The 57,247-nt window shown below is 61.2% G+C and carries 52 protein-coding genes (1 of these 52 running past the window's edge); 35 read left to right on the top strand and 17 right to left on the bottom strand.

Going from position 1 to position 57,247, the window contains the following annotated elements:
- From ACU680_RS08890 to ACU680_RS08880, 3 genes are all read left to right on the top strand, one after another.
- On the top strand, nt 1-762 hold the 3' portion of the coding sequence (locus tag ACU680_RS08890; RefSeq protein WP_448179240.1) for a transporter substrate-binding domain-containing protein. Its footprint begins 591 nt before the window's first position; the window shows 762 of its 1,353 coding nt (coding positions 592-1,353); the start codon falls outside the window, past its left edge; it ends in the stop codon at nt 760-762.
- A gap of 128 nt (nt 763-890) precedes the next feature.
- On the top strand, nt 891-1,298 hold the full coding sequence (locus tag ACU680_RS08885; protein WP_367083264.1) for a response regulator: 408 nt from the start codon (nt 891-893) through the stop codon (nt 1,296-1,298).
- A gap of 162 nt (nt 1,299-1,460) precedes the next feature.
- Entirely contained in the window at nt 1,461-1,742 is a 282-nt protein-coding gene (locus ACU680_RS08880) for a DUF3509 domain-containing protein (protein ID WP_367083266.1), read from the top strand.
- A gap of 175 nt (nt 1,743-1,917) precedes the next feature.
- Here the strand turns inward: ACU680_RS08880 and ACU680_RS08875 are convergent, their stop codons facing one another.
- Nucleotides 1,918-2,898 (bottom strand): TIGR02285 family protein, encoded by a 981-nt coding sequence (locus ACU680_RS08875; protein WP_448179239.1) that lies wholly within the window; start codon nt 2,896-2,898, stop codon nt 1,918-1,920.
- Entirely contained in the window at nt 2,825-4,024 is a 1,200-nt protein-coding gene (locus ACU680_RS08870; protein ID WP_448179238.1) for a CaiB/BaiF CoA transferase family protein, read from the bottom strand. The genes ACU680_RS08875 and ACU680_RS08870 overlap by 74 nt, the downstream gene beginning before the upstream one ends.
- 146 nt (nt 4,025-4,170) lie before the next feature.
- On the opposite strand from ACU680_RS08870, the gene ACU680_RS08865 reads away from it, so the two are divergent.
- The 4 genes from ACU680_RS08865 (at nt 4,171) to ACU680_RS08850 (ending at nt 8,571) form a co-directional block, all read left to right on the top strand.
- The gene (locus ACU680_RS08865) at nt 4,171-4,713 is read left to right on the top strand and encodes a YaeQ family protein (protein ID WP_448179237.1); all 543 of its coding nucleotides are present in this window, start codon (nt 4,171-4,173) and stop codon (nt 4,711-4,713) included.
- Nucleotides 4,714-4,768: 55 nt separating this feature from the next.
- A complete protein-coding gene (recJ, locus tag ACU680_RS08860; protein WP_448179236.1) occupies nt 4,769-6,478 on the top strand; it encodes a single-stranded-DNA-specific exonuclease RecJ in 1,710 nt (569 codons plus the stop codon).
- Nucleotides 6,479-6,841: 363 nt separating this feature from the next.
- The gene (locus ACU680_RS08855) at nt 6,842-7,948 is read left to right on the top strand and encodes an NADH:flavin oxidoreductase/NADH oxidase (protein ID WP_134785512.1); all 1,107 of its coding nucleotides are present in this window, start codon (nt 6,842-6,844) and stop codon (nt 7,946-7,948) included.
- Between the two features lie 89 nt (nt 7,949-8,037).
- The gene (locus tag ACU680_RS08850) at nt 8,038-8,571 is read left to right on the top strand and encodes a GNAT family N-acetyltransferase (protein WP_448179235.1); all 534 of its coding nucleotides are present in this window, start codon (nt 8,038-8,040) and stop codon (nt 8,569-8,571) included.
- A gap of 125 nt (nt 8,572-8,696) precedes the next feature.
- Here ACU680_RS08850 and ACU680_RS08845 read toward each other — a convergent pair whose 3' ends face one another.
- Nucleotides 8,697-10,325: a glucan biosynthesis protein D gene (locus ACU680_RS08845; RefSeq protein WP_367083274.1), complete on the bottom strand. Its 1,629-nt coding sequence runs from the start codon at nt 10,323-10,325 to the stop codon at nt 8,697-8,699.
- A gap of 393 nt (nt 10,326-10,718) precedes the next feature.
- On the opposite strand from ACU680_RS08845, the gene ACU680_RS08840 reads away from it, so the two are divergent.
- Entirely contained in the window at nt 10,719-10,904 is a 186-nt protein-coding gene (locus ACU680_RS08840; protein ID WP_003222012.1) for a hypothetical protein, read from the top strand.
- A gap of 163 nt (nt 10,905-11,067) precedes the next feature.
- On the opposite strand, the gene ACU680_RS08835 is transcribed toward ACU680_RS08840, so the two are convergent.
- Complete coding sequence (locus ACU680_RS08835) at nt 11,068-11,580, bottom strand: BRO-N domain-containing protein (RefSeq protein WP_367086221.1); 513 nt, start codon at nt 11,578-11,580, stop codon at nt 11,068-11,070.
- A gap of 346 nt (nt 11,581-11,926) precedes the next feature.
- Here ACU680_RS08835 and ACU680_RS08830 point away from each other — a divergent pair, with 346 nt between their 5' ends.
- The gene (locus ACU680_RS08830) at nt 11,927-12,508 is read left to right on the top strand and encodes a ComF family protein (protein ID WP_448179234.1); all 582 of its coding nucleotides are present in this window, start codon (nt 11,927-11,929) and stop codon (nt 12,506-12,508) included.
- Nucleotides 12,509-12,513: 5 nt separating this feature from the next.
- Nucleotides 12,514-13,071, top strand: a complete 558-nt coding sequence (locus tag ACU680_RS08825) for a hypothetical protein (protein WP_007967760.1) — start codon at nt 12,514-12,516, stop codon at nt 13,069-13,071.
- Nucleotides 13,072-13,129: 58 nt separating this feature from the next.
- On the opposite strand, the gene ACU680_RS08820 is transcribed toward ACU680_RS08825, so the two are convergent.
- From ACU680_RS08820 to ACU680_RS08785, 8 genes are all read right to left on the bottom strand, one after another.
- Complete coding sequence (locus ACU680_RS08820; RefSeq protein WP_367083278.1) at nt 13,130-14,614, bottom strand: APC family permease; 1,485 nt, start codon at nt 14,612-14,614, stop codon at nt 13,130-13,132.
- 213 nt (nt 14,615-14,827) lie between these two features.
- Nucleotides 14,828-16,252 carry a gamma-aminobutyraldehyde dehydrogenase gene (locus ACU680_RS08815; RefSeq protein WP_367083280.1) on the bottom strand — a complete coding sequence of 475 codons (1,425 nt, stop codon included), beginning with the start codon at nt 16,250-16,252 and terminating at the stop codon, nt 14,828-14,830.
- A gap of 142 nt (nt 16,253-16,394) precedes the next feature.
- Nucleotides 16,395-17,204 carry an ABC transporter permease gene (locus ACU680_RS08810; RefSeq protein ID WP_448179233.1) on the bottom strand — a complete coding sequence of 270 codons (810 nt, stop codon included), beginning with the start codon at nt 17,202-17,204 and terminating at the stop codon, nt 16,395-16,397.
- Entirely contained in the window at nt 17,194-18,129 is a 936-nt protein-coding gene (locus ACU680_RS08805) for an ABC transporter permease (protein WP_448179232.1), read from the bottom strand. Before ACU680_RS08805 ends, ACU680_RS08810 begins: the two co-directional genes overlap by 11 nt.
- A 1-nt stretch (nt 18,130) precedes the next feature.
- Complete coding sequence (locus ACU680_RS08800) at nt 18,131-19,168, bottom strand: ABC transporter ATP-binding protein (RefSeq protein WP_134785514.1); 1,038 nt, start codon at nt 19,166-19,168, stop codon at nt 18,131-18,133.
- A 223-nt stretch (nt 19,169-19,391) separates the two neighbouring features.
- Nucleotides 19,392-20,543 carry a putative ABC transporter substrate-binding protein YdcS gene (gene ydcS, locus ACU680_RS08795; RefSeq protein ID WP_007967754.1) on the bottom strand — a complete coding sequence of 384 codons (1,152 nt, stop codon included), beginning with the start codon at nt 20,541-20,543 and terminating at the stop codon, nt 19,392-19,394.
- A gap of 85 nt (nt 20,544-20,628) precedes the next feature.
- On the bottom strand, nt 20,629-22,086 hold the full coding sequence (locus ACU680_RS08790) for a gamma-aminobutyraldehyde dehydrogenase (RefSeq protein WP_448179231.1): 1,458 nt from the start codon (nt 22,084-22,086) through the stop codon (nt 20,629-20,631).
- A gap of 130 nt (nt 22,087-22,216) precedes the next feature.
- Complete coding sequence (locus ACU680_RS08785) at nt 22,217-23,131, bottom strand: LysR family transcriptional regulator (protein WP_007967749.1); 915 nt, start codon at nt 23,129-23,131, stop codon at nt 22,217-22,219.
- 196 nt (nt 23,132-23,327) lie between these two features.
- On the opposite strand from ACU680_RS08785, the gene ACU680_RS08780 reads away from it, so the two are divergent.
- The 15 genes from ACU680_RS08780 to ACU680_RS08710 all read left to right on the top strand — a co-directional run bounded on the left by ACU680_RS08780 (nt 23,328) and on the right by ACU680_RS08710 (nt 40,062).
- The gene (locus ACU680_RS08780; protein ID WP_448179230.1) at nt 23,328-24,059 is read left to right on the top strand and encodes a tellurite resistance TerB family protein; all 732 of its coding nucleotides are present in this window, start codon (nt 23,328-23,330) and stop codon (nt 24,057-24,059) included.
- Between the two features lie 352 nt (nt 24,060-24,411).
- The gene (locus tag ACU680_RS08775; protein ID WP_007964198.1) at nt 24,412-26,034 is read left to right on the top strand and encodes a methyl-accepting chemotaxis protein; all 1,623 of its coding nucleotides are present in this window, start codon (nt 24,412-24,414) and stop codon (nt 26,032-26,034) included.
- Nucleotides 26,034-26,552, top strand: coding sequence for a chemotaxis protein CheW (locus ACU680_RS08770; protein WP_448179229.1), 519 nt, complete (start codon nt 26,034-26,036; stop codon nt 26,550-26,552). Before ACU680_RS08775 ends, ACU680_RS08770 begins: the two co-directional genes overlap by 1 nt.
- Nucleotides 26,549-27,826, top strand: coding sequence for a CheR family methyltransferase (locus tag ACU680_RS08765; RefSeq protein WP_448179228.1), 1,278 nt, complete (start codon nt 26,549-26,551; stop codon nt 27,824-27,826). Before ACU680_RS08770 ends, ACU680_RS08765 begins: the two co-directional genes overlap by 4 nt.
- Complete coding sequence (locus ACU680_RS08760) at nt 27,823-28,518, top strand: chemotaxis protein CheW (RefSeq protein ID WP_448179227.1); 696 nt, start codon at nt 27,823-27,825, stop codon at nt 28,516-28,518. The genes ACU680_RS08765 and ACU680_RS08760 overlap by 4 nt, the downstream gene beginning before the upstream one ends.
- Nucleotides 28,515-30,803: a hybrid sensor histidine kinase/response regulator gene (locus tag ACU680_RS08755; RefSeq protein ID WP_448179226.1), complete on the top strand. Its 2,289-nt coding sequence runs from the start codon at nt 28,515-28,517 to the stop codon at nt 30,801-30,803. Before ACU680_RS08760 ends, ACU680_RS08755 begins: the two co-directional genes overlap by 4 nt.
- Nucleotides 30,800-31,810 (top strand): chemotaxis response regulator protein-glutamate methylesterase, encoded by a 1,011-nt coding sequence (locus ACU680_RS08750; RefSeq protein ID WP_007964205.1) that lies wholly within the window; start codon nt 30,800-30,802, stop codon nt 31,808-31,810. The genes ACU680_RS08755 and ACU680_RS08750 overlap by 4 nt, the downstream gene beginning before the upstream one ends.
- Nucleotides 31,811-31,858: 48 nt before the next feature.
- On the top strand, nt 31,859-32,860 hold the full coding sequence (locus ACU680_RS08745) for a diguanylate cyclase domain-containing protein (protein ID WP_367083302.1): 1,002 nt from the start codon (nt 31,859-31,861) through the stop codon (nt 32,858-32,860).
- A 247-nt stretch (nt 32,861-33,107) separates the two neighbouring features.
- A protein-coding gene (prfB, locus tag ACU680_RS08740) for a peptide chain release factor 2 (protein ID WP_096795805.1) occupies nt 33,108-34,203 on the top strand; the annotation gives its coding sequence in 2 pieces (ribosomal slippage) (nt 33,108-33,179 and nt 33,181-34,203; 1,095 coding nt in all).
- 112 nt (nt 34,204-34,315) lie between these two features.
- Nucleotides 34,316-35,818 (top strand): lysine--tRNA ligase, encoded by a 1,503-nt coding sequence (gene lysS, locus ACU680_RS08735; RefSeq protein WP_041063265.1) that lies wholly within the window; start codon nt 34,316-34,318, stop codon nt 35,816-35,818.
- 105 nt (nt 35,819-35,923) lie between these two features.
- Nucleotides 35,924-36,637 (top strand): TetR/AcrR family transcriptional regulator, encoded by a 714-nt coding sequence (locus tag ACU680_RS08730; protein WP_007964212.1) that lies wholly within the window; start codon nt 35,924-35,926, stop codon nt 36,635-36,637.
- A 156-nt stretch (nt 36,638-36,793) separates the two neighbouring features.
- On the top strand, nt 36,794-37,351 hold the full coding sequence (locus tag ACU680_RS08725) for a hypothetical protein (RefSeq protein ID WP_448179225.1): 558 nt from the start codon (nt 36,794-36,796) through the stop codon (nt 37,349-37,351).
- A gap of 24 nt (nt 37,352-37,375) precedes the next feature.
- On the top strand, nt 37,376-38,653 hold the full coding sequence (locus tag ACU680_RS08720; RefSeq protein WP_095667407.1) for a flavohemoglobin expression-modulating QEGLA motif protein: 1,278 nt from the start codon (nt 37,376-37,378) through the stop codon (nt 38,651-38,653).
- A 177-nt stretch (nt 38,654-38,830) separates the two neighbouring features.
- Complete coding sequence (locus ACU680_RS08715) at nt 38,831-39,736, top strand: alpha/beta hydrolase (protein WP_448179224.1); 906 nt, start codon at nt 38,831-38,833, stop codon at nt 39,734-39,736.
- Complete coding sequence (locus ACU680_RS08710; protein ID WP_007964217.1) at nt 39,733-40,062, top strand: PA3694 family proteiin; 330 nt, start codon at nt 39,733-39,735, stop codon at nt 40,060-40,062. Before ACU680_RS08715 ends, ACU680_RS08710 begins: the two co-directional genes overlap by 4 nt.
- A 141-nt stretch (nt 40,063-40,203) precedes the next feature.
- Here the strand turns inward: ACU680_RS08710 and lptF are convergent, their stop codons facing one another.
- The 3 genes from lptF to ACU680_RS08695 all read right to left on the bottom strand — a co-directional run bounded on the left by lptF (nt 40,204) and on the right by ACU680_RS08695 (nt 42,164).
- Entirely contained in the window at nt 40,204-40,992 is a 789-nt protein-coding gene (gene lptF, locus ACU680_RS08705) for a lipotoxin F family OmpA-related lipoprotein LptF (protein ID WP_007964218.1), read from the bottom strand.
- A gap of 56 nt (nt 40,993-41,048) precedes the next feature.
- Nucleotides 41,049-41,453: a DUF4398 domain-containing protein gene (locus tag ACU680_RS08700; RefSeq protein ID WP_007964219.1), complete on the bottom strand. Its 405-nt coding sequence runs from the start codon at nt 41,451-41,453 to the stop codon at nt 41,049-41,051.
- A gap of 366 nt (nt 41,454-41,819) precedes the next feature.
- A complete protein-coding gene (locus tag ACU680_RS08695; protein WP_003222064.1) occupies nt 41,820-42,164 on the bottom strand; it encodes a hypothetical protein in 345 nt (114 codons plus the stop codon).
- Between the two features lie 213 nt (nt 42,165-42,377).
- Here ACU680_RS08695 and ppc point away from each other — a divergent pair, with 213 nt between their 5' ends.
- From ppc to ACU680_RS08660, 7 genes are all read left to right on the top strand, one after another.
- Nucleotides 42,378-45,008, top strand: a complete 2,631-nt coding sequence (gene ppc / locus ACU680_RS08690; RefSeq protein WP_448179223.1) for a phosphoenolpyruvate carboxylase — start codon at nt 42,378-42,380, stop codon at nt 45,006-45,008.
- 289 nt (nt 45,009-45,297) lie between these two features.
- Nucleotides 45,298-45,945 carry an adenylate kinase gene (gene adk / locus ACU680_RS08685; protein WP_003222067.1) on the top strand — a complete coding sequence of 216 codons (648 nt, stop codon included), beginning with the start codon at nt 45,298-45,300 and terminating at the stop codon, nt 45,943-45,945.
- A 93-nt stretch (nt 45,946-46,038) separates the two neighbouring features.
- Complete coding sequence (gene tsaB / locus ACU680_RS08680; RefSeq protein WP_367083312.1) at nt 46,039-46,713, top strand: tRNA (adenosine(37)-N6)-threonylcarbamoyltransferase complex dimerization subunit type 1 TsaB; 675 nt, start codon at nt 46,039-46,041, stop codon at nt 46,711-46,713.
- Nucleotides 46,714-47,024: 311 nt separating this feature from the next.
- Complete coding sequence (locus tag ACU680_RS08675; protein ID WP_003222071.1) at nt 47,025-47,333, top strand: hypothetical protein; 309 nt, start codon at nt 47,025-47,027, stop codon at nt 47,331-47,333.
- Entirely contained in the window at nt 47,333-48,193 is an 861-nt protein-coding gene (locus ACU680_RS08670; RefSeq protein ID WP_448179222.1) for a DUF72 domain-containing protein, read from the top strand. The genes ACU680_RS08675 and ACU680_RS08670 overlap by 1 nt, the downstream gene beginning before the upstream one ends.
- Before the next feature lie 32 nt (nt 48,194-48,225).
- Entirely contained in the window at nt 48,226-49,062 is an 837-nt protein-coding gene (locus ACU680_RS08665) for an isocitrate lyase/PEP mutase family protein (RefSeq protein ID WP_448179221.1), read from the top strand.
- Nucleotides 49,063-49,064: 2 nt separating this feature from the next.
- Nucleotides 49,065-49,757: an extensin-like domain-containing protein gene (locus ACU680_RS08660; protein WP_448179220.1), complete on the top strand. Its 693-nt coding sequence runs from the start codon at nt 49,065-49,067 to the stop codon at nt 49,755-49,757.
- A gap of 4 nt (nt 49,758-49,761) precedes the next feature.
- Here the strand turns inward: ACU680_RS08660 and ACU680_RS08655 are convergent, their stop codons facing one another.
- Entirely contained in the window at nt 49,762-50,382 is a 621-nt protein-coding gene (locus tag ACU680_RS08655) for a hypothetical protein (RefSeq protein ID WP_041063310.1), read from the bottom strand.
- A gap of 93 nt (nt 50,383-50,475) precedes the next feature.
- Here ACU680_RS08655 and ACU680_RS08650 point away from each other — a divergent pair, with 93 nt between their 5' ends.
- On the top strand, nt 50,476-51,258 hold the full coding sequence (locus ACU680_RS08650; RefSeq protein ID WP_448179219.1) for a class I SAM-dependent methyltransferase: 783 nt from the start codon (nt 50,476-50,478) through the stop codon (nt 51,256-51,258).
- 129 nt (nt 51,259-51,387) lie between these two features.
- Here the strand turns inward: ACU680_RS08650 and ACU680_RS08645 are convergent, their stop codons facing one another.
- A complete protein-coding gene (locus ACU680_RS08645; RefSeq protein ID WP_007964234.1) occupies nt 51,388-52,023 on the bottom strand; it encodes a TetR/AcrR family transcriptional regulator in 636 nt (211 codons plus the stop codon).
- Nucleotides 52,024-52,117: 94 nt separating this feature from the next.
- On the opposite strand from ACU680_RS08645, the gene ACU680_RS08640 reads away from it, so the two are divergent.
- Nucleotides 52,118-53,218: an efflux RND transporter periplasmic adaptor subunit gene (locus ACU680_RS08640; protein ID WP_448179218.1), complete on the top strand. Its 1,101-nt coding sequence runs from the start codon at nt 52,118-52,120 to the stop codon at nt 53,216-53,218.
- A 6-nt stretch (nt 53,219-53,224) separates the two neighbouring features.
- Nucleotides 53,225-56,293 carry an efflux RND transporter permease subunit gene (locus ACU680_RS08635; protein WP_448179217.1) on the top strand — a complete coding sequence of 1,023 codons (3,069 nt, stop codon included), beginning with the start codon at nt 53,225-53,227 and terminating at the stop codon, nt 56,291-56,293.
- Nucleotides 56,294-57,247: the final 954 nt, after the last annotated feature.

The raw sequence follows: 57,247 nt of genomic DNA, 5'->3' as shown, positions 1-57,247 counted from the left end.
GCGCTGGTCGAAAGCGGTGAGGCCTATGCCACCATCGAAAATGAAATCGGTGCGCAGCTCTATCCCTCAGGCCTGCTCCAGGTCGGCGAACTGCTGGAAGGCAAATGGGAAGCCGATCTTTTGGCGGTGCGCAGAGGCCAGCCGCAATTACTGAGCATTCTGAACAAGGCGCTCGAAGCGTTCCCGGCCTCCGAACTGCGGGCCATTCGCCTGAAATGGCTGGGCGGCATCGGGCCGAAACCGGCCGCCGCCGGTTGGCAGCACTGGCTCCGCTCAAGCTGCTGGGGGATGGTTTTGGTGGGCGGCTTTTGTGTGATGTCGCTGTTATGGAATCGGCGCATGGCGGCCGTGATCAAACAGCATCGGGACGTGCAAGGCGAACTCGGCGATCAGTTGGTCTTCCAGCGCGCATTGATTGATGCCATGCCTGATCCGGTATTTGTCCGTGACTTGGAAGGGCGCCTGATCCTGTGCAACAAAAGTTATGAAGAGGCGTTGTCGCTCCGTTTTGAACAGGTGCAGGGATGCCGCTTGATCGATGTCGATGCGCTGCCGCGAGCCACCGCCGACATGCTGCATGCTGAGTTCATGATTCAGTTGAGAACACGCAGGACCCGCTTCAGCCGACGCCGTTTGCAATTCAGCGATGGCAATCGGGAAATCTACCAGTGGACCGTCCCGTTCTACAGCGCCAATGGGGAATTGCGCGGTCTGCTCGGGGGCTGGACGGATATCACCCAGCGTGATGCGGCGGCGGGATAGTGTCCGCATCGATATAGGGAAATTTCCTATGTCACGCGCCTCTTTTTCCGATGGGGGACTGAAGGAGGCTGCCCTAAAGTGGGCAGCAACTGCGGACGCGTCCGCGATTGCCGTTTCCGAGGTCGCCCATGCGCTCGCTCAAAGTCCTGATTCTCGAACCTGATCCTTATCGAATGATGGCGTTGCACCAGATGCTCAACGCGGTCGGTATTTATGACGTACTCACGGCACCATCGCTGGCCTCGGCACGCAGCTCGCTGGAGCGGCGCACCCGGGTCGACATCGCGATCTGCGATCCGCAGCTGAAAGGCGGAGAAGGCCTGGCGCTGATCCGCCATCTGGCGACCGAACGGCAGGCCAGCGCGCTCATTCTGCTGGGGCGAGTAGCACCGGGTCTGCTGAGCGATCTCGAAAGCCTGCTGCACGAGCAGGCGTTGACGCTGCTGGGGCGCCTGCAGACGCCGGTCTCGGCAGTGCTGATGCGCGGGCTGCTGGACACCTACCTGCAAGCGGCAGCCCAGCCGGCGCGAGCTTGAGCCGACGGTTATGTTTCTGTCATCTTCACCGTGCATGCTCTGACAGACCGCTCACTGCTCCGGGAGCAGCGCGGTATTCAGAACTTTCTTCTCGGGCCGGTGGTCATTTATGGTGAACACGCCCCAGGCACAATGTTTTCGGACTATTGAGTGGAGATCGAGATGGAAAGTATCAGTCTATTGCTCGGTGAGGCTCTGAGCCCGTATCAGGTGACGTTGACCCCCCGCGGTGCCCATGGCGAGTGCCTGGTGACCTTGAGGAACAGCAGCGGCGCCCTCGTGGTGGAGCGCGAATTCAATCAGGCGCAGTTGAGCGACAAGCGCCTGCTGACCGATGTGGTCGACGGTTTGCACCGCGACGTCCTGATCGCCGAGGGGCGACTGGAACCCTGTGTGATCGCGGCCTTGCGCAACGCGGCACTCGATAAGCGTGCAGCATTGTGAAGATGAAATATTTTTTGTGGGAACCTTCCTGCATCCCCGTCAGTCAGACCCCATAACAGCAGGATCAAGCATTGTGCTCCGGTGCTTGTCGCTTGCTGCTACGGGTCTTTATGTAGACCGCGTTTAACCCCGAGTCGTCTCCCCACTTCTCGGGGTTTCTTTTTGCCCGCAGGTTTTATGGTGCGGCTTGCTGCTCGAAAAAAATCCGCGCCTGTTGCAGGTAATCCGTGCGCATTTCGGGGTCCAGCCAGTCGGCGTACGACTGGTTCATTTGCTCATGGGGCAGGGTACGCAGCAGTTGGTTGATCTCGCTGATCGCCTGACGGCCCTGGGGCGTATCGGAACATCCGACATAGCCAGACAGATACTTGCCGGTGCCGCGAATCGGGTAGAACACCAATTCATCTTCGGCAATTTGCGCCTGCTGCGCCTGATAGCGGATCTCCGGCCAGTAACCCAACACTACTTGCAGACGCCCCAGGCGTTGCATCGACAGCAGGCTGCTAAGGGCGTCGTTGCCATAATGCGGCGTCAGCGCACCGTCCGGGGCCTGCTTGAGTAGCGTGTCGAGATACTCGCCGTAACTGCGCTCGGCGACCACTCCGACCTTGGTTTCGCCGTTGGCCAGAAATGCCGTCAGATCGACTTCACCGTCGATCAGGAACGGCGCCAGTACGTTGCGATCTTTCTGACGCACCACCAGACCATTACTGACAGCGCGAAACGCCGGGATAGAGAAGGCGATCCATTGTGTACGCTCCTTGCTCCAGATCAGCGAGGGGTCGCAAGTGAAGGACGGCTCGTGCAGCATCTGCATGCCACGGGCGCGATTGACCCGCATCAGCGTGTGTTCGTATTGCGGCATGCCGGCGATCAGCATCGGCAGCAGTTGATCGATCACGCCCTGGCCCTTTTTCGGGCCTTCGAAGATGGTCAGGGGCGGCAGGTCGCGCAACAGCCAGACCAGCGTGGGTTTCGCTTGCGCCCAAGTGGGCAGGACGAGCAGAAACAACAGGCCGAACAGCCGCCACGTCCACCAATGGTGAGCGCGGTTGGCGGCCGATGTCTGCCAATGTTTCAGCTTAAATAGCTCCGTCTGCGCGCAAGCGGGCGATCTGCTGTTCGTCGTAGCCAAGATCGTGCAGTACCTGCGCATTGTGTTCACCGAGTTGCGGCCCGACCCATTCGGAAGTGCCCGGTGTCTCGGAGAGTTTCGGCACGATGCCCGGCATCTTGAAAGGCTTGCCGTCCGGCAGTTTCGCCTGCAGGAACATTTCCCGGGCGAGGTACTGCGGATCGCTGAACATGTCCTCGGCACTGAAGATCCGGCTGGCCGGCACTTCCGCCTGATTGAGCAGGTCGAGCACGCTTTGCAGCGGCAGTGAATTGACCCAGCGGTCGATCACGCCGTACAACTCGTCACGGCGAATGTCGCGCCCGTCATTACTGGCCAGCGTCGGGTCGTTGGCCAGATCCTCGCGGCCGATGATCAGCATGAAGCGCTTGAAGATCGCGTCACCATTGGCGCCGATCTGCACGTGCTTGCCGTCGGCGCTGGTGTGGATCGATGACGGCGTGATGCCTGGCATGATGTTGCCGGTGCGCTCGCGGATGAAACCGAACACGTCGAACTCCGGCACCATGCTTTCCATCATGGCGAAAATCGCCTCGTACAACGCGACATCGACGACTTGGCCGAGACCACCGTTGACCTCACGATGACGCAGCGCCATCAACGCACCGATCACGCCCCACAGCGCGGCAATCGAGTCACCGATGGAGATCCCGGTGCGCACCGGTGGCCGGTCGTCGAAACCGGTGATGTAGCGCAAGCCGCCCATGGATTCGCCGACCGCACCGAAGCCCGGTTGATCTTTCATCGGCCCGGTCTGGCCGAAGCCCGAGAGGCGCACCATCACCAGTTTCGGATTCAGCGCGTGCAGGGTTTCCCAGCTCAGCCCGAGTTTTTCCAGCACGCCGGGGCGAAAGTTTTCGATCAGGATGTCGGCTTCGCCCAGCAGTTTTTTCAGGATCGCCAGACCTTCCGGATGCTTGAGGTTCAGGGTCAGCGACTTCTTGTTGCGCGCCTGGACGAACCACCACAGCGAGGTGCCTTCATACAATTTGCGCCACTTGCGCAGCGGATCACCGCCGTCGGGCGATTCGATCTTGATCACTTCGGCGCCGAACTCGCCGCAAATGCGCGAGGCAAACGGCCCGGCAATCAACGTACCCAATTCAATGACTTTCACACCGCTGAGCGGTTTGTTGGCGAACGGCATACTGAATCCTGTAGGACAAGGCTGAGCGGATACAGCGTTTTAACATAGCCGGCTGTCAGACGCCGCAGGTTGATCGCCATCAATTCGATGATTGCCTACCGCATCGGTTAGACTTGCCGACTTTCCTCGTATCAAGAAGCCCGTTCATGGCCCAGCCGTCTACCACCTACAAATTCGAACTGAACCTCACCGACCTCGACCGTGGCGTCTACGAGAGCGTCAAGCAGACCATCGCCCGTCACCCTTCGGAAACCGAAGAACGCATGACCGTGCGGCTGCTGGCCTACGCCCTCTGGTACAACGAACTGCTGTCGTTCGGCCGTGGTCTGTCGGATGTGGATGAACCTGCACTGTGGGAAAAAAGCCTGGATGACCGCGTGCTGCACTGGATCGAAGTCGGCCAGCCGGACGCCGATCGCCTGACCTGGTGCTCGCGTCGCACCGAACGCACCAGCCTGCTGGCCTATGGCAGCCTGCGTGTATGGGAAGGCAAAGTCGTACCGGTAGCCAAGAACCTGAAAAACGTCAGTATCGCCGCCGTGCCGCAGGAAGTGCTGGAAACCCTGGCCAAGGACATGCCGCGTGTCATCAAGTGGGACGTGATGATCAGCGAAGGCACGATCTTCGTCACCGACGACCGCGGTCAGCACGAAGTCCAACTGGAATGGCTGGCAGGCGAGCGCGGCTGATCCCGCGCCGTCCGCTGATTAATCCCACGTACTTAAGAGAAGTTTCCGTTAGCCCATGCGTATTGATCCTCGCCCGTTGCCTGCCACGCTGCCGTTTCTCGGTGACCTGCCACCTTTGCTGACCCGTTTGTACGCGGCGCGGGGTGTGCAGTCCGAATCGGAGCTGGATAAAAGTCTGGCGCGGCTGATTCCGTTTCAGCAGCTCAAGGGCATTGAGGCGGCGGTGGATCTGCTGGTGACGGCACTGGAGCAGCGTCAACGGATTCTGATCGTCGGCGACTTTGACGCCGATGGCGCGACGGCCAGTACGGTCGGCGTGCTCGGCTTGCGTCTGCTGGGCGCGGCGCATGTCGATTATCTGGTGCCGAACCGCTTCGAATACGGCTATGGCCTGACCCCGGAAATCGTCGAAGTCGCCCTGACCCGCGAGCCGCAGTTGCTGATCACCGTCGACAACGGCATCTCCAGCGTCGAAGGCGTGGCCGCCGCCAAGCGCGCAGGGCTGAAAGTCTTGATCACCGACCACCACTTGCCCGGTGATGAACTGCCGCTGGCCGATGCGCTGGTCAATCCGAACCAGCCCGGTTGCGAGTTTCCGAGCAAGGCGCTGGCCGGGGTCGGGGTGATTTTCTACGTGTTGATGGCCTTGCGCGCGCGCCTGCGCAATCTCGGCTGGTACGAGAGCAAGTCGCAGCCGAACATCGGCGAACTGCTGGATCTGGTGGCGCTGGGCAGCGTCGCCGACGTGGTGCCGCTGGACGCCAACAACCGGATTCTGGTGCATCAGGGCCTCGAGCGGATTCGCGCCGGGCGCGCACGGCCGGGGATCAAGGCGATTCTCGAAGTCGCCAAGCGTGACGCGGCGCGGACTACCTCCACGGATCTGGGCTTTATTGTTGGCCCGCGCCTGAACGCGGCGGGGCGCCTGGACGACATGAGCCTGGGTATCGAATGCCTGCTCACCTCCGACGCCAATCTGGCGCGGGAAATGGCCGCGCAACTGGACGGCATGAACCAGGACCGCAAATCCATCGAGCAGGGCATGCAGCGCGAGGCGCTGGCCCAGCTCAAGGATTTGCCGGTGGAGTCGATGCCGTTCGGCCTGTGCCTGTTCGATCCCGAATGGCACCAAGGGGTGATCGGCATTCTTGCCTCGCGGATGAAAGAGCGCTATTTCCGCCCGACCATTGCTTTCGCCGATGCCGGTGATGGCCTGCTCAAGGGCTCGGGGCGTTCGGTGCAGGGTTTCCATATTCGCGATGCCCTGAGCGTGGTGGCGGCGCAGCATCCGAACCTGATTGCCAAGTACGGTGGTCACGCGATGGCGGCCGGCCTGACCTTGCCGCAAGAGAATTTTCCGCTGTTCGCCGAGGCTTTTGACGCTGAGGTGCGTCGGCAACTTCGCGAAGAAGACCTGACCGGGCGCATGCTCTCGGACGGCACGCTGGCGGTCGAGGAGTTCCATCTGGAACTGGCTCGCGCCCTGCGCCATGCCGGGCCTTGGGGCCAGCACTTCCCGGAGCCGCTGTTCCATGGCGTGTTCCAGTTGGTCGAGCAACGGGTGGTCGGCGAGCGGCACCTCAAAGTGGTGCTGAAAAGCGAGTGCGGGTCGGTGAAGCTCGACGGTATTGCCTTCGGTATCGACCGCGATGTGTGGCCGAATCCGACCATTCAGTGGGTCGAGCTGGCCTACAAGCTCGACGTCAACGAGTTTCGGGGCAACGAGACGGTGCAACTGATGATTGCCCACATCGAACCGCGCTGACCCCCTGAGGGCTTTTGTGGCGAGGGAGCTTGTCGAGTCGTCGCACCGTCCCGCTGGGCTGCGAAGCGGCCCCAGACCCTGCAAACGGGTTGCTACCGGAAAATCACAGTGCAGGGTTTTACGACTGCTGCGCAGCCGAGCGGGAGCAAGCTCCCTCGCCACAGGTTCGGTGGCACTTATGGAAAACGTCTTGAACCCTCCCTCATCCCCGGTTGTCGACTAGGCTCTAAGCACTGCTTGATTGGCCTTGTGACGTCTTGTCGAATTTTTTGCCCGCGGGGGCGGGTGCTGCACCTTTTCCTGTCACTCGTCGACTTTTCAAACAGAACCCTGGAGCCTGCCCACTGATTTGAGAGGTGCCCCATGAGTCTGCTGCTCGAACCCTTTACCCTTCGCCAACTGACCCTGCCCAATCGCATCGCCGTCTCGCCGATGTGCCAGTACTCCAGCGTCGACGGTCTGGCCAACGACTGGCATCTGGTGCACCTGGGCAGCCGCGCAGTGGGCGGTGCCGGCCTGATTTTCACCGAAGCCACAGCGGTCACCGCCGACGGGCGCATCACCGCCGAAGACCTCGGTTTATGGAACGACGAACAGATCGAACCGCTGCAACGCATCACCCGCTTCATCACCGCTCAGGGCGCGGTTGCTGGCATTCAACTGGCCCACGCCGGGCGCAAGGCCAGCACCCATCGGCCATGGATCGGCAAACATGGCAGCGTCAAACCGGAGGATGGCGGCTGGACCCCAGTCGGCCCGTCACCGATTGCCTTCGACCCGCAGCACACGCAACCGAAACAGCTGGATGAAGGGCAGATCGCCGAAGTCATCCAGGCCTTCGTTGCTGCGGCCAAACGCGCACTGACCGCAGGTTTCAGCGTGGTCGAGGTGCATGCCGCCCACGGTTATCTGCTGCATCAGTTTCTGTCGCCGCTGAGCAATCAGCGCCGCGATCAATACGGTGGTTCGTTCGAAAACCGTATTCGGCTGGTCTTGCAAGTCACCGAGGCCGTGCGCGAGGTCTGGCCGCAAGAGTTGCCGGTGTTTGTCCGGGTGTCGGCCACCGATTGGGTGGAAGACGGCTGGAACCCGGATGAAACCGTGGAGCTGGCGCGCCGCCTCAAGGCGCTGGGGGCGGATCTGATCGATGTGTCGTCCGGCGGCACGGCGGCCAACGCCGAGATTCCCGTGGGGCCGGGCTATCAGACGCGCTTTGCCGAACGGGTACGCAAGGAATCAGGCATCGCCACCGGCACCGTCGGCATGATTACCGAGCCGGCGCAGGCCGAGCACATTCTGCGCACCTGTCAGGCCGACATCATCTTCCTTGCCCGGGAGCTGCTGCGTGACCCGTACTGGCCGCTGCATGCCGACGATGATCTGGGTGGGCGCAAAGCGGTGTGGCCGGCGCAGTATCAGCGTGCGACTCATCGTGATCAGCCGATTCACGAGTCTGATCTGCGCGATTGATTTCAAACCGGCGCAACGTCTATAAAACCCGCCATTGAACCGGCGGGTTTTTTCTTGCCTGCCGTTCGCGGATATCAGGGAAGACTGCCATGTTGAGCGAACGAGAACTGAGCGAACACGACTTGCCATTGCTGGCACAGATCGACCGCAGCGAGCTGGTGGAGGAGTGCTATCGGCTGGAAAACGGTGAATTGATTCTGTATCCGGTGCATTTCGACATGCGTGGCTGGCCGGAAGGCGAAGCCGAAGAGAATGCGCTGACGCTGGCGCAGTGCTTGCGGCGCGGTGGCTGGTTATACGGGGTTTTCGATGGGCAGGCGCTGGTCGCGGCGGTCGTTGTGGATAACCGGGTTATGCACAATCAGGGGCTGAGCATGCGGCAGATGAAGTTTCTGCACATCAGCCGCGACTATCGGGGGCAGGGGCTGGGAGTGAAGTTGTTTGCGCTGGCCTGCGAGCAGGGGCGGCGATTCGGTGCCGAGGCGTTGTATGTTTCAGCGACTGAATCGCGTAATACCGTGGAGTTTTATCAGCGTCAGGGGTGCCGGCTGGTTGATCAGGCGGATCCGGATTTATTCGCTCTGGAACCCTGCGATATCCATTTGTATTTGCCGCTGGCCTGACGGACGCCATCGCTGGCAAGCCAGCTCCCACAATGGTCGGTGTCGATCACGAAATTTGTGGACGGCGCCGAACTTGTGGGAGCTGGCTTGCCAGCGATGAGGTCCGATCAGACGCTAGACAACCTTCAAGGATACTTGCGCTTGTCCGGCGCCGGCGGGAAGTACTGGTACAACCAGGTCTCGCTCAACGTGCGGTCATTGGTGCGGATGAACAGGCGCAGTTCCACCGGCTCGACACTGTCGCTGGTCGGGTACCAGTCGAACAGGATCCGGTAGCCCTTGATGTCATCGAGCACCAGCACGCTGAAGTCTTGCACCTTGCCGTTGGAGCAAGTGACCACCGGTTCGATCCCGGTGCCCTGCGGCAGGCGATCCAGGCCGCCACCGGTAAAGTCCACGGCAAAACGTCGCGCCCAGACCGGCGGGTAATGCTCGCCCGGTGCCCAGCCTTCGACGAAGCCACCCATGCCCGAACGGGTCGCATGCACTCGCGCCAGCGGTGTGCCGACTGGCGGTAGGGCGCTCCAGTAGAGTTTGTAGCCGTAGTTCAGCGAGTCGCCAGCGGCCACCGGTTTCTTCGGCGTCCAGAACGCGACGATGTTGTCGAGGGTTTCGCCGGTGGTTGGAATTTCCAGCAGATCGATAGAGCCTTCGCCCCACGCGGTGGTCGGTTCGACCCACAGGCTAGGGCGCTTGCTGTACCAGTCGACGGTGTCCTGATAGTTGGCGAATTCGTGATCGGTCTGCACCAGTCCGAAGCCTTTCGGATCGGTGTCGGCGAACGCGTTGAACTGCAGGGTCGCCGGGTTGTTCAGCGGGCGGCAGATCCACTCACCGTTGCCACGCCACATCGCCAGGCGATCCGAGTCGTGGATTTGCGGGTGGATGGTGTCGCACATGCGGCGTTCGTGGGTGCCGCAGCTGAACATGCTGGTCATCGGCGCGATGCCCAGTTGTTCGATGGCGGTACGCGCATTGATGTGGGCGTCGATCTCCATCACCACGCGCTCGGCCTGGCAATCGATGTCGAAGCGGTAGGCACCGGTGGCGCTCGGCGAGTCGAGCAGGGCGTAGACCACGAAACGGGTGGCGTTCTGCTCCGGAGTCTCGAACCAGAACTTGGTGAAGTCAGGGAATTCTTCGCGCTTTTTCGCGTAGGTGTCGACGGCCAGGCCGCGAGCGGAGAGGCCATATTGGCCAGTGGCATCCACCGCGCGGAAATAGCTGGCGCCGAGGAATGACACCACGTCATGGCGATCCAGCTCCGGCGCCTTGAACAGCTTGAAGCCGGCAAAGCCCAGGTCACCCTTGAGCTGCTGGGTATCGACCGAGGTGTTCTCGTAGTTGAACAGCGTCGGGCGGAAGTGGACTTCGCGGGCCGTGCGGGTCTTGGGATCGACGCTGTACATGCGCACCGGCTGGCGGAAACCCATGCCGACATGGAAGAACTGCACGTCCAGCTGACCCTTGTTTTCCTTCCACAGCGAATGATCGCCGTCGTAGCGGATCGCGTTGAAGTTCTGCGGGGTCATGGTCGCCAGAGTCGGCGGCAGCACCTGTTTAGTGTCCTGATAGGCCGAGCCGGCCAGTTGCTTGGCCTGACGCTTGAGCGCTTCGAAGTCGAAGGCCTGCGCTTCACCATCGGCGGCGCCACCATTGGCGGCCCAGGCCCGGGCGGCCAGCAGGCCGGAAGCGGAGAGACCGGTGTAAGCCGCAATGGCCATCGACGCTTTGAGCAAATTCCTGCGGTGCATAAATACAACCTGTCGTGAGCAATCCCGCGCCGTTCCTGGCACGTGCTGGATCAGAAATTACGGTTCGGACAAGCCTTCGGCCAAACGCAACGGACTATAAACAGATGCCGGCTAGCTTAAACGGTTCGCTCGCCGAGCAAAATTCGTTGATACACGGTGACAGAGTGTCAATGAAACAAGACATGTCGGTTAAATGTCTGACGGCACTTTCTGATTTACAGGGCATATCTGCTTTTCTCGACTAATTACTCTAAAAACCGCTTTTCAGCGCCGATTAAATTTCTATTCTATGGGCATGGCCGGCGCGACCGGCAGGGCACAGGCGCTGCTGTAAGGGGCAGGGCGATGTGGTGATCAAGCAATTCTTCGAAGTATCAGAGAAGGACATCGTCCATGGCAAAAATTCAAGGCATCGCCGAAATGCTCGGCATCTTTCCCTGCCTCGGCAGCGGGCGCAGAAGACGTCGATTGAGTTCTGAAGAGCTGAAGCTGGTGGAGCGTTATCGCGAGTTGTCGGAGAGTGACCGGATAGCGATGCGGTATCTGGTGGATGCGATGCGCAGTGTTTCGCGGTTTTAACGGCGCGTAAGAGTGTGGCGAGGGAGCTTGTCGAATCGTCGCACCGTCCCGCTGGACTGCGCAGCAGTCCCCTGCTTTTTGTAGAGGGGCCGCTGCGCGACCCAGTGGGACGGTGCGACGATTCGACAAGCTCCCTCGCCACAGGTTTTTTGTTAGATGGGCTTCAGCTACAGGTTCCGAGCACCGGATACGGCTGCTGGCCGTGCATCAACTCCGGCACGTCACGCCATTTGACCCACGCCTGTTGCTGCCAGTGCAGCAGCGGCACAGTGACGCCAGCCCAGTTCACCGAACTCAGGCTCGGGCAGTTCTCCAGAGATACCGCGCTGGTTTCGCGCAACATCGGAATCACTTCATGGCTCAGCCATTGGCGCAGGTTGCGGTTTTCCGGAACGAAGTGATGAACGAGCAGTGCGAACAGGCCGGATTCGCTGACCATCGCGCAATCGATAATTTCGCCATCCCGACGCAGGAGGACATGGCGGCGCTGATCGGGATCGAGTTTCAGGGTGAGGCGTTCGTTTAGCGGATAGCCCATCAGGCGACCTAGATCCTGAACGCAGAACCAGGCTTCGTGGTCTTGCATGAAGGCGTGGAGGAAGCGGTTGTGGCGCGTGAAGACGGTGGGGGTGAAGTGAGGAAAGTTTTCAGAGGTGTTTTTGATTTGTTTAGGCATTTGTCGACTCCAATATTCAGAATAGAGCCGCCACTCAAATGAGCGCGGTTGCGCCATGTTGATTTTGTTCCGGCTTCGACACCGGGCTGCTGATTTCACAGCCGGAAAGAAGACTATCTCCCGGATGCTCTCCGCGCCAAGTCTGCGCTATCGACACTAACTGTAGGAAACGGAGCTTTTTCAGGAGGGCTGCGTCTGTAGGAGATGCCTGTTTTTGCACTGGCGCCAGTGAAACGACCCCTAACCAGTGTTTTTTCCGCTATTTGTTTGAATCTCGCGCATCGCTACAGATGCTCGGCCCTTGGTTTCAGGGCTCAAAAGATTGTTATGAATACTGGAGAATTCAATGAAGGTATCCCTCAAACAGATCGATGGACCTTGGGATCAGGGCTGGGTGCTGGACAAACACATGGTAAGTAGTACCTTTCTTGGCAACGATGATCGCGGGCATCCATGCTTCGATAACCAGCGCACCGAGATCGGCGAAGCGACCTACCAGCTCAAATACCAGAAGGATTGGACTCAGGTCGACCCACTCGCCCAAGCGGTAGCGACAAATGTGTTCCCAAAACTGGATCAGGTCGGATTTGTAGTACCTATGCCTGCTTCAAATATTCGTCAGCGACAACCGGTAACCGAGGTTGCCCTGGCGTTGGGACAAATTACTGGGCTGCCGGTTTTCTCTGATTTGCTTCGGAAAGCGGCCACTGGAAAATCGCTCAAGGATTTGCACTCCAAAGCAGACAAGGTTGCTGCGATTGGAGACAGTTTCAGCGTCAATGACGAAATCACCACGGATGGGCGCTGGAATGTTTTGGTTGTAGATGATCTGTTTGATAGCGGGGCGTCGATGGACGCGGCCTGCGCTGTTTTGCGTAAATATCCCAAGGTAGGGAAGATTTACGTAGCGGCGCTAACTTGGAAGTGAACTCAATGACGACTGTATTTATTGCTGGCTCTATCAACATCAAGAACCTTGATCCGAAGGTTAAAGAGCGTATCAATAATATCGTTGCGTCCGATTTTGAGGTGGTGGTGGGTGATGCAGGTGGCGCCGACACCTCCATTCAGGAGTATCTGCTCAGTCTTGAGCGATCCAGAACCACGGTGTTCTGCAGCGGTTCGGCACCGAGGAATAACCTTGGGAAATGGCCCGCCAGAACAGTCGACTCCAAACACTCCAAAGGGTCGAGAGCCTTCTTCACCGAAAAAGACGTGGTGATGGCTGAAGCGGCTGATTACGGCTTGATGATCTGGGATGCAAAGAGCACCGGTACGCTCAGCAACGTCATTGAACTGTTATCGAGAAAGAAGAAATCGCTTGTCTTCGTCAACAAGGAAAAGGAATTCAAAGTGGTCGGAGACGTCAGTCAGCTCGAAGAGTTGATTGCATTCATGTCCGATCACGCCAGGCAAAAAGCCAATGAAAAAATCAGGTTGTTCGATCGTATTTCCTTGCTGAAGCACGATCAGGCAGAGCTTTCTTTTTGATGTTTTTTCTCGGCCTTCCTGAACCCCGGCACCTTGTCGGTGCCGGGATGGCAGGTTCTTAGCGACTCACCTTCCACGCATCCCCAGCCGGCGCCTTCCCATGGTCATACGGCTTGCCAATCCACATATAAGCCAACCCCAATCCAATCACGATGGCCGTGCTCAGCACCATCGCATAGTTCACGTACCACGCCGCATCCGGCGTACGTGGCCAGGCCATGTTGATGATTGCGCCAACGCCGTACACCAGCGCGCCGATGTTCACCGGCCAGCCCCAGGCGCCGAGGGTGAATTTGCCGCTGGGTTTCCAGCCTTTGCTGCGTGCATACAAAGCGGCCAGCACGATCATCTGGAACGCGAGGTAGATGCCGATGGCGGCGAAGCTGACGATGGTGGCCACGGCGTCTTGCAGGAAGAAGCCGAGGGCGATGATCAGGGCGGGCAGGACACCGGAGACGAACAGCGCGGCAACCGGCACCTGGGTGGTAGGAGAAATCTTTTTCAGCAGTCGGCTGCCGATGACCATTTCGTCGCGAGCGTAGGAGTACAGCAGACGGCTCGCCGCAGCCTGCAGGCTGATGACGCAGGAGATGAAGGAAATCATCACTACGCCCATCACCACTTTCGAGCCGATCGGGCCGAAGGCATTGTTGAGGATGGTGGTGACCGGGTCCTTGTCGGTGCCGTTGATCACCGCTTGCATGTCCGGCACGGCGAGGATCAGCGCCAGGCAGGCGAACATCGCCGCGATGCCGCCGATGTAGATGGTCATGCGCATGGCCACCGGGATTTTTGCGCTCGGGTTCGGAGTTTCTTCGGCGACGTCGCCGCAGGCCTCGAAGCCGTAGTAGAGGAACATCCCGGCCAGCGAAGCGGTGAGGAAGGCTGGCAGGTACGAGCCGTCGACGCGGATGTCGAAGGTGTTGAACAGCACGCTCAACGGCTGATGACGTTCGAAGATCAGCAGGTACACGCCGACGATCACCGCACCGACCAGTTCGCAGAGGAAGCCGAACATCGCGATGCGCGCCAGCACTTTGGTGCCGCTCAGATTGACCAGCGTGGCGAACAAGGTCAGCACCAGCGCGATGACGATGTTGGTGTTGTTGCTCGGTTCAAACCCGAGCATCGCCGCCAGATACGGGCCGGCACCGACAGCCACCGCAGCAATGGTCACGCACAGGGCGATGGAGTAGATCCAGCCGACCATCCATGCCCATTTCTTGCCGACCAGACGCCGCGCCCATGGATAAACGCCACCGGAAATCGGGAACTGCGAGACCACTTCGCCGAAGATCAGGCACACCAGCAACTGGCCGAAACCGACCAGCAAGTAAGCCCAGAACATCGGTGGCCCGCCGGCCGCGAGGCACAGGCCGAACAGGGTATAAACCCCTACGACCGGTGACAGATAAGTGAAGCCCAGCGCGAAGTTTTCCCACAGGCTCATGCTGCGGTTGAAGTTCGAGGTGTAGCCGAGTTTGCGCAGTTGTTCGGCATCGCTGTCGGCAACGGCGGCCGAGAGTTCGGGTGAGGCACTCATGGGTGTTTGCTCCGGGAAATCGGCAGATTTCGGATGGCCGAGGCCGTGGCGGGGCTTTGCGGGCGCCGCCCGGGTCGGTGGTTATTGTTTTGGGATCCTGGTGGTGCGTAATGCCGGTTTCCTTCCTGAAACCGAGGTGACGCCATCGCTGGCGAGCCAGCTCCCACAAGAGCTGCACTGAACCTTGTGGGAGCTGGCTTGCCAGCGATGCTTTTAGTGCTTGAACATCACATGCCGAACCGTGGTGTAGTCCTCCAGCCCGTACATGGACATGTCCTTGCCGTAGCCGGACAATTTCTGACCGCCATGGGGCATTTCGCTGACGAGCATGAAGTGCGTGTTGACCCAGGTGCAGCCGTACTGCAACCGCGCGGACAAGCGATGGGCGCGTCCGACATCCGCCGTCCACACCGAGGAGGCGAGGCCGTAGTCGGAATCGTTGGCCCACTCCAGCGCCTGCGCTTCATCGGTGAATTTGGTCACCGACACCACCGGCCCGAACACCTCGCGGCGAACGATCTCGTCATCCTGTTGCGCGTCGGCCAGCACCGTCGGTTCGAAGAAGAAACCGTTGCCTTCCACAGCCTTGCCGCCGGTGATCAAGCGAATGTGCGACTGCGCCACGGCGCGTTCGACGAAAGCGGCGACGCGGTCGCGATGTTGCGCGGTGATCAGCGGTCCCAACTCGGTCGACGGATCATCCTGCAAGCCATACTTGATGCTGCTGACCGCCGCGCCAAGCTTCTCGACAAACTTGTCGTAAATGCCCTGCTGCGCGTAGATCCGGCACGCGGCGGTGCAGTCCTGCCCGGCGTTGTAGAAACCGAAGGTGCGAATGCCTTCCACCGCTGCATCGATATCGGCGTCGTCGAAGATGATCACCGGCGCCTTGCCGCCCAGTTCCATGTGCATGCGTTTGACGCTGTCGGCGGTGCTGGCAATGATGTTGGCGCCCGTAGCGATGGAGCCAGTCAGCGAGACCATGCGCACTTTCGAATGCGTGACCAACGGGCTGCCGACGGTAGGACCGCGACCGAACACCAGATTGAGTACGCCTGCCGGGAAGATTTCCGACGCCAGTTCGGCCAGACGCAACGCGGTCAGCGGGGTTTGTTCTGACGGCTTGAGCACCACGGTATTACCGGCGGCCAGCGCCGGGGCAATTTTCCAGGCGACCATCATCAACGGGTAGTTCCACGGCGCGATGGACGCGATCACGCCCACCGGGTCGCGGCGGATCATCGAAGTGTGGCCTGGCAGGTATTCGCCACCGGCCGAACCGCTCATGCAACGGCTGGCGCCGGCGAAGAAACGGAACACATCGGCAATCGCCGGGATCTCGTCGTTGAGTGCGGCGCTGTAGGGTTTGCCGCAGTTGTCGGATTCGAGTTTCGCCAGTTCCTCGCCATGGGCTTCGATGGCGTCGGCAAGTTTGAGCAGCAGCAGCGAGCGGTCCTTCGGCGCGGTTTGCGACCACTCGGCAAAGGCATTGTCGGCGGCGCGCACGGCGGCATCGACCTGGGCCTCGCTGGCTTCGTTGATTTCCACCAGCACACTGCCGAGCGCCGGGTTGAGCACCGGTTGGGCGGGGCCTTCGCCGTTGACCAGATGGCCGTTGATCAAGAGTCTGGTTTGCATGTCTGTTGTCCTCACTAACACTTTTATTGTTCTGTCGAAACCGAACCCCTGTAGGAGCTGCCGAAGGCTGCGATCTTTTGATCTTGATCTTAAAAAACAACATCAAAAGATCGCAGCCTTCGGCAGCTCCTACAGGGAGGATTTATTTACCGCCACTGCCCGCGACGCTCTCGCCACCCTGGGTCAGGTAATACGCCCCCAGGATCGGCAGCATGGTCACCATCATCACTAGCATGGCGACGACATTGGTCACCGGCACATCCCGTGGGCGGCTGAGCTGGTTGAGCAGCCACAACGGCAACGTGCGCTCATGCCCGGCGGTAAACGTAGTGACGATGATTTCGTCGAACGACAGCGCAAACGCCAACATGCCACCGGCCAGCAACGCCGAGCCGAGGTTCGGCAGGATGATGTAGCGAAAGGTCTGCCAGCCGTCGGCGCCGAGATCCATCGAGGCCTCGATCAGGCTGTGCGAGGTGCGGCGCAGGCGGGCGATGACGTTGTTGTAGACGATCACCACGCAGAACGTCGCGTGACCGACGATGATGGTGAACATCCCCGGCTCGATCCCCAGCGTCTTGAACGTTGCCAGCAGCGCGATCCCGGTGATGATCCCCGGCAGCGCGATCGGCAAAATCAGCATCAGCGAAATGCCCTGCTTGCCGAAGAAATCGCGGCGATACAACGCGGCGGAAGCCAAGGTGCCGAGCACCATCGCAATCAAGGTGGCGATGGCCGCGATCTGCAGCGAGAGCTTGATTGCCTCCAGCACGTCCGGCCGTGAAAACGCCACGCTGAACCAGTGCAGGGTGAAGCCTTTCGGCGGAAAGCTGAACGCCGCTTCCTCGGTGTTGAAGGCGTAAAGAAAGATGATCAGGATCGGGAAGTGCAGAAACACCAGCCCGCCCCAGGCTGCCATGCGCAAACCCAATGAAGCCTTTTCAGAGTGCATCGAAGGCCCCCAGACGTTTGACGATGGACAGGTAAACCGCGATCAACACAATCGGCACCAACGTGAACGCCGCCGCCATCGGCATGTTGCCGATCGCACCTTGCTGCGCGTACACCATGCTGCCGACGAAGTAGCCCGGCGGGCCGACCAGTTGCGGCACGATGAAATCGCCCAGGGTCAGGGAAAAGGTGAAGATCGAACCGGCCGCAATTCCGGGCACCGACAGCGGCAAGATCACCTGCATGAAGGTCTGACGCGGCTTGGCGCCAAGGTCGGCAGAAGCCTGCAACAGCGACGGCGGCAAGCGCTCCAGCGAGGCCTGAATCGGCAGAATCATGAACGGCAGCCAGATGTAGACGAACACCATGAACCGTCCCAGATGCGAGGTCGACAGGGTGCTGCCGCCCACCCCGGGAATCCCCAGAATGAACTGCAACACTGGCTCCAGTCCCAGGTGCTGGACGAACCATTGCGCGACGCCACCCTTGGCCAACAGCAACGTCCAGGCGTAGGCCTTGACGATGTAACTGGCCCACATCGGCATCATCACCGCGATGTAGAAAAACGCCTTGGTCTTGCCGGTAGTGTAGCGCGCCATGTAATAGGCAATCGGGAAGGCGACGATGGCGCTGGCGATCGACACGACGATGGCCATGCTCAGCGTGCGCAGGATGATGTCGAAGTTCGACGGCTGAAACAGCGCGGCAAAATTCGCCAGGGTCAGGTCGGGAGTGACCGCCATGGTGAAGTCGTCGAAGGTGTAGAAACCCTGCCACAACAGCATCAGCAGCGAGCCGAGATAGATCGCGCCAAACCACAGCAGTGGCGGCACCAGCAGCAGCGACAGGTACAGATTCGGCTTGCGGTAGAGCAGGTTGGAAAACCGCCGCAGCGGCGGCGCTTGAGTCATTGCGAGCGTGCTCATTTCACACCCCGCTCGCCACGGTGTCGTGCAGTGGAATCATCGCTTCCCGCGCCCAGCGTGCGCTCAGGCGCTGGCCGGTCTGGTGCTGCGCGCTGCTGTCGATCCACTGATTGTTGGCGTGGCTGATGCTCAGGGTCTGGCCGTTTTCCAGCGTCAACTCATAGCGCGTGGCGCTGCCCTGATACTGGATGTCGTGGAGCAGACCGCTGACTTCGATTTCATGGCTGGCGAGCGGCCCTTCGGCGAAACGCACGTGCTCGGGGCGAATCGAAAATGGCTGCGGATGGCCGCTGAGCTGGCGCGCCAGATCGCCGCGAATCACGTTCGAGGTGCCGACGAATTCGGCGACGAACGTGGTGGTGGGTTTCATGTACAGATTGCGCGGGGTGTCGACCTGTTCGATGCGGCCCTTGTTGAATACAGCGACGCGATCGGACATCGACAGCGCCTCGGTCTGGTCGTGAGTGACGAAGATGAAAGTGATGCCGAGCTGGCGTTGCAGCTTCTTCAGTTCACTCTGCATCTGCTCGCGCAATTTCAGGTCGAGCGCGCCCAACGGCTCATCAAGCAACAGCACGCGCGGACGATTGACCAGTGCACGGGCGAGGGCCACGCGCTGGCGCTGACCGCCGGACAGCTGCACCGGTTTGCGTGCGCCATAACCGCCGAGGGCGACCATGTCCAACGCCTCTTCGGCGCGCTTGTGGCGCTCGGTTTTGCTCACGCCTTTGACCTTCAAGCCATAGGCGACGTTGTCCAGCACGTTCATGTGCGGGAACAGCGCGTAGTCCTGGAAGACGGTGTTCACATCACGTTGATACGGCGGCAAACCGGCGGCTTCCGCGCCGTGAATACGGATCGAACCGGCGCTCGGTTGTTCGAAACCGGCGATCAGGCGCAGGCAGGTGGTCTTGCCCGAGCCGGAAGGGCCGAGCATGGAAAAGAACTCGCCGTCCTGGATGTCGATGGAAACCCGGTCAACGGCCTTCACTTCGCCGAACTGCCGGGAAACGTTGGTGAACTGGACTGCAAGCGTCATGGTGCGGTGCTCCAAAAAGGCGTGGGCCGTCGCAGCGGCCCTGCCTGGACTTCTGAAAAAACTGAATCCTGTTGCTTTTGTGGCGAGGGAGCTTGCTCCCGCTGGAGTGCGCAGCACTCCCAATTGGCCATGTGCGATTTGACTGGCAGACCGCATTGACAGGTCTTGGGGTGGCTTCGCCACCCAGCGGGAGCAAGCTCCCTCGCCACAGGTGAGCGGCTTGTCAGCGGCCGCCCATGATCGCGATGTAGTCCTGGGTCCAGCGGCTATAAGGCACGAACTTGCCGCCCTCGGCCTGCGGGGTTTTCCAGAAGGCGATCTTGTCGAACTGGTCGAAACCGTTGGTCTTGCAACCCTCGGCGCCGAGCAGTTCGCTCTCCTTGCACGCCGCCGGCACGGCTGGCAGCGAACCAAACCACGCCGCCACGTCACCCTGGACTTTCGGCTGCAGCGACCAGTCCATCCACTTGTACGCGCAGTTCGGGTGCTTGGCCTCGGCGTGCAACATGGTGGTGTCGGCCCAGCCGGTGGCGCCTTCTTTCGGGATGGTCGAAGCGATCGGCTGTTTCTCGTTGATCAGGCCGTTGACCTGATACGGCCAGGCGCTGGAGGCGACCACTCCTTCGTTCTTGAAGTCGCTCATCTGTACCGTGGTGTCATGCCAATAACGGTGGATCAATGGCTGCTGCGCGCGCAGCAGATCAAGCACAGCCTTGTACTGCGCCTCGGTCAGTTGATACGGATCCTTGATCCCCAGCTCAGGTTTGGCGGTCTTCAGGTACAGCGCCGCGTCGGCGATGTAAATCGGGCCGTCATAGGCCTGCACGCGGCCCTTGTTCGGTTTGCCGTCGGGGAAATTCTGCGCGTCGAACAGTACGTTCCAGCTGGTCGGCGGCGTCTTGAACACGTTGGTGTTGTACATCAGCACGTTCGGGCCCCACTGGTACGGGGTGCCGTAGGTCTGCTTGTTGACCACATACCACGGCGCATCTTTCAGGCGTGGGTCGAGGGTGTTCCAGTTCGGGATCAACGCGGTGTTGATCGGTTGCACACGCTTGCCGACGATCAACCGCAGCGAGGCATCACCGGACGCGGTCACCAGGTCGTAACCGCCCTTGGCCATCAGGCTGACCATCTCGTCGGAGGTGGCGGCAGTCTTCACGTTGACCTTGCAGCCGGTTTCCTTCTCGAAACCGCTCACCCAGTCGTAGGCCTTGTCGCTCTCGCCACGTTCGATGTAACCCGGCCAGGCGACAATATCCAGCTGACCTTCGCCGGCGCCGACGGCTTTCAGCGGCTCGGCGGCTTGCAAACTGGCGCTGGCGAGCAGGGCCGTGGTGATTGCACTGAACAGTGCGGTCTTGTGCACGAACATGGTTGAACCCTCTTCTTCAAATTATGGTCGGGGCAGTTGTGAACGCGGTGAAGCCATGCCGTTTTGCGGCTTGTTATTAGCGTAGTCAGAGATGCTGGCCGTGGCGGGCCATGATGTGCCGCACCACGCTGTAGTCCTGCAGCGAATCACTGGATAAGTCTTTGCCGTATCCGGAACGTTTCAGCCCTCCGTGGGGCATTTCGCTGACCAGCATGAAATGGCTATTGATCCAGGTGCAGCCGTACTGCAAGCGGGCGGCGACCTGCATTGCCTTGTCCAGATTCTGCGTCCACACCGACGAGGCGAGGCCGTATTCGGAATCGTTGGCCCAGTCCACCGCTTGCGCGAGTTCGTCGAAGCGGGTCACGGTGACCACCGGGCCGAACACTTCGCGCTGGACGATTTCATCGCTCTGCTTGCAACCGGCCAGCAACGTCGGCTGGTAGAAGAACCCGGCGCCGGAATGCACCGCCGCGCCAGTCACGCGTTCGATGTGCGGCTGGCCGAGGGCGCGCTCGACGAAACTGGCGACGCGGTCGCGCTGGCGGGTGCTGATCAGCGGGCCGATCTCGTTGTCGGCGTCGCGTTTGCCGGCGAAGCGCAGACTGCTGACCGCCGCGCCGAGTTCGGCGACCAGTTTGTCGTGAATCCCGGCCTGGGCGTAGATGCGGCACGCCGCGGTGCAATCCTGCCCGGCGTTGTAGTAACCGTAGGTGCGCACGCCGTCGACCACCGCCTGAATGTCGGCATCGTTGCAGACGATCACCGGGGCCTTGCCGCCGAGTTCCAGATGCGTGCGCTTGAGGGTTTTTGCAGCGGCTTGAAGGATTTTCTGCCCGGTGACGATATCGCCGGTCAGCGAGACCATGCGCACCTTGGCATGCCCGACCAGATCGCTGCCGACGCCTTCACCGCCACCGCAGATGATGTTGATCACCCCGCGCGGCAGGATCTCGGCGAGTGCTGGCGCCAGTGCGAGGATCGACAGCGGCGTGTGTTCCGACGGCTTGAACACCAGCGTATTGCCGGCGGCGAGGGCCGGGGCGATTTTCCACGCGGCCATCATGATCGGGTAGTTCCACGGCGCAATCGACGCCACCACGCCAATCGGATCGCGGCGCACCATGCTGGTGTAACCCGGCACATATTCGCCGCTGAGCTGGCCGGTCTGGCAACGCACGGCGCCGGCAAAGAAACGGAACACGTCGACGGTCGCAGTCAAATCGTCCTGCCGCGCCAGGTGCAGCGGCTTGCCGCAGTTCAAGGATTCGAGGCGGGCGAGGTGATCGGCGTGTTTTTCCACCGCACTGGCGATGTCCAGCAGCAGGTTCGAACGTTGCTGCGGCGTGGTGCGCGACCATTCGGCAAAGGCGCGGTGCGCGGCGAGGATCGCGGTTTCAACCTGCTCGGTGCTGGCCTCGGCGATGTGGGTGAGGATTTCACCGGTGGCCGGGTTGAGGATCGGCTCGACAAAACCCTGCCCGGCGACCAGTTCGCCGTCGATCAGCAATGCGGTACACATCGGGGTCTGCACGCCAGCCATTTTCCGCAATCTCTTTTCTTGTGTGGTCATTGAGGCTCCCATGCCCGGGAGCCGACCGTCTTATAGATGCAGCAAGACTAGTGCGCGGCTCCGAGGTCGACAAATTCTAAATACTGAAGGTGGCATTCGATTAAATAGATGGCTTGCGTCCGCCGTGGGGCTGTTCGCGGGCCACGGTCAGAAATGGATCAACCAGGGCAGGACGCGCGGTCCCTCGGCGCCAGGCCAGACCGACGTCGAGGGTCTGGTTGAGGTCGGCAATTGGCCGCGCTTCGATGATGTCGCCCTCCAGTGACCATGGGCGGTAAGTCATGTCCGGTTGAATCGAAACGCCTAGCCCTGCCGCTACGAGGCTTCGCACGGCTTCGGTGGAGGCCGTGCGCAGGGTGATCTTCGGTTGCAGCCCGGCGCCGCGCCACAGACGCTGGGCATTGCGATCCATTTCGTCGACGTTCAGTTGAATCAGCGGCTCGCGAGCGACGTCGGCGAGGTTGATGCTGTCGTGTTCCAGCAGCGGATGCTGGGCCGGCAGCCACAGACGGTGCGGTGAGTGGGTCAGCACTTCGGTCTGCAAGGCGTGGCGATCTTCGAGGTTGGACAGGATCAGCACGCCGACATCAATCTCGCCGCTGACCAGCAAATGCTCGATGTACGGCCGTTCGTCCTCCATCACTCGGATTTCCACATTGGGATAGGCGCGCTGGAACCGCGTGAGCAGATCGGCGAGGTAATAACCGGCGACCAGGCTGGTTACGCCGACGATCAACTGTCCGGCGACCTGATCGGTGCTTTGCTGCAGGCTGCGCTTGGCATTGTCCACGGTGGCCAGAATCAGGTGCGCCTGGCGCAGGAACTGATGGCCTTGATGGGTCAGGGTCATGCCCTTGGCATGGCGGCTGAACAGGCTGACGCCGATTTCTTCCTCCAGTTGCTGGATCGCCAGGGTCAGGGTCGATTGGGAAATAAACGCGGTTTGCGCGGCGGCGGAGATAGAGCCGGTCTCGGCCACCGCGATGAAGTGGCGGATCTGACGCAGGGTCATCATGAGGAGGGTACCCGGTGGGCGGTTTTTATAGATTGGCCTGAGTGTATATCGTTTTTTTAGAGGGTAGCGGTGAGCGGCATGCTGCAAGTCGAAGCCCGAGCAACATCTGGAAGCACACTCGCGGGCTGGGCAGGGGCACTTTCGAACTAGGCTGAGGGCCTGATAGATCCGGATAACCCTGTTTTGGAGGCGGAACATGAACACCCGTGGATTGCTCGATCAACTTCTCAAGTCCGGCCAGGATCTGTTGCAGAACAAGGCCGGCGGGGCGCAGAACAATCAGCACAAACCGGCGGCTGGCGGCCTTGGCGGTTTGCTTGGCGGGTCTTCAGGCTCCGGTGCGCTGGGCGGCCTGCTCTCGGGTGCTGGCGGTGGTGCGCTGGCGGCCGGGGCGATGGGCCTGCTGCTCGGCAGCAAAAAAGCGCGCAAGGTTGGCGGCAAAGTCGCGGTCTACGGTGGCCTCGCTGCCCTTGGTGTGCTGGCCTACAAGGCTTACGGCAACTGGAACGCACAAAAGGGCACGGCCCCACAAACCGAACCGCAGACGCTGGATCGACTGCCGCCCGCGCAAGCCGAGCAGCACAGTCAGGCGATTCTCAAGGCGCTGGTTGCAGCCGCCAAGGCCGACGGCCACATCGACGACCGCGAACGCCAGTTGATCGAAGGCGAGTTCACCAGACTCGACAACGATCAGGAGCTACAGCACTGGCTCCACGCCGAACTCAACAAACCCCTCGACCCGGCCGACGTCGCCCGTGCCGCCAGCACCCCCGAAATGGCGGCAGAAATGTACATCGCCAGCGTGATGCTGGTGGATGAGGAGAGCTTTATGGAGAAGGCGTATCTGGAGGAATTGGCCAAGCAACTGAAGCTGGAGCCGGGCTTGAAGGTCGAGCTGGAGAAGCAGGTGCGCCAGGCATCGCAATAGCACTGCCTGAACACGGTGCTTATGTAGGAGCTGCGGCACGCTGCGATCTTTTGATTTTCAAAGCCAACATCAAAAGATCGCAGCGTACCGCAGCTCCTACAGGTTTTTCGGCCAGACGCCGAAGCCTGCTTGCGATTGCGTTTCCAGCCTCACAACCACAGCAATGGCCGATCCACCGCCCCTTTTTGCCGTTCCATCACTGGCACGCCAGCCCCGGATTGTCGGACAGTCCCACCCCAGAGCCTCCCGGCTATCCACGCCGGGCCGGCCCGAGGGTTAAAAAGCGTCTTATAAATGAAACACCGCCCTCGGCTATACTCCCCGCATTTCGACTTAGGCACGAGGAATCACTGTGAAGAACTGGACGTTGCGCCAACGCATTTTGGCGAGCTTTGCGGTGATTATCGCGATCATGTTGCTGATGGTCGTCGTTTCGTATTCCCGCCTGCTGAAAATCGAAGCCAGTGAAAGCAGCGTGCGTGACGACGCGGTTCCCGGCGTCTATTACAGCTCGATGATCCGTGGCGCGTGGGTTGACAGCTATCTGCAGACCCAGGAACTGCTCGGCCTCAAGGAAGGGCAGGGCATCAGCAGCGAAGACGCGGCGGACTACAAGGCGTTCGAGACGCGCCTGCAAGAGCAGATGGCCAACTACCGCAACACCGTCACCACCGACGAAGACCGGGTCGAGTTCGCCGCGTTCGAGAAGGATCACGACACCTACATGCAGATCCAGGATCAGGTACTCGATCTGCATAAGCGCAATCTGGAAGCCGAGGCAGTCAAGCTGTTCACCGAGAAACTGACCCCGGCTTGGTACACCGGCCGCATGAAACTCAACGACATCATCGGCGAAAACAAACGGGTCGCTGATCAGGCCATGGCCAACATCGACGAAGCGGTAGCGGCGGCCAAGGTCAGCATGTTCGTCTCGCTGCTGGTGGCCGTGCTGGCGGCCGGTGCCTGCGGCCTGCTGCTGATGCGCGCGATCATGGCGCCGATGAACCGTATCGTGAAGATCCTCGAAATCATGCGTACCGGCGACTTGAGCAGCCGCCTGAATCTGGACCGCAAGGACGAGTTCGGCGCGGTGGAAACCGGCTTCAATGACATGATGACCGAGCTGACTTCGCTGGTGTCCCAGGCCCAGCGCTCCTCGGTGCAGGTGACCACTTCGGTGACCGAGATTGCCGCCACCTCCAAGCAGCAACAGGCCACCGCCACCGAAACCGCGGCCACCACCACTGAAATCGGCGCGACCTCGCGTGAAATCGCCGCCACTTCGCGGGATCTGGTGCGCACCATGACCGAAGTGTCCACCGCCGCCGATCAGGCCTCGGTGCTTGCCGGTTCCGGCCAGCAAGGCCTGGCGCGCATGGAAGACACCATGCATTCGGTGATGGGTGCGGCCGATCTGGTCAACGCCAAACTGGCGATCCTCAACGAGAAGGCCGGCAACATCAATCAGGTGGTGGTGACCATCGTCAAGGTTGCCGACCAGACCAACCTGCTGTCGCTCAACGCCGCCATCGAGGCCGAGAAGGCCGGTGAATACGGTCGCGGTTTTGCCGTGGTCGCCACCGAAGTGCGGCGTCTGGCGGATCAGACCGCCGTCGCCACTTACGACATCGAACAAATGGTTCGCGAGATCCAGTCGGCGGTGTCTGCCGGCGTGATGGGCATGGACAAGTTCTCCGAAGAAGTGCGCCGGGGCATGGCCGAAGTGCAGCAGGTCGGCGAGCAACTGTCGCAGATCATCCATCAGGTGCAGGCGCTGGCGCCGCGGGTGTTGATGGTCAACGAAGGCATGCAGGCCCAGGCCACCGGTGCCGAACAGATCAACCATGCGCTGGTGCAGTTGGGCGATGCCAGCAGTCAGACCGTCGAGTCGCTGCGTCAGGCCAGTTTCGCCATTGACGAACTGAGCCAGGTGGCCGTCGGGCTGCGCAGCGGCGTTTCGCGATTCAAAGTCTGATGAGCGAAATCACCGCCAAACGCAGCGCCGCGCCCGTGGCGAAGCAGGCGTTGTTCCTGCTGTTTCGCATCGGCAGCGAGCGTTACGCCTTGCGCGCCACCGAGGTGGCGGAAGTGTTGCCGCGCCTGCCGTTGAAGCCGATTGCCCAGGCGCCGAAGTGGGTCGCCGGGGTGTTCGCCTATCGTGGTGCGGTGGTGCCAGCGATCGACCTCAGTGCGCTGACCTTCGGCCATCCCGCCGAGGCGCGCACCAGTACCCGGCTGGTGCTGGTGCATTACCGTCCGGATGAACTGCAGCCGTCGAACTGGCTTGGGCTGATCCTTGAGCAGGCGACCGATACCCTGCGCTGCAACCCAGAGGATTTTCAGCCATATGGCCTGGACAATCGTCAGGCGCCGTACCTCGGCCCGGTGCGCGAAGACGCCCAGGGGCTGGTGCAATGGGTGCGGGTCAACGACTTGCTGGATGACGCGGTGCGCAGCCTGCTGTTCCCCGCGCCACTCGAGGCGCAGTCATGAGCAGCGACCAGCGTTTTTTCGATTTCCTCAAGGAGCGCATCGGCCTGGATGTCTCGTCGGTGGGGCCGGCGATCATCGAGCGCGCGGTGCGCCAACGCACCACGCTCTCGCAAGCGGCGCACAGCGATGAATACTGGCAACTGCTGCAAGGTTCGCGGGACGAACAGCAGGCGTTGATCGAAGCGGTGATCGTCCCTGAAACCTGGTTTTTCCGTTATCCGGAATCCTTCGCCACCCTCGGCAAACTGGCGCGCAAGCGTCTGGACCAATTGAACAACATGCGCGCGCTGCGCATCCTCAGCTTGCCGTGCTCGACCGGCGAAGAACCCTATTCGATTGCCATGGCCTTGCTCGATGCCGGTCTCAAACCGCATCAGTTCAAGGTCGACGGTATGGACGTTAGCCCGCTGTCGGTGGACAAGGCGCGGCGCGGGTTGTACGGCAAGAACTCGTTTCGGGGGCAGGATCTGGATTTTCGCGAGCGTCATTTCACCGCCGAGCATGACGGCCATCGGGTCAGCGAAGCGGTGCGTGAGCAGGTGCGCCTGCAGGCCGGCAATGTGCTGGATCCGACGCTGCTGGCGGGTGAGCCGCCGTTCGATTTCGTGTTCTGCCGCAACCTGTTGATCTATTTCGACCAGCCGACCCAGAAGCAAGTCTTTGAAGTGCTCAAACGTCTGACGCACGTTGATGGCGTGTTGTTCATCGGCCCGGCCGAGGGCAGTCTGCTCGGGCGCCTGGGCATGCGCTCGATCGGCATCCCGCAGTCGTTTGCCTTCAGTCGACACGCTGAACCCATGCCCGAACCTGTGGCATTGCCGACCCCGACCCCTTTGCCGGTGCGCCAACCTCTGCGCAGTCCGCCGCCAGTATCGCCGCCGGTGCGTCCGCGGCCGTTTGCCAGCGTTGCACCGTTGCCGGTCAGCAGCAAAAGCGCCCACCCGGACGCGGCGACCTTGCTCGCCAACATCGCTGCGCTGGCCAACGAAGGCAAAAGTGCCGAGGCCCGCGCGGCATGCGAGCAGTATCTGCGCAGTCACGAACCGGTGGCGCAGGTGTTTTACTGGCTCGGTCTGCTCAGCGATGTTGCCGGTGCCGCGCTCGAAGCTCAAAGTCATTACCGCAAGGCCTTGTACCTTGAACCGCAACACCCCGAAGCGTTGATGCACCTGGCCGCCTTGCTGCAGGCCCAGGGTGACAGCGCCGGTGCCAGACGATTGCAGGAACGCGCCGCCCGCAGCGGCCGCACCGCCGACAGTGAGCGTAAACGATGATCCCGTCCGACACCTTGAACGTCACCCACGAAGACGCCCGGGCCATCGATGATTGCTGGAACCGTATCGGTATTCATGGCGACAAGTCGTGCCCGTTGCTGGCCGAGCATATTCATTGCCGCAACTGCGCGGTGTATTCCGCCGCCGCCACGCGCCTGCTGGACCGTTATGCGTTGCAGCAGGACGAACGCGATCCGGTCGCCGTGGCGGTCGAAACCGATGTGAAAACCCGTTCGCTGCTGATGTTCCGCCTCGGCGAAGAATGGCTGGGACTGGCGACTCGCAGTCTGGTGGAAGTGGCGCCGCTGCAGGCGATCCACTCGCTGCCGCACCAGCGCTCGCGGGCCTTGCTCGGCGTGGCGAACGTGCGCGGGGCGCTGGTGGCGTGCCTGTCGCTGGTCGAACTGCTGGATCTGGACGGCAATGCCGCACCGACCACTGGCGCGCGAATCATGCCGCGCATGCTGATCATCGCCGCCCACGGTGGGCCGGTGGTGGTGCCGGTGGACGAAGTCGACGGCATCCATGCCATCGATGAAAAAATTCTCGACGCCGCGTCGCGTGCCGGCGGTGAACACAACAGCACGGCCAGCGCCAAATACACCCGTGGCGTTTTGCAATTCCGCGGGCGCAGCCTGCGTTGGCTGGATGAAGAACAGCTGCTGTCCGCCGTGACCCGGAGCCTCACATGACCCCCGAGCAAATGCGCGACGCCTCGCTGCTGGAGCTGTTCAGCCTCGAAGCCGAAGCCCAGACCCAGGTGCTCAGCAGCGGGCTGCTGGCGCTGGAGCGTAACCCGACTCAGGCCGACTATCTGGAATCGTGCATGCGTGCGGCGCACTCGCTCAAGGGCGCGGCGCGGATCGTCGGGATCGACAGCGGTGTCAGCGTCGCCCACGTGATGGAAGATTGTCTGGTCAGCGCCCAGGAAGGGCGGCTGTTGCTGCGTCCCGAGCACATCGATGCGTTGCTGCAAGGCACTGATCTGTTGATGCGCATCGCCACGCCGGCCAATGCTCCGCAAGCGCCGGACATCGAAGCGTATGTGGCGTTGATGGGGCGCCTGCTTGACCCTTCGGCAGCGCCCGCAGTCGCGCCGCCGCCGATGGCCGAATTGCAGATGCAGGCGCCGCCGCCTGCGCCTATTGAAAGCCCGGCGCCATCGATCGAAACACCGTTGGAAACCTCCGACCCGGCCCCGCGCAAGAACAAGCGCACCACCGAGGGTGGCGAGCGCGTGTTGCGGGTCACCGCCGAACGCCTGAACAGCCTGCTCGACCTGTCGAGTAAATCGCTGGTCGAAACCCAGCGCCTCAAACCGCATCTGGCAACCATGCAGCGCCTCAAACGCATGCAGAACAATGGTCTGCGGGCGCTGGAAAGCCTCAATGTGCACCTCAAGGAACATGCGCTGAGCCTCGAAGCCCAAGAAGCCCTTGAAGACGCGCGGCGCCTATTGGCCGAATCCCAGCAATTGCTCGCGGAAAAGAACGCCGAGCTCGACGAGTTCGCCTGGCAAGCCAGCCAGCGCGCGCAAGTGCTCTACGACACCGCGCTGGCTTGTCGCATGCGCCCGTTTGCCGACGTGCTCACCGGTCAGGTGCGTATGGTTCGCGACCTGGGGCGCAGTCTTGGCAAACAGGTGCGGCTGGAGATCGAAGGCGAGAAGACCCAGGTCGATCGCGACGTGCTGGAAAAGCTTGAAGCGCCGCTGACCCATCTGCTGCGCAACGCGGTCGATCACGGCATCGAAACCCCGGAGCAACGCCTGCTCAAGGGTAAGTCCGAAGAAGGCCTGATCCGCTTGCGTGCCTCGCATCAGGCCGGTTTGCTGGTGCTGGAGTTGAGCGATGACGGCAATGGCGTCGATCTGGAAAAGGTCCGCCGCAGCATTGTCGAGCGTCAGCTGTCGCCCGCCGAGACGGCGGCGCAGTTGAGCGAAGAAGAGTTGCTGACGTTCCTCTTTCTGCCGGGTTTCAGCCTGCGCGACACGGTGACCGAGGTGTCCGGGCGTGGCGTCGGTCTTGATGCGGTGCAGCACATGGTGCGGCAACTGCGCGGCGCGGTGGTGCTGGAGCAGACGGCGGGCGAGGGCAGCCGCTTTCATCTGGAAGTGCCGCTGACCCTGTCGGTGGTGCGCAGTCTGGTGGTGGAAGTCGGCGAGGAGGCTTATGCGTTTCCGCTGGCGCATATCGAACGCATGTGCGATCTCGAGCCACAGGACATTGTTCAGATCGAGGGCCGTCAGCATTTCTGGCATGAAGGTCGACACGTCGGACTGGTCGCCGCCAGCCAGTTGCTGAATCGTCCGGCCAGTCAGAGCAGCGGCGAAACCCTCAAGGTCGTAGTGATTCGCGAGCGTGATGCGGTCTACGGCGTGGCGGTCGAGCGTTTTGTCGGCGAGCGCACGCTGGTGGTGCTGCCGCTGGATGAGCGGCTGGGCAAGGTTCAGGACATTTCCGCCGGCGCCTTGCTCGACGATGGTTCGGTGGTGCTGATCGTCGATGTCGAGGACATGTTGCGTTCGGTGGACAAGCTGCTCAATACCGGGCGTCTGGAGCGCATCGCGCGTCACGGCAATCAGGCCGCCGAAGTGGCGCGCAAACGGATTCTGGTGGTCGATGACTCGCTGACCGTGCGCGAGTTGCAGCGCAAGCTGCTGCTCAATCGCGGCTACGACGTGGCGGTCGCGGTGGACGGCATGGACGGCTGGAACGCGCTGCGTTCGGAGGACTTCGATTTGCTCATCACCGACATCGACATGCCGCGCATGGATGGCATCGAACTGGTCACCCTGTTGCGCCGCGACAACCGCCTGCAATCGCTGCCGGTGATGGTGGTCTCGTACAAGGATCGTGAAGAGGACCGGCGTCGTGGACTGGACGCTGGCGCCGACTATTATTTAGCCAAGGCCAGTTTTCATGACGACGCCCTGCTTGATGCAGTGGTTGAGCTCATTGGAGGAGCGCGGGCATGAAAATCGCAATCGTCAACGACATGCCCCTGGCGGTGGAGGCTTTGCGCCGTGCGCTGGCCTTCGAGCCGGCACATCAGGTGGTCTGGGTCGCCAACAACGGCGCCGAGGCGGTGCGTCTGTGCGCCGAAAACACGCCGGATCTGATCCTGATGGACCTGATCATGCCGGTGATGGATGGGGTCGAAGCGACCCGGCGGATCATGGCCGAAACCCCGTGCGCGATCGTCATCGTCACGGTCGACCGTCAGCAGAACGTGCACCGGGTCTTCGAAGCCATGGGCCATGGCGCGCTGGACGTGGTCGACACCCCGGCCATTGGTGCGGGGAACGCGCAGGAAGCCGCGGCGCCGTTGCTGCGCAAGATCCTCAACATCGGCTGGCTGATCGGCGAGAAAACCCCGCGCTCGCGTCCGGTGCCGACGCCCCACCGCAGTTCGGCGTCGTGCAAGCGGCTGGTGGCGATCGGCTCGTCCGCCGGCGGACCGGCCGCGCTGGAAGTGCTGCTCAAGGGCCTGCCACGCCATTTCTCGGCTGCCATCGTGCTGGTGCAGCACGTGGATCAGGTGTTTGCCGCGGGCATGGCCGAATGGCTGGCCAGCGCCAGTGGCCTGGACGTGCGCCTGGCCCGCGAAGGCGAGCCACCGCAGGCCGGCGCGGTACTGCTGGCCGGCACCAACCACCATATTCGCTTATTGAAAAACGGCACGCTGGCCTACACCGCCGAGCCGGTCAACGAGATCTACCGACCCTCGATCGACGTGTTTTTCGAAAGTGTCGCCAGTTATTGGAATGGCGATGCCATCGGGGTTTTATTGACCGGGATGGGACGCGACGGGGCACAAGGGCTTAAGCTCATGCGCCAGCAGGGTTATCTGACCATCGCGCAGGACCAGCAAAGCAGTGCGGTGTACGGCATGCCCAAGGCCGCAGCGGCGATCGATGCGGCCGTCGAAATCCGTCCACTGGAAAAGATAGCGCCACGGTTGCTGGAGGTTTTCCCCAAATGAACAGGCTATTCCGCAATCCTGGCCCCCGCAGTATTCAGGTGACCGCCCATGAATGATTTACAGATCGACGACATTAAAACCGACGAAAACGCCGCCATGGTGTTGTTGGTGGACGATCAAGCGATGATCGGCGAAGCCGTGCGCCGTGGGCTGTCGAATGAAGAGAACATCGACTTCCACTTCTGCTCCGACCCGCACCAGGCCATCGCCCAGGCGGTACGGATCAAGCCGACGGTGATTCTGCAGGACCTGGTGATGCCCGGCCTCGACGGCCTGAGCCTGGTGCGCGAATACCGCAATCACCCGGCGACCAAGGACATCCCGATCATCGTGCTGTCGACCAAGGAAGACCCGCTGATCAAGAGCGCGGCGTTCTCGGCCGGGGCCAACGATTATCTGGTCAAGCTGCCGGACACCATCGAGCTGGTGGCGCGCATCCGCTATCACTCGCGCTCCTACATGACCCTGCTGCAGCGCGATGCGGCGTACCGTGCGTTGCGCGTCAGCCAGCAGCAGTTGCTCGACACCAACCTGGTGCTGCAACGGCTGATGAACTCTGACGGCCTGACCGGGCTGTCCAACCGCCGGCACTTCGACGAGTACCTGGAGCTGGAATGGCGCCGCTCGCTGCGCGACCAGAGCCAGTTGTCGTTGCTGATGATCGACGTCGATTACTTCAAGTCCTACAACGACAGCTTTGGCCACGTCGAGGGCGACGAAGCGCTGCGCAAGGTCGCCACGGCGATCCGCGACGCCAGCGCCCGGCCGTCGGACTTGCCGGCACGTTACGGCGGTGAAGAGTTCGCGCTGGTGCTGCCGAACACCTCACCGGGCGGCGCACGCCTGGTGGCGGAGAAGCTGCGCCAGACCGTGGCAGCGCTGAAGATTCCGCACAACACCCCGGGGGAGGGCGCGAGCCTGACCATCAGCATTGGTTTGGCGACGATGGTGCCGCAGGCGGGCAGCGATTGCCGGCTGCTGATTTCGGCGGCGGATCGCGGGTTGTACCTGGCCAAGAATAACGGGCGTAACCAAGTCGGCATCGAATAACCCACCGATCTGGCCTGTCGGTCTGACGTCCGATGGACCGTTGCAATCGAATATCCTGTAGGAGCTGCCGCAGGCTGCGATCTTTTGATTTTGCTTTTAAAGATCAAAAGATCGCAGCCTGCGGCAGCTCCTACAGGGGCATTGTGTCAAGTGATTCGCCCCGACAGCCGCCAGACGGGCTGCCGTGACAGCGTGATTACGTTATACTCGCCGGCTTTCAAAAGTTCGCCAACGAGTGCTGCCCGTCATGGAAATCAACCCGATCCTGAACACCATCAAGGACCTGTCCGAGCGCTCCGAAACTATTCGGGGGTATCTTTGACTACGATCAAAAGCATGAGCGTCTGATCGAAGTCAATCGCGAGCTTGAAGATCCTGCAGTCTGGAACAAACCTGAATACGCCCAGGAACTGGGCCGCGAGCGAGCATCGCTGGCGCAGATCGTCGACACCCTGGATGAGCTGTCCAGCGGTCTGGCCGATTCCCGCGAGCTGCTCGACATGGCCGTTGAAGAAAACGACGAAGGCGCGGTAAACGACGTCGTTGAACTGCTTCAAGGGCTTGAAGAGTCACTGGCCAAGCTTGAATTCCGCCGCATGTTCAGCCACGAGATGGACCCGAACAACGCCTACCTGGACATCCAGGCCGGCTCCGGCGGTACCGAGGCCCAGGACTGGGCCAACATCCTGCTGCGCATGTACCTGCGCTGGGCCGACAAACGCGGTTTCGACGCGACCATCATGGAACTGTCGGCCGGTGAAGTCGCCGGTATCAAGGGCGCGACCGTGCACATCAAGGGTGAATACGCCTTTGGCTGGCTGCGCACCGAGATCGGCGTGCACCGTCTGGTACGCAAGAGCCCGTTCGACTCCGGCAACCGTCGCCACACCTCGTTCTCTGCCGTTTTCGTCTCGCCAGAGATCGACGACAAGGTCGAAATCGAAATCAACCCGGCAGACTTGCGGATCGACACCTATCGTTCCTCCGGTGCCGGTGGTCAGCACGTAAACACCACCGACTCGGCCGTACGTATCACCCACGTACCGACCAACACCGTGGTCAGCTGCCAGAACGAACGTTCCCAGCACGCCAACAAGGACACCGCCATGAAAATGCTGCGGGCCAAGTTGTACGAGCAGGAAATGCAGAAGCGCAACGCCGCCTCGCAAGCGCTGGAAGACACCAAGTCGGACATCGGCTGGGGTCACCAGATCCGTTCGTACGTGCTCGACGCGTCGCGGATCAAGGACCTGCGCACCAACATTGAACGCAGCGACTGCGACAAGGTGCTCGACGGCGACATCGACGAATACCTGGAAGCCAGCCTGAAATCGGGGCTGTAAAAGACGCACACAGGGTCGCTGATGCAATGCGATCCCTGTAGGAGCCAGCCCTGCTGGCGATTCCCGGGCCGCCAGGCCCGGGGGCAACGAACCTGATGGAATATCTGAAGACATGAGCGACCAACAACTCGACCCGCAAGCCCTGCAACAGGAAGAAAACTCCCTGATCGCCCTGCGCAAGGAAAAGCTGGCTGCCGAGCGCGCCAAGGGCAACGCCTTCCCGAACGACTTCCGCCGCGAAAACTACTGCGAAGATCTGCAGAAGAAATACGCGGACAAGACCAAGGAAGAGCTGGCCGAGGCTGCAATCCCGGTCAAGGTTGCCGGTCGCATCATGCTCAACCGTGGCTCGTTCATGGTGATCCAGGACATGACCGGTCGCATCCAGGTCTACGTCAACCGTAAAACCCTGTCCGAAGACACCCTGGCCGCCGTCAAGACCTGGGACATGGGTGACATCATTGCCGCCGAAGGCACCCTGGCGCGTTCCGGCAAGGGCGACCTGTACGTCGAAATGACCAACGTGCGCCTGCTGACCAAGTCGCTGCGCCCGCTGCCGGACAAGCACCACGGCCTGACCGACACCGAACAGCGCTACCGTCAGCGTTACGTTGACCTGATCGTCAACGAAGAAGTACGCCAGACCTTCCGCGTACGCTCGCAAGTGATCGCGCACATCCGCAGCTTCCTGATGAAGCGCGACTTCCTCGAAGTCGAAACGCCGATGCTGCAGACCATTCCTGGCGGCGCCGCAGCCAAGCCGTTCGAAACCCACCACAACGCGCTGGACATGGAAATGTTCCTGCGTATTGCGCCTGAGCTGTACCTCAAGCGTCTGGTGGTTGGCGGTTTCGAGAAAGTGTTCGAGATCAACCGCAACTTCCGTAACGAAGGCGTTTCGACCCGTCACAACCCTGAATTCACCATGTTGGAGTTCTACCAGGCTTACGCCGACTACGAAGACAACATGGACCTGACCGAAGAACTGTTCCGTGAACTGGCACAGCTGGTGCTGGGCAGCACCGACGTGCCGTACGGCGACAAGGTGTTCCACTTCGGCGAGCCGTTTGCCCGTCTCTCGGTGTTCGACTCGATCCTCAAGTACAACCCTGAGTTGACCGCCGATGATCTGAACGACATCGACAAGGCGCGCGCCATCGCCAAGAAGGCCGGCGCCAAGGTGCTGGGCTTCGAAGGTCTGGGCAAGTTGCAGGTGATGATTTTCGAAGAGCTGGTCGAGCACAAGCTGGAGCAGCCGCACTTCATCACCCAGTACCCGTTCGAAGTGTCGCCGCTGGCCCGTCGTAACGACGAGAACCCGAACGTCACCGACCGTTTCGAGCTGTTCATCGGCGGCCGTGAAATCGCCAACGCCTACTCCGAGTTGAACGACGCGGAAGACCAGGCCGAGCGCTTCATGGCGCAGGTGGCCGACAAGGACGCCGGCGACGACGAAGCCATGCACTACGACGCCGACTTCGTGCGTGCGCTGGAGTACGGCATGCCGCCAACGGCCGGTGAGGGTATCGGCATCGACCGTCTGGTGATGTTGCTGACCAACTCGCCGTCGATCCGCGATGTGATCCTGTTCCCGCACATGCGACCGCAAGCGTAAACGTTTCAGTTAAAAAGCCGCCTAAAACAGGCGGCTTTTTATTGCCTGTCTGGTACAAATGTATCAATTGGTTAATTTTGCAATAGCAGAGGAAGTCCAGTCGTGATGGTTGCAATCGCTCAAGAAGGTGCAGCGGGTATCGCCACTGCGGTCGCTGAAAGTGTTCAGTACCAGGGCCGCAAGGCCAGCCGACAGGGCAGTGAGCAGCGTCGACAGGACATTCTCGACGCGGCAATGCGCATTGTCGTGCGTGACGGCGTGCGCGCCGTGCGCCACCGGGCCGTGGCGGCCGAGGCCGGTGTGCCGCTGTCGGCCACCACCTATTACTTCAAGGATATCGATGACCTGCTCACCGATACCTTCGCCCAATACGTCGAACGCAGCGCGGCCTACATGGCCAAGCTGTGGATCAACAACGAAGGCCTGCTGCGCGAGATGGTCGTCAGTGGCGACGGCAGCCCCGAGTCGCGCTCGCAACTGGCGGACGATATCGCGCGGCTGATGGCCGACTATGTGCACCGGCAATTGGTCAATCGCCGCGAGCACCTGATGGCCGAGCAGGCGTTCCGCCAGGAAGCGCTGCTCAACCCGCGGCTGGCGGATCTGGTGCGCTCGCATCAGCAGATTCTGCTGCAGGGCACCTGCCAGTTGTTCCAGGTGCTGGGCTCGCGTGAACCGCAGCAGGATGCCAAGGTGTTGACGGCGATTATCGGACGGATGGAATATCAGGGCCTGCTCAACGACGCCGAGCCTTTGGCCGAACAGGACATGCTCGGGATTCTGACGCGGTATATGCATCTGGTCCTGGCCTCGGTGTAAGCCACTGTTGATTTACCCTGTGGGAGCGAGCTTGCTCGCGAAGGCGGACTGACATTCAACATTAATGTTGGCGGTACCACCGCTTTCGCGAGCAAGCTCGCTCCCACAGGGGGAATGTGGCGGTGTTCAGGGCTATGGATTCATAGGGAGTATTGAATGAAAGCCTGGCGTGGCGTGCTGATCGCCTTGTCGTTCCTGCTGCTCAGTGGCTGTCTGGTGACCTTCAAGAATCCGCTGCCTGCCAGTGACCCGGCGCCCAAGGGCCTGCTGGGCACGTGGGCGAGCACCAATGCCTGGGGCGAGCCGATGAACCTTGAGCTGACCCGCGTCGGCAATGATCGCTATCAGGCCGTCACCTGGTTCAAGGCCCGGCCTCACGAGCGCGAGGCGTACCCGTTCACCGTGTCGCGCCATGGCAGTCGCTGGTACCTGTCGGCGAAAGTGCCGGCGCGTTACGGTGGCCAATACACCATCGCCGGTTTCGAACTCACCGACAAACACGAGCTGGTGGTGTACAACCTCGACCTCGAACAGATCAATCAGGCGATCAAACAGCGAGCCCTCGACGGCAAGGCTTTCCAGACTGAGGACGACGGCGACGGCGTGCAGGTCGACAGCAGCCTCGACAAGGTCTTTGCTTACCTCGACGATCCGGCCAATTCCGATGTCTTCGTCGAGGCCGCGCGCTATCAGCGCCAGGCCCGCGCCAAATAATTCAGTTTTCTACAGGAGTTTCGGGTGGACGATTACCAGCAGACGATACGCACGCTGTCCGATCGCATTGTGCTGGCGCAGACGCCGATCCGCGTGCTCGATGCGGTGAAGTGGGACGAGAACATCCGCAAGGGCTTTCTCAAGGCCAAGGGCAAGGAAATGCCGGCGGTGGATCGCGACTACTATCTCAATCGGCCGCTGTCCTTCGATTCGAGCAAGGTCAAACTGGAATTCCAGAACATCGAGCGCGACATCACCCGCCAGCTCGGCCAGTTCAACCCGGTCGGGCAGATCATGCGGCGCATGTGCAAGGAATACCGCATGGTGGTGCGCATGCTCGAAGCGCGCGGCACCGAGGATTTCGGCCTGATCTCCCAGGAACTCTACGGCGCCGCCTCCGACGCGTTCCACGCCGGCGACCCGACCCTGGCCGACCTCGGCCTGATGATGTCCGACTACCTGAACAACATCGATGGCCGTGGCGACCTGAAGGACGAGCCGAAAGTCCTCACCGCCAAGGATGCCGTGCACCTGCTGCAAACCCGTTTGAACAAGGTGTTTGGCGAGGCCGAGGAAACCATCCGGGTGTTCGAGTCCGACGGCATCGTCGCCGACGCGGCGGCGGGCGCCGACTACATCAAGATCCGCACCGACGCGCTGTTCAACGACCGCGACGTGCGTGCACTGGAAGTCCACGAAGGCCTGGTGCATGTCGGTACAACCCTCAACGGCTTGAATCAGCCGATCTGTACCTTCTTGTCCAAAGGCCCGCCGTCGTCGACGGTGACCCAGGAAGGCCTGGCGATCCTGATGGAAATCATCACCTTCGCCTCCTACCCGAGTCGCCTGCGCAAACTGACCAACCGCACCCGTGCCATTCACATGGTCGAGGAGGGCGCGGACTTTCTGCAGGTGTTCGAGTTCTTCCGCGAGCAGGGCTTCGAAATGGCCGAAAGCTACGGCAATGCCAGTCGTGTTTTCCGTGGTTCGACCCCGACCGGTCTGCCATTCACCAAAGACTTGTCCTACCTCAAGGGCTTTATCATGGTTTACAACTACATTCAGTTGGCCGTGCGTAAGGGCAAGCTTGAGCAGGTACCGCTGCTGTTCTGCGGCAAGACCACGCTGGAGGACATGCGTACCCTGCGTCAACTGGTCGATGAAGGTCTGGTGGTGCCGCCGAAATATTTGCCGGAACAGTTCCGCGACATGAACGCGCTGTCGGCGTGGATGTGCTTCTCCAACTTCCTCAATCACTTGAGCCTGGACCGGATCGAGGCGGATTACTCCAATATCCTGTAGACCACACTCAAATCCTGTGGGAGCTGGCTTGCCAGCGATTGCATTCTGTCAGTCAATATTGATGTTGGCTGACCCACCGCTATCGCTGGCAAGTCGAATCGTCGCACCGCAGCTCCCACAGGGTTATTTGTTGACACAATTATTGTTTTCAACCCGAATTCTGCGAGGTTTCACCGGATGAGAATCCTCGGCATCCTTTGCCTGCTCCTGACCCTCAGCGGTTGCAGTTCGCTGTTGTTCTACCCCGAACCGGGCCAGATCTTCACCCCGGAAAAAGCCAAACTCGAATACCGCACCGTCACACTGGTCACGGCGGATGGCTTGAAGCTGAACGCCTGGTGGCTACCGGCCAAACCCGGGGTTGAGGTCAAAGGCACAGTCCTGCACCTGCACGGCAACGGCGGCAATCTGCCGATGCACCTCGGCGGCAGTTGGTGGTTGCCGAAAAACGGTTATCAGGTGCTGCTGGTGGATTATCGCGGCTATGGCTTGTCCGAGGGCAAACCGAGTCTGCCGGCGATCTATCAGGACATCGACGCTGCGTTCGCCTGGCTCGACAAGGCGCCAGAAGTCAAAGGCAAACCGCTGATCCTCCTCGGCCAGAGCCTCGGTGGTTCGATGGCCGTGCATTGGCTGGTGCAGCACCCCGAGCGGCAGAAGCAACTCAAGGCCTTCGTACTTGACGGTGTGCCCGCCAGTTACCGCAGCGTCGGCCAGTACGCCCTCAGCACCTCATGGCTGACTTGGCCGTTCCAGGTGCCGCTGTCGTGGCTGGTGCCGGATGGTGACAGCGCGATCAACTCGATGCCGCAGCTCACGGGCGTGCCGAAACTGATCTTTCACAGCATCGATGACCCGCTGGTGCCGATGGCCAACGCCATCCGCCTGTATCAGGCTGCGCCGCCACCGCGCGTGCTGCAGCTGACCCGCGGCGGCCACGTGCAGACCTTCGGTGACCCGGTCTGGCGCCAGGTGATGCTGCGCTATCTGGAAGATCCCGAACACTTCAACGGCCTGCGCCGCCTCGGCGAGATCCCGAATTATCCTCAAGCCCCGAATTCTGAAGATGAGAGTCCGCAATGACTGAAGAACGTAACGCCATCCCGCTGATCATCACCGGTATCTGCAGCATCCTCGGCACGGTCGGGGCGCTGTGGTACTACGGCTACCTGCATTTCGCCAAACCCGAGGATGCGCTGCTGCTCAACGAATTCACCATGCTCAAGACCGTGCCGGGCGAAGACTACAAAGTCTCGCTGGACCCGGCGCCGCAAGTGGCGCAGTGCATCGATGGCGTGCTGGTGCTGTTCGACACCGAGCAGAAGGGCCTGACCGGGGTGCTGATCAATGCGCAGAAAAAAGCGGTGCGCTGCATGGGCCAGGAAACGCCGCAGAAACTTGAACCTTAAAAGCAAAAGATCGCAGCCTGCGGCAGCTCCTACAGGGAACGCATCCTCATGTAAGAGCTGCCGCGGGCTGCGATCTTTTGATCTTCAACAAAAAGCCCCGCCTGATCACTCAGGCGGGGCTTTTGCGTTAGCGCGTGCTGCTTAGTTCGAGCTGACCGCCGAACGTGGCATCACTGGCTGGTTGTCGTTGGAAATGGTCACTTCCACACGACGGTTCATCGCACGACCCGAGACGCTGCTGTTATCAGCAACCGGGTATTCCTTGCCATAACCCTGAACCACGATGCGCGAAGGATCTACGCCCATCTTGATCAGAGCGACTTGTACCGAGGTAGCACGACGCTCGGACAGCGACTGGTTGTACGAAGCCGCGCCGGTGCTGTCGGTGTAACCCTCGACGATCACTTTGCGATCAGGGTTTTCCTGAAGGAATTGCGCCAGTTTGTTGATGTTCACCAGACCGCTGGATTTCAGGTCAGCCTTGTTGGTGGCGAACAGCACGTCACCGAAAGTCACCAGCGTACCGCGATCGGTCTGCTTGGCGTTCAGGCTCTGCTGCAGTTGCTTGATCTGCTGATCGCGAGCGTCCAGACGCGCCTGAGCACGTTGCGCGGCAGCGTTTTTCAGGTTGTTCTCAGCGGTGCGCAGGGCGATGGTCTGCTTGGCCACTTCCACGCGCTGGTTGGTCAGGTAGGCCAGTTGGTCAACCTTGGCCGCGTCTTGCTTGTCCAGGTATGCCTTGTCGGCCTTGTCCAGATAGTCGCTGGCGTCCTTGGTTTCCAGGGCAGCGACTTTGCTTGCCTGTGGGTTGGCCTGCAGGCCGGCGTAGTTGGTGCGCGCCTGTTCCAGGTTCGGGTTAGGCGGAGTGGAGCAGGCAGCCAGGGCAACGCTTGCGGCCAGAAGAGCGGGGATCATCAGTTGCTTACGCATAATTTGTCGTCCTTTCTATCGATAAAAGTTTCAGCTTTGCGATTCGGGATGCGCGCTTACTGCACGGTGCGCTGACTTTCCTGACGCAGTTCCTGAACACCTTTCTGGGAATCCTTAACAGCCTGTTCGGCCTTGGCAGCCTGAGCCTTGCGTTCTGCTACGCGAGCGTCCCATTCGGCTTGCTCGGCGAGGGTGCGAGCCTGTTCATACTTCTTGTCGTGCATGGCGATTTCGGCTTGCTTGAGCTTGTCCTGCGCCTGCTTCATTTCCACTGCAGCGAACTCGGTACCACCGGCGCTGACGGCGCTGTTGACGGCCGATTGGGTCACGGCGTACTGCTCGGTCGGCGGGTTACCGGCGCAACCGGCCAGAACGAAGCTGGTACCGATAGCCAGAGCAGCCAGTTTCAGACCGCGCAGGTGGGAGAACGAGGTTTGGGTCTTCATGGTCTTCAACTCCATTGTTTAACTCCTGATAAAACCGAAAATCCATCCTGGTCGAGGAGCCGCAAGCGTCGTGTAAAAGCGCGTTTTTGAAACGCTCGTTCCAGGCGTGGTTACAGCTTCCGACCGGAGGCGTTTTTCAAAAGTTCAGAAAAGATGGCCTATCGCCAAAATTTTTTTTGACCAAACCGACAAGGCTCTAAACCGGGAACTTTGGAGGCGGGGAGAGGTACGCGCGGGGTAAAAGTGTACGATTTTTGAAGTTCAATGCAGCCAATGTGGGAGCGAGCTTGCTCGCGAATGCGGTGAATCAGTCGATATCAATGTCGGCTGAAATACCGCATTCGCGAGCAAGCTCGCTCCCACAGTTTGATCTATGTTGTATCAGTGCTTTTGCTTGCCGGCAGCGGCGGATAAATCCTGCAAATGCCGCCGCGACAGCGCCAGAAAACGCGGCGTCGGGCCGACATCTTCGTACAGCGGATCGCCTTCTTCATCAGTCGCCACCACCGTCGAACCTTTCACATACGGCAGGCTCGCCTCGAACTCTTCGAGCGCGGCGCCGATCAGTTCGCCAAGCAGTTCTTCGGGGTGGCGTTTGGGGTACATCTCGGCAATCGCCGCCAGTCGCGCAGCGGCCTCGACGTCCAGATGAATCGTGTAGCCAGTGTCGGTCAGGCGACCCTTGGCGTTTTCTTCCCAATGCTGGGCGAGTTCACGGATTTTCATGATGACCTCATGTCACACCTGCTCATGGCAGGATCTGGTGAATGTCCGGCGGGGCCGGCGGCAAGCCGTTGTACGGCTTACTGTTGAGACTAGCTTCAGGCCGCAAGGTTTAAAGTCCCTTCGTCGTCTGCTTGTAAGAAGCGCCACAGAGCGGCACTCTCTGGGCAAAGCATTCGTTTCTGCGCCGTCCCGATTAACGCTGGAGAACTGCTGATGACCGATATTGATGCACGCTTGCGCGAGGACGTTCACCTGCTCGGTGAGCTGTTGGGCAATACCATCCGTGACCAGTACGGCGAGAAATTTCTCGACAAGATCGAGCAGATTCGCAAGGGCGCCAAGGCCGACCGCCGTGGCTCGATGGACGCCGAACTCAGCGCCAGCCTCAACCAGTTGAGCGAGGACGAACTGCTGCCGGTGGCGCGGGCGTTCAACCAGTTTCTCAACCTGGCGAACATCGCCGAACAGTATCAATTGATTCATCGCCGCGAAGAGTCGCAACCGGCGCCGTTCGAGTCCCGCGTACTGCCGGGACTGCTCGCCCGCCTGCGTAACGAAGGCCACAGCGCCGAATCGCTGGCGCGACAACTGGCGCGTCTGGAAATCGAACTGGTGCTGACCGCGCACCCCACCGAGGTGGCGCGGCGCACCTTGATCCAGAAATACGACGCGATCGCTGCGCAACTGGCCGCGCAGGATCATCGCGACCTGACCAGCGCCGAGCGCGAACAGATTCAGAACACCCTGCAACGGCTGATCGCCGAAGCCTGGCACACCGAAGAAATCCGCCGCACCCGGCCAACCCCGGTCGACGAAGCGAAATGGGGCTTTGCGGTGATCGAACATTCGCTGTGGCAGGCGATTCCCAACCATATGCGCAAGGCCGACAAGGCGCTGTATGAAGCGACGGGCCTGCGTTTGCCACTGGAGGCGGCGCCGATTCGCTTTGCCTCGTGGATGGGTGGCGACCGTGACGGCAACCCGAATGTCACGGCCGCAGTGACCCGCGAAGTGCTGTTGCTGGCGCGCTGGATGGCTGCCGACCTGTATCTGCGCGATGTCGATCACCTGGCGGCCGAGCTGTCGATGCAGCAGGCCAGCGATGCGCTCAAGGCCAAGGCCGGTGACAGTGCCGAACCTTACCGGGCGGTGCTCAAGCAATTGCGCGAACGCCTGCGCGCCACGCGCAACTGGGCGCATGCGTCGCTCAGCGCGACAACGCCACCGCCAGCCGACGTGTTGCACAACAACCGCGATCTGCTCGATCCGCTGGAACTGTGTTTCAACTCGCTGCACGAATGCGGCATGGGCGTGATCGCCGATGGGCCGTTGCTCGATTGCCTGCGCCGGGCGGTGACCTTCGGCCTGTTCCTGGTGCGCCTCGATGTGCGTCAGGATTCGACGCGGCATAGCTCTGCGATGACCGAAATCACCGACTACCTCGGCCTCGGTCGCTACGAAGACTGGGGCGAAGAGCAGCGCATCAGCTTCCTCACCCGCGAATTGAGCAATCGTCGGCCCTTGCTCCCGGCGCATTTCAAACCGTCCGCCGACACCGCGGAGGTGCTCGCCACCTGCAAGGAAATCGCTGCCGCACCGGGTGCCTCGCTGGGTTCCTACGTGATCTCGATGGCGGGCGCCGCCTCCGACGTGCTGGCGGTGCAACTGCTGCTCAAGGAGTGCGGCGTACTGCGGCCGATGCGCGTGGTGCCGCTGTTCGAAACCCTCGCCGACCTCGACAACGCCGGGCCGGTGATGGAGCGTCTGTTGCTGCTGCCGGGCTACCGCGCCAGGCTGCAAGGCCCGCAGGAAGTGATGATCGGTTATTCCGATTCGGCCAAGGACGCCGGCACCACCGCCGCCGCTTGGGCGCAATACCGCGCGCAGGAGCGGCTGGTGGAGATCTGCCGCGAACAGCAAGTCGAACTGCTGCTGTTCCATGGCCGCGGTGGCACCGTGGGTCGCGGCGGCGGTCCGGCACACGCGGCGATTCTGTCGCAGCCGCCGGGGTCGGTGGCGGGGCGTTTCCGTACCACCGAACAGGGTGAAATGATTCGATTCAAATTCGGCCTGCCGGACATCGCCGAGCAGAACCTCAATCTGTATCTGGCCGCCGTGCTGGAAGCGACGTTGTTGCCCCCACCGCCACCGACGCCCGAGTGGCGGCACCTGATGGATGAACTGGCCGCCGATGGCGTTGCCGCGTATCGCGCCGTAGTGCGGGAAAATCCGCAGTTCGTCGAGTATTTCCGCCAATCGACCCCGGAGCAGGAGTTGGGGCGCTTGCCCCTTGGCAGCCGTCCGGCCAAGCGCCGTGCCGGTGGGATCGAGAGCCTGCGGGCGATTCCGTGGATCTTCGGCTGGACCCAGACTCGTCTGATGCTACCGGCCTGGCTCGGCTGGGAAAGCGCGTTGAGCAAGGCGCTGGAGCGCGGCGAGGGCGAACTGCTCGGGCAGATGCGCGAACAGTGGCCGTTCTTCCGCACCCGTATCGACATGCTGGAAATGGTCCTGGCCAAGGCCGACTCTGACATCGCACTGTCGTACGACCAGCGTCTGGTCGAGCCGGACTTGCTGCCGTTGGGCGCACAGTTACGCGACCTATTGTCGCAGGCGTGTACGGTGGTGCTTGGTCTGACCGGGCAGTCGCAGCTGCTGGCACATAGCCCCGACACCCTGGAATTCATCCGTCTGCGCAACACCTATCTTGATCCGCTACATCTATTGCAGGCCGAGCTGTTGGCCCGATCACGGCAGCAAAATGTCGAGCAGGGCAGCCCGGTGGAGCAGGCGCTGCTGGTGTCTGTGGCGGGGATTGCCGCCGGGTTGCGCAATACCGGCTAAGGTTTCTGCGCTGGCATCAGGCACCCGGTGCACAGGCCGGGTGCCGCTTTGTACACAGGCAGAAAGTGCCGTCAGGCGACAGTTAGTGATGGGGTTGCGACTTGGGTTACCGCTTCGTAAGGTCACGGCAGGCGCCGGTTTCTCCGACTTTTGGCGTCTTGTGTGGGCGCAGCCTGCTGTGTATCTTGATCAGCCTTTGGCCGTTTGTGCGGCCACGACCCGTTTTTTAAGATTGGCCCAAAGAGGCGAATCCCGTTGTTTTTTATATAAAAAATTGAGGAGCACATCGATGCGCGTCATTCTGCTGGGAGCTCCCGGGGCCGGTAAAGGTACTCAGGCTAAGTTCATCACCGAGAAATTCGGCATTCCGCAAATCTCCACCGGCGACATGCTGCGTGCTGCGGTCAAGGCCGGCACTCCGCTGGGCGTTCAAGCCAAGAGCATCATGGATGCCGGCGGCCTGGTGTCGGATGACCTGATCATCGCGCTGGTGCAGGATCGCATCGCTCAACCAGACTGCGCCAACGGCTTTCTGTTCGACGGTTTCCCGCGCACCATTCCACAGGCCGAAGCGCTGGTAACTGCCGGTGTCGAGCTGGACGCCGTGGTTGAAATCGCTGTTGAAGACGAAGAAATCGTTCAGCGTATCGCCGGTCGTCGCGTTCACGAGGCCAGTGGCCGCGTTTACCACATCGTCTACAACCCGCCGAAAGTGGCTGGCAAAGACGACGTCACCGGCGACGATCTGGTGCAGCGCAAGGACGACACCGAAGAAACCGTACGTCATCGCCTGTCGGTCTACCATTCGCAGACCAAGCCGCTGGTGGACTTCTACCAGAAGCTTTCCGCTGCCAACGGCAAGCCGAAGTACAGCCACATTCCGGGCGTAGGTTCGGTTGAAGCGATCACCGCCAAGGTGCTCGAAGCGCTGAGCTGAAAAAGCTGATCGGCTGCATCATCCACGGCCCGCTTGCGGGCCGTAGTTGTTTATACTGACGCACTTTTTCCCCCACCTGTTTTGGATACATCGATGAGCACCTTGCTGGCCCTGGACACCGCGACCGAAGCTTGCTCCGTTGCCTTGCTGCATGACGGCAAGGTCACGAGCCATTACGAGGTGATCCCGCGTCTGCACGCGCAGAAGCTGCTGCCGATGATCCAGCAACTGCTGGCCGATGCCGGCACCACGCTGCAAGCGGTGGACGCCATCGCGTTCGGTCGTGGGCCGGGTGCGTTTACCGGTGTGCGGATCGCCATCGGTGTGGTGCAAGGTCTGGCGTTCGCGCTGGATCGTCCGGTGCTGCCGGTGTCCAACCTCGCCGTCCTGGCGCAACGTGCTTATCGCGAACACGGCGTGAGCCAGGTCGCGGCGGCTATCGATGCGCGGATGGATGAAGTGTATTGGGGCTGCTACCGCGAAACGGCTGGCGAGATGCGTCTGGTCGGCGTCGAGGCGGTACTGCCGCCGGAAGTGGCAGCGCTGCCCGCCGATGCCAGCGGCGAGTGGTTCGGTGCCGGGACGGGCTGGGGTTATGGCGAGCGGATTGCGGTCAACCTCACTGGCTTCGACGCCGGCATGTTGCCTCACGCCGAAGACCTGCTGGCCCTGGCGCGGTTTGCCTGGGAACGCGGCGAGTCGATCCCGGCCGATGATGCGCAACCGGTTTACCTGCGCGACAAAGTCGCCACCCCCAAGGCTCGCTGATCATTCAAAGCGGCGGGGCTATTGTGGCGAGGGAGCTTGCTCCCGCTCGGCTGCGGAGCAGTCGCAAAACTTGCGACCGCGATTTATCTGATAATCCAGTGGGGCCGCTTCGCGGCCCAGCGGGAGCAAGCTCCCTCGCCACAAAAGCACTCACGCAGAATTCAGTGGCTTATTCCAAATTCTGCCAATCATCAGTTTCCATCCCCTCGCTTTAAACCTTTTGCGCTTTATGTGTTCTAGTTATCACTCGGCGGTTTGCTAAGTCGGTCAAGTGCCGCTAAATTGCCATCATCGATACCGAGCATGAAATTATGCGTATAGACGGCCTTTCCTCTCAGTCCTACCCCATCAAGCGCAAGCCTCGCAAAGGCAATGTGGCGCTGGATGAATCCGTCGACGATATCGACGGCGAGCTGGAATTTCCGACTGAAGAGCAACTGGCCGCCCGCGCTGCCAAAGCCTCCGCACAACGCCTGGCCAATCTGCCCGCCCGTCAGCAAGACATGATTTATCACCGCGCCATGAGCAAAAGCGTAGCGATGGCCCTCGCCAGCTACCTGAGCACCGCCGGTTTTGTCGATTGGGATGCGGACGTGCTGGGCCTCGATCTGTACATCTGATGGATCTGCCTTACTACCTCGGTTGTCCGTCCTGGAGCGAAAACGCCTGGCGCGATTATCTGTACCCCGAAGATGCCAAGACCTCCGACTTCCTCGCTCTCTACTCCCAAGTGTTCAATGCCGTCGAAGGCAACACGACCTTCTACGCCAGCCCCTCGCCGGCCACCGTGCAGCGTTGGGCCGAGACCATGCCCGAACACTTTCGCTTCACCGCCAAGTTTCCCGGCGACATCAGCCACAGCGGTGACCTGCGCGATCAACTGACCGCCGCCGAAACCTTCGTAAATCTTCTCAGCCCGCTCGGCGAACGCGTTTCGCCGCTGTGGCTGCAGCTTTCGAAAAGCTTCACCCCGCATCGACTGCCGGAGCTGACTGCGTTCATCGACGCGCTGGACCGGCCTCTGGCGGTGGAAGTGCGCCACGAGCAGTTCTTCGCCAAGGGCGAAAGCGAACGTCTGCTCAATCGCCTGCTGCTGGAGCGTGGTGTGGAGCGCATCTGCCTCGATCCACGGGCGCTGTTCAGTTGCCTGTCGACCGAGTCTTCGGTGATCCACGCGCAATCGAAAAAGCCCCGGGTGCCGACCCGCCCGGCGGCCTTCAGCCAGTGCCCGCAAGTGCGCTTCATCGGCCACCCGCAGCTGGAAGCCAATGATCCGTTCCTCGTGCCTTGGGTGGCGAAAATCGCCGAGTGGATCGAAGAGGGCCGCACGCCGTACATCTTCCTGCACACCGCCGACAACGTCATGGCGGCGAAGCTGGCGCAACGTTTTCACGCACAATTGATGCAACGTTTGCCTGGCCTGCCATCCTTGCCTGAGCTATACAGAGAACCCGCCGCCGAGCAACTTGGCCTGCTCTGAGGCGGATTTTTTTCCTGCCCAGGAGCCAGCCGATGGACGCCCACGCCCTTACAGAACAACTGCGCAAAGCCCAAGCCTTCAAAGCCCTGCATGAGCGTGCGGGGATTTTCGTGATTCCCAATCCATGGGATGCAGGCTCGGCGAAGATGCTCGCCAGTCTGGGCTATCAGGCGCTGGCGACCACCAGTGCCGGTTATGCGTTTTCCCAAGGCAAGGCCGACGGCGCCTTGAGCCTCGATGAGACTCTGGACAACGTCCGGGCGATTGTCGCGGCGACCGATCTGCCGGTGGCGGTGGACCTGGAAAACGGTTTTGCCGATGACCCGGCCGAGTGCGCCAAAAGCTTGCTGCGTGCCGCCGAGGCGGGCGCGGTAGGCGGTTCGATCGAAGACGCCACGGGCCGTGCCGACGCACCGATCTACTGCTTCGAACACGCCGTGGCGCGCATCGAAGCCGCTGTCGCTGCGGTGCGCACGCTGCCATTTCCCTTCACCCTGACCGCTCGCGCGGAAAACTACCTGCACGGCAATCCCGATCTCAACGACACCATTCGCCGCCTGCAAGCCTTTGCCGAGGCGGGCGCCGACGTGCTGTATGCGCCGGGTTTGCGTAGCGCCGAAGAGGTGTTGGCGGTGGTGCGCGCGGTGGCGCCAAAACCGGTCAATGTGCTGATGTCCGGCGGTTTGAAACTGACGGTGCAGCAGCTTGAAGAGATGGGGGTGCGGCGCATCAGTACCGGTTCGGCCCTGGCGCTGGCGGCATTTGGCGAGTTCTTCCGCGCGGCTGAAGAGATCCAGCGGCACGGCACCTTCGGCTTTACGTCGCAGTCGATGCCGTACGCCAAGGCCAATCAGTTTTTCAAAGGCTGAGCATGGGTCGCTGGATCGCGCTGTCGCTACTGTTGATGATTGCAGGCGCCGTGGTCAGTGTCTGGCGCGGCTGGCTCGACGTGCCGGCCGAGTGGAATCCGTGGGCGCCGCTGGACGTGAAGGCCGCGCCGAACTGGCTGACCGGTTTCAAACTGATGCGCCTGCGCGGCAATCCCGAGTTATGCGCGCAAGTCCTGAGCAGCTCGGGTCTGCGTGTCACAGCGCAAGCCGACAGCCCCGACGCCAAGTGCCCGCTGATCGGCGCCGTGCGCGTGCAGGGCGGTGAGGTGGCGCTGAGCAGCAGCTTCCTCGCCAGTTGTCCGCTGGCGGTGGCTTACGCGATGTTTGAACGGCATACCCTGCAACCCGCCGCACAGTCTGCTTACGGGCAGAGGGTCGCGCGGCTTGATCACCTCGGCAGCTTCGCCTGTCGCAATGTCTATAACCGCGAGAGCGGGGCGCTCAGCCGCCACGCCAGTGCCGATGCGCTGGACATCGCCGGCTTCCGGCTGGCGGACGGACGCAGCATCAGCGTGCTCAAGGACTGGCCGAAACAGAATCAGGACGCACAGTTTCTGCGGCAGGTGCGCGATGGCGCCTGCGAGGCGTTCAGTGTGGTGTTGAGTCCGGATTACAACGCCGCTCACCGCAATCACTTTCATGTCGATGTCGGACGCTGGAGCGTGTGTCGCTGAGGTGTCAGGCGGCGAGGCGCAGGTTCTGCAGGACGATCGGGCGCGCCCAGCCGTTGTCGAAGTCCAGCGCCTTCTGCTGCTCGACGATTTCTTCCGGCGGGAACGGCGGATAAGGTTTTTGCAGCAGGTCGAGATCGAATTCGGCAATCGGCAGATACAGCGGTTTTTTCTGCGGTGCCGGGCCGGGCTCTGGCACCGGCTGACCATTGTTGATCACGATCGGCCGGACCCAGCTGCTGTCGAAATCCTGCTGCTCTTGCTGAGCCTTGAGTTCTTCTGGCGGGAACGGCGGGAACGGCTTGTCCAGCAGATCGGTTTCGAACTCGGCGATCGGCAGGAACAGCGGCTCCGGCGGACGCACTTCGGTCTCGACCACGTCGCACTGACGCTGCTCGACGATGTGCGCGTGCAGCTCGCTGCCCAGGGTCGGTTCTTCCGGGCTGTTCAGGTCAACCGGTGGAAAGGTGCCACAGGCCGGCACCACATCACTCGTCTGTTCGGCCATCGCCTGGGCAAAGAAATCTTGCCACAGGTGACTGACGCCGCCCAATGCTTGAGTGTTATGACGGCTGAAGTCGCCCTTGGGCGAAATGTAGCCAATCGATGTGGGAAGAATGCCTGACATTTTTTTCGGTTGACGCTCAGCTCTGGCAAAATGCGCGTTGATTGGTTTATCGGCCACTTTTTGCCGATCCTTAACTTTTTTGAGCGTGTTTTCATGATTGAGCAACCCGCGGCCTGCCGCATCCATGTCCAGGCCCTCGGCCCGACGTTTGAAGCGCAGGCCGAGCAGTGGGCCAAGCGCCTGGACCTGCCGCTGCAGGTGGACGACGGCGAGTTTGCCTTGCAGGTCGGCGAGCAGGGTCTGCAGCTGCAGCAGCTCGGTCCGGATGCACCGGGGCCGGTGCGGGTGGACTTTGTCGAGGGTGGCGCGGCGCACCGGCGTCTGTACGGCGGCGGCAGCGGGCAGATGATTGCCAAGGCGGTCGGCATCGCTCAAGGCGTGCGCCCGCGAGTGCTGGACGCCACGGCGGGGCTGGGCAAGGACGCGTTCGTGCTGGCCAGTCTGGGCTGCGAGATGAGCCTGATCGAGCGCCAGCCGCTGATCGGGGCGCTGCTGGAGGATGGTCTGGCGCGGGCGGCGGAAGATTTCGACGTGGCGCCGATTGTCGCGCGGATGAAGTTGCTCAAGGGCAACTCGATCGAAGTCATGCGCAACTGGGAGGGCGAGCCGCCGCAGGTGATCTACCTCGACCCGATGTTCCCGCATCGCGAGAAAACCGCGCTGGTGAAGAAGGAAATGCGCCTGTTCCGGCCGCTGGTCGGGGATGATCCGGATGCACCGGCATTGCTGGAGGCGGCGCTGGCATTGGCGACGCACCGGGTGGTGGTCAAGCGCCCGCGCAAGGCGCCGTGCATCGAGGGGCCGAAGCCGAGTCATGCGCTGGATGGTAAATCCAGTCGATATGACATCTACCCGAAGAAAGCGCTCAAGGGCTGAGACCGCGTCGCCTCAATCGCTGGCAAGCCAGCTCCCACAAGTTTTTGTGTCGTTCGCACAATTTGTGTTCAGCACGATCCCTGTGGGAGCTGGCTTGCCAGCGATGACGTCAGAACAGGCGCTAAAAAATCAGGGCCGATACGCCCGCATGAACAACCCCACCACCTCCTGCACATGACTCTCGGAAGCCTCTTCGCTCAGCGGCTCACCGCAGCAATACAGCAAACGAAAATTCCCCGCGCCCTTGAGCAGGCAGAAGAAATGCTCGGCCGCATTACGCGGCAGGTCGATGCTCAGCGCGCCGGTCTCGTCGATGCGTTTCAGCAGCCGCTCCATCCCTTGCACCATGCGCTCGGGACCGGCCTCGAAGAAAATCTGTGACAGCTTCGGATCCTGGGTGCCCAGCGCCATCATCAGGCGGTGCAGATTCACCGACTCGTCACTGTTGATCAGTTGATGAAAGCCTCGGGCAATGTTCAGCAACACATTTTCCACGGGGATCCCGGCGGGCAGTTCGAAGAACAGCGGCGGTAACTGCTCCTCGCATTTGGCCATCACCGCGGAGGAGAACAGCGTCTCCTTGTCGTTGAAGTGGCTGTAAACCGTCAGTTTCGACACGCCAGCCTCGGCGGCGACCGCGTCCATGCTGGTGTTGGCGTAGCCGTGACTCAGAAACAGGGTTTTCGCCGCATCGAGGATCGCCCGGCGCTTGGCCGGATCCTTCGGACGGCCCGGGCCGTTTGGAGCTGAAAGATTGTTCGACATTCTTCGCTTTTAATACTGGACTGGTGAGTTTGCTATTAATACCATACCGGCCAGTATAAATATTCCAAGCACCATTAGCGAAAGGTCCGTCACCATGTTCCGCCATGCGTTGTCGTTTGCCGTGCCAGTCAGCCTGGCTGTTTTATTGTCCGCATGCGGTCAGGAAGAGGCGACGCAAGTCAGCGTTCGACCGGCCATGGTGGTGCAGCCAGAGCCTTCGGCGCAGGCGATGGAAAGTTATCCGGGCGAAGTTCGCGCCCGCTACGAACCCGATCTGGCGTTCCGCATTGGCGGCAAAGTCAGCCGACGACTGGTCGAGGAAGGCCAGCGCGTGAAGGCTGATCAACCATTGGCCGAACTCGATCCGCAGGATGTGCGCCTGCAACTGGAAGCCACCCGCGCACAGGTCGCCGCCGCCGAAGCCAATCTGAATCTGGTGCGCGCCGAGCGTGACCGCTACAAGACGCTGATGGATCGGCAGATGGTCAGCCGTTCCGCCTACGACAACGCGGAAAACCTCTACCGCTCCGGCGAAGCCCGCCTCAAGCAGATCAAGGCCGAATTCAACGTCTCGACCAACCAGGCCAGTTACGCCGTGTTGCGTGCGCCGCAGGACGGTGTGGTGGCCAAGCGTTTGGTGGAAGTCGGGCAAGTGGTTGCCGCTGGGCAAACCGTGTTCACGCTTGCCACCGATGGCGAGCGCGAAGTGTCGATCAGCCTGCCGGAGCAGAGCTTCGGGCGATTCAAGGTCGGCCAGCCAGTCACCGTTGAACTGTGGACCCAGCAGAATCAGCGCTTCGCCGGGCAGATTCGTGAACTGTCGCCGGCAGCCGATCCGAAATCCCGCACCTTCGCCGCGCGCATCTCGTTCACCAGCGGCGAAGTCCCGGCTGAGCTAGGCCAGAGCGCCCGGGTGTTCGTGCAATCGACGGATGCCGTGCCGCTGTCGGTACCGCTCTCGGCGCTGACCGCAGAAAACGGCGCGACCTACGTCTGGGTCGTCAACGCCAACAACACCCTGAAAAAGACTCCAGTGCGTATCGGCCCGTTTGGCGAGAAAAGCGTGCCGGTGCTCGAAGGCCTGAATGCCAGCGACTGGGTAGTCGCCGCCGGGGTTCACGTATTGCTCGAAGGTCAGCAGGTGCGGCCTGTGGATCGCTCCAACCGTGTGGTCAATCTGGCGGACAAGGAGTAAGTCCCGATGCGCTTCAACCTTTCTGAATGGGCGCTGCGTAATCGCCAGATCGTACTGTTCCTGATGCTTTTGCTGGCCATCGTCGGCGCCTTGTCCTACACCAAGCTCGGCCAGAGCGAAGACCCGCCGTTCACCTTCAAGGCCATGGTCATTCAGACCCGCTGGCCGGGGGCGACCGCGCAGGAAGTCTCGCGCCAGGTTACCGAACGCATCGAAAAGAAACTGATGGAAACCGGCGAGTACGAGCGCATCGTGTCGTTCTCCCGCCCCGGTGAGTCGCAGGTGACCTTCATTGCCCGCGATTCGATGCATTCCAAGGAAATCCCTGACCTCTGGTATCAGGTGCGCAAGAAGGTCAGCGACATTCGCCAGACCTTGCCGCCGGATATTCAGGGGCCGTTCTTCAACGATGAATTCGGCACCACGTTCGGCAACATCTATGCGCTGACCGGCGACGGCTTCGACTACGCGGTGCTCAAGGATTACGCCGACCGCATCCAGATCCAGCTGCAACGGGTCAAGGATGTGGGTAAGGTCGATCTGCTCGGTTTGCAGGACGAGAAGATCTGGGTCGAACTGTCCAATGTGAAGCTCGCGACATTGGGCTTGCCGCTGGCGGCGGTGCAGCAAGCGCTGCAAGAGCAGAACGCGGTGTCCACCGCCGGCTTCTTCGAAACCGGCAGCGAGCGCGTGCAATTGCGGGTTTCAGGGAATTTTCAGACGGTCGAGGAGATCAAGAACTTCCCGATCCGGGTCGGTGATCGTACGTTCCGCATCTCCGATGTCGCCGATGTGCGTCGAGGTTTCAACGATCCACCGGCGCCCCGCATGCGTTTTATGGGCGAAGACGCCATTGGCCTCGCCGTAGCGATGAAGGACGGTGGCGACATTCTGGTGCTGGGCAAAGCGCTGGAGGGCGAGTTCTCGCGCCTGCAGAAAAACCTTCCGGCCGGCATGCAATTGCGCAAGGTGTCCGACCAACCGGCGGCGGTGAAAACCGGAGTCGGCGAGTTCGTCCAGGTGCTGGTCGAGGCGCTGGCGATCGTGTTGCTGGTGAGCTTCTTCTCCCTCGGCGTGCGCACCGGCATGGTCGTCGCGCTGACCATTCCGCTGGTGCTGGCGATGACCTTCGCCTGCATGTATTACCTCGGCATCGGTCTGCACAAGATCTCCCTCGGCGCGCTGGTACTGGCGCTGGGGTTGCTGGTGGACGACGCGATCATCGCCGTGGAAATGATGGCGATCAAAATGGAACAGGGCTTCGACCGGATCAAGGCCGCGAGTTATGCCTGGACCAGCACCGCGTTCCCGATGCTCACCGGCACGCTGATCACCGCTGCCGGCTTCCTGCCGATTGCCACTGCGCAGTCCGGCACCGGCGAATACACCCGTTCGATCTTTCAGGTAGTGACCATCGCGTTGCTCGCCTCATGGGTGGCGGCGGTGATGTTCGTGCCGTATCTGGGGGAAAAACTCCTGCCGGATCTGGCGAAAATTCATGCAGCCAAACACGGTACGGCTGACGGCCAGGCCGACCCGTATGGCACGCCGTTTTATCAACGGGTTCGACGTCTGGTCGAGTGGTGCGTGGCGCACCGCAAAACCGTGATTGTGCTGACAGTGGGGCTGTTTATTGCGTCGGTGATGCTGTTCCGTTTCGTCCCGCAGCAGTTCTTCCCGGCCTCCAATCGACTGGAGTTGATGGTCGATCTGAAACTGGCTGAAGGGGCGTCGCTGGCCAACACCACGGCCGAGGTCAAACGCCTGGAAGCGCTGCTCAAGGATCACGCCGGCATCGATAACTACGTAGCGTATGTCGGCACCGGCTCGCCGCGCTTCTACCTGCCGCTGGATCAACAACTGCCGGCGGCGAGCTTCGCTCAGTTTGTGGTATTGGCGAAAAACATCGAGGAGCGCGAGACCCTGCGCACCTGGTTGATCGAGACCCTTAACGAGCAATTCCCGACCCTGCGTTCGCGGGTCACGCGTCTGGAAAACGGCCCGCCTGTTGGCTATCCGGTGCAGTTCCGCGTCACCGGTGAACACATCGAGGAAGTCCGTGCGCTGGCGCGCAAAGTGGCGGCCAAGGTTCGCGAAAACCCGCATGTGGTCAACGTGCACCTGGATTGGGAAGAGCCGAGCAAAGTGGTTTACCTGAACATCGATCAGGACCGTGCCCGGGCGCTCGGTGTGAGCACGGCCAATCTGGCGAAATTCCTCCAGAGTTCGCTGACCGGCTCGAGTGTCAGCCAGTACCGCGAGGACAACGAGTTGATCGAGATTCTGCTGCGCGGCACGGTGCATGAGCGCACCGAGTTGACGTTGCTGCCGAGTCTGGCGGTGCCGACCGATAACGGTCGCAGTGTGGCGCTGTCGCAGATTGCCACGCTGGAGTACGGGTTTGAGGAAGGGATCATCTGGCACCGTAATCGTCTGCCGACCGTGACAGTGCGTGCCGATATTTACGGCAAGGAGCAGCCGGCGACGCTGGTGAAGCAGATCGAGCCGACGCTGGATCCGGTGCGCGCCGAATTGCCTGACGGGTATCTGCTGGATGTTGGCGGCACGGTGGAGGATTCGGAGCGTGGGCAGAAGTCGGTGAATGCCGGGGTGCCGATGTTCATTGTGGTGGTGCTGACGTTGCTGATGGTGCAACTGCGCAGTTTCTCGCGCACGGCGATGGTGTTTCTGACGGCACCGCTTGGGTTGATCGGGGTGGTGTTGTTTCTGATGGTGTTCCGCCAGCCGTTCGGGTTTGTGGCGATGCTGGGGACGATCGCGCTGTCGGGGATGATCATGCGTAACTCGGTGATTCTGGTGGATCAGATCGAGCAGGATATTGCCTCTGGTCTTAAGCCTTGGCAGGCGATTATCGAGGCGACGGTGCGGCGGTTTCGGCCTATTGTCTTGACGGCGCTGGCGGCGGTGCTGGCGATGATTCCTTTGTCGCGCAGTGTGTTTTTCGGGCCGATGGCGGTGGCGATCATGGGGGGGTTGATTGTGGCTACGGCTTTGACGCTTTTGTTTTTGCCTGCTTTGTATGCGGCTTGGTTCCGGGTGCGTCGGGAGGGATGAGGCTTTTTTGGACTTGGCGGCCTTTGGGCCGACCAGGTTCCTGGGGTTTTGGGTGTATATCCGTTGCTTCGGGTGGTGCCACTGGCGGTTTCGCCCTTACGGCGAGTCACTTTTCCAGACGCCGAAAAGTAACCAAAAGGCTTGGCCCCGGCGTACGGCCCTCGCTTAGGCTCGGGTTCCTTCGTTGCGGGGCTCATCCGGGGGCATCGCCTCCGGTTTGCTTCGCTGCACCTCCTCTCGATGTGTTCGACTGCGTCGAACGGTCGCTGCGCTCCCACCCCCGGATAAACCCCTCCACTCAGCCTGCCGAAGGGGCCGGCACGGCAAGATCAAGAGCTTTCGGCGAGCTGACACTCGGCCATTTGAGTGGTGAAAAGCATGCGGTTTGTCTGGACTGCTTTGCTTTTCTGTGGGAGCTGGCTTGCCAGCGATGGCGGCCTGACAGCCGACCAGGCTCTAACTGACTCACCCAATCCCACCGTAGGAGTGAGCCCGCTCGCGATGGCGGCCTAGTAGCCGACCAATCTCCAACTGCCTGCACCCAATCCCACTGTAGGAGTGAGCCTGCTCGCGATGGCGGCCTAGTAGCCGACCAATCTCCAACTGCCTGCACCCAACGCCACTGTAGGAGTGAGCCTGCTCGCGATGGCGGCCTGACAGCCGACCAATCTCCAACTGACCGCAGCCAATCCCATTGTGGGAGCTGGCTTGCCAGCGATGGCGGCCTGACAGTCGACCAATCTCCAACTGACCGCAGCCAATCCCATTGTGGGAGCTGGCTTGCCAGCGATGGCGGCCTGACAGCCGACCAATCTCCAACTGCCTGTACCCAACGCCACTGTAGGAGTGAGCCTGCTCGCGATGGCGGCCTGACAGCCGACCAATCTCCAACTGACCGCAGCCAATCCCATTGTGGGAGCTGGCTTGCCAGCGATGGCGGCCTGACAGTCGACC

Source organism: Pseudomonas sp. LF020, from assembly GCF_053456425.1.
Note: the sequence above shows the minus strand (reverse complement) of the source record. Positions and strands in the feature narration are given on the sequence as shown.

Coding starts and splice junctions, on each gene's coding strand:
- ACU680_RS08850 (WP_448179235.1), top strand. CDS start 8,038: ATGTTGAGCGAACGAGAACTGAGCGAACACGACTTGCCATTGCTGGCA.
- ACU680_RS08845 (WP_367083274.1), bottom strand. CDS start 10,325: ATGCACCGCAGGAATTTGCTCAAAGCGTCGATGGCCATTGCGGCTTAC.
- ACU680_RS08770 (WP_448179229.1), top strand. CDS start 26,034: ATGAGCGAAATCACCGCCAAACGCAGCGCCGCGCCCGTGGCGAAGCAG.
- ACU680_RS08695 (WP_003222064.1), bottom strand. CDS start 42,164: ATGAAAATCCGTGAACTCGCCCAGCATTGGGAAGAAAACGCCAAGGGT.
- ACU680_RS08675 (WP_003222071.1), top strand. CDS start 47,025: ATGCGTATAGACGGCCTTTCCTCTCAGTCCTACCCCATCAAGCGCAAG.
- ACU680_RS08765 (WP_448179228.1), top strand. CDS start 26,549: ATGAGCAGCGACCAGCGTTTTTTCGATTTCCTCAAGGAGCGCATCGGC.
- ACU680_RS08710 (WP_007964217.1), top strand. CDS start 39,733: ATGACTGAAGAACGTAACGCCATCCCGCTGATCATCACCGGTATCTGC.
- ppc (WP_448179223.1), top strand. CDS start 42,378: ATGACCGATATTGATGCACGCTTGCGCGAGGACGTTCACCTGCTCGGT.
- ACU680_RS08745 (WP_367083302.1), top strand. CDS start 31,859: ATGAATGATTTACAGATCGACGACATTAAAACCGACGAAAACGCCGCC.
- ACU680_RS08810 (WP_448179233.1), bottom strand. CDS start 17,204: ATGCACTCTGAAAAGGCTTCATTGGGTTTGCGCATGGCAGCCTGGGGC.
- ACU680_RS08640 (WP_448179218.1), top strand. CDS start 52,118: ATGTTCCGCCATGCGTTGTCGTTTGCCGTGCCAGTCAGCCTGGCTGTT.
- ACU680_RS08755 (WP_448179226.1), top strand. CDS start 28,515: ATGACCCCCGAGCAAATGCGCGACGCCTCGCTGCTGGAGCTGTTCAGC.
- lptF (WP_007964218.1), bottom strand. CDS start 40,992: ATGCGTAAGCAACTGATGATCCCCGCTCTTCTGGCCGCAAGCGTTGCC.
- ACU680_RS08650 (WP_448179219.1), top strand. CDS start 50,476: ATGATTGAGCAACCCGCGGCCTGCCGCATCCATGTCCAGGCCCTCGGC.
- ACU680_RS08885 (WP_367083264.1), top strand. CDS start 891: ATGCGCTCGCTCAAAGTCCTGATTCTCGAACCTGATCCTTATCGAATG.
- ACU680_RS08780 (WP_448179230.1), top strand. CDS start 23,328: ATGAACACCCGTGGATTGCTCGATCAACTTCTCAAGTCCGGCCAGGAT.
- ACU680_RS08865 (WP_448179237.1), top strand. CDS start 4,171: ATGGCCCAGCCGTCTACCACCTACAAATTCGAACTGAACCTCACCGAC.
- adk (WP_003222067.1), top strand. CDS start 45,298: ATGCGCGTCATTCTGCTGGGAGCTCCCGGGGCCGGTAAAGGTACTCAG.
- ACU680_RS08655 (WP_041063310.1), bottom strand. CDS start 50,382: ATGTCAGGCATTCTTCCCACATCGATTGGCTACATTTCGCCCAAGGGC.
- ACU680_RS08825 (WP_007967760.1), top strand. CDS start 12,514: ATGACGACTGTATTTATTGCTGGCTCTATCAACATCAAGAACCTTGAT.
- ACU680_RS08645 (WP_007964234.1), bottom strand. CDS start 52,023: ATGTCGAACAATCTTTCAGCTCCAAACGGCCCGGGCCGTCCGAAGGAT.
- ACU680_RS08725 (WP_448179225.1), top strand. CDS start 36,794: ATGAAAGCCTGGCGTGGCGTGCTGATCGCCTTGTCGTTCCTGCTGCTC.
- lysS (WP_041063265.1), top strand. CDS start 34,316: ATGAGCGACCAACAACTCGACCCGCAAGCCCTGCAACAGGAAGAAAAC.
- recJ (WP_448179236.1), top strand. CDS start 4,769: ATGCGTATTGATCCTCGCCCGTTGCCTGCCACGCTGCCGTTTCTCGGT.
- ACU680_RS08820 (WP_367083278.1), bottom strand. CDS start 14,614: ATGAGTGCCTCACCCGAACTCTCGGCCGCCGTTGCCGACAGCGATGCC.
- ACU680_RS08750 (WP_007964205.1), top strand. CDS start 30,800: ATGAAAATCGCAATCGTCAACGACATGCCCCTGGCGGTGGAGGCTTTG.
- tsaB (WP_367083312.1), top strand. CDS start 46,039: ATGAGCACCTTGCTGGCCCTGGACACCGCGACCGAAGCTTGCTCCGTT.
- ACU680_RS08700 (WP_007964219.1), bottom strand. CDS start 41,453: ATGGAGTTGAAGACCATGAAGACCCAAACCTCGTTCTCCCACCTGCGC.
- ACU680_RS08800 (WP_134785514.1), bottom strand. CDS start 19,168: ATGACGCTTGCAGTCCAGTTCACCAACGTTTCCCGGCAGTTCGGCGAA.
- ACU680_RS08870 (WP_448179238.1), bottom strand. CDS start 4,024: ATGCCGTTCGCCAACAAACCGCTCAGCGGTGTGAAAGTCATTGAATTG.
- ACU680_RS08880 (WP_367083266.1), top strand. CDS start 1,461: ATGGAAAGTATCAGTCTATTGCTCGGTGAGGCTCTGAGCCCGTATCAG.
- ACU680_RS08760 (WP_448179227.1), top strand. CDS start 27,823: ATGATCCCGTCCGACACCTTGAACGTCACCCACGAAGACGCCCGGGCC.
- ACU680_RS08805 (WP_448179232.1), bottom strand. CDS start 18,129: ATGAGCACGCTCGCAATGACTCAAGCGCCGCCGCTGCGGCGGTTTTCC.
- ydcS (WP_007967754.1), bottom strand. CDS start 20,543: ATGTTCGTGCACAAGACCGCACTGTTCAGTGCAATCACCACGGCCCTG.
- ACU680_RS08815 (WP_367083280.1), bottom strand. CDS start 16,252: ATGCAAACCAGACTCTTGATCAACGGCCATCTGGTCAACGGCGAAGGC.
- ACU680_RS08830 (WP_448179234.1), top strand. CDS start 11,927: ATGAAGGTATCCCTCAAACAGATCGATGGACCTTGGGATCAGGGCTGG.
- ACU680_RS08840 (WP_003222012.1), top strand. CDS start 10,719: ATGGCAAAAATTCAAGGCATCGCCGAAATGCTCGGCATCTTTCCCTGC.
- ACU680_RS08715 (WP_448179224.1), top strand. CDS start 38,831: ATGAGAATCCTCGGCATCCTTTGCCTGCTCCTGACCCTCAGCGGTTGC.
- ACU680_RS08855 (WP_134785512.1), top strand. CDS start 6,842: ATGAGTCTGCTGCTCGAACCCTTTACCCTTCGCCAACTGACCCTGCCC.
- ACU680_RS08665 (WP_448179221.1), top strand. CDS start 48,226: ATGGACGCCCACGCCCTTACAGAACAACTGCGCAAAGCCCAAGCCTTC.
- ACU680_RS08730 (WP_007964212.1), top strand. CDS start 35,924: ATGGTTGCAATCGCTCAAGAAGGTGCAGCGGGTATCGCCACTGCGGTC.
- ACU680_RS08660 (WP_448179220.1), top strand. CDS start 49,065: ATGGGTCGCTGGATCGCGCTGTCGCTACTGTTGATGATTGCAGGCGCC.
- ACU680_RS08785 (WP_007967749.1), bottom strand. CDS start 23,131: ATGATGACCCTGCGTCAGATCCGCCACTTCATCGCGGTGGCCGAGACC.
- ACU680_RS08835 (WP_367086221.1), bottom strand. CDS start 11,580: ATGCCTAAACAAATCAAAAACACCTCTGAAAACTTTCCTCACTTCACC.
- ACU680_RS08790 (WP_448179231.1), bottom strand. CDS start 22,086: ATGGCTGGCGTGCAGACCCCGATGTGTACCGCATTGCTGATCGACGGC.
- ACU680_RS08635 (WP_448179217.1), top strand. CDS start 53,225: ATGCGCTTCAACCTTTCTGAATGGGCGCTGCGTAATCGCCAGATCGTA.
- ACU680_RS08670 (WP_448179222.1), top strand. CDS start 47,333: ATGGATCTGCCTTACTACCTCGGTTGTCCGTCCTGGAGCGAAAACGCC.
- ACU680_RS08875 (WP_448179239.1), bottom strand. CDS start 2,898: ATGCGCAGGTACTGCACGATCTTGGCTACGACGAACAGCAGATCGCCC.